Origin of the sequence: Streptomyces sp. NPDC060232 (genome assembly GCF_042726555.1) — a bacterium.
Lineage (GTDB): Bacteria > Actinomycetota > Actinomycetes > Streptomycetales > Streptomycetaceae > Streptomyces.
On sequence record NZ_JBHXAG010000017.1, the window covers coordinates 55,246 to 109,465 of the forward strand.

The window sequence follows — 54,220 nt, forward strand, 5'->3', positions numbered from 1 at the left end:
CCTCGCCCGCCCCGCCCACCGGCCACGGCTTCGAGGTCAAGCTCTCGGACGTCCGGATCGACACCGGTACCAGGAAGCTGACCGCGGACGTCACCACGTCCGGTGCCACGGCCCAGGACGTGCCGCTGGCCACGGTGGCCTTCGCCGGCCAGTCGATGACCGGGCTCGCGACCACCCTCACCAAGGAGGCCGCGGACGCGCTCGGTTCCCCGGGCTACGAGGGCAGGGCCGGCGACCCGCTCACCGCGAGCCTGAAGTTCGAGGAGCCCCCCGCGCCCGAGCCGACCCGCACGGCGAAGCCGACCCCCACCCCCACCCCCACCCCCATCCCCACCAAGGACCCCGCCCCGCCGGCCGACGAGACGCAGAAGGTCTGGAACGGCAGGCTGACCTGGGGTGTGAAGGAGTCCTTCCGCCGGTACGTGCTGGGCGCGGGCTCGATCACCCCGGCCGGCGGCGCCGCCAAGAACGGCGACCTCTTCGACTTCGCCTTCGGCAAGGGTGAGCTGGACGTGAAGAAGCAGAAGCTGAACGCCTCCTTCGAGGGCAACCTCCGCTTCCACTACGCCGCCCACGGCATCGACATGGCCTTCGCCAACCCCCGCGTCGACGCCACCGGCAAGACCGGCACCCTGTACGTCGACGTCAAGAACGCCGCCGGCAGCAAGGCGGGAGTCGCCTTCGCCACGCTCGACCTGTCGAAGACCGACTACAAGACCAGGAACGGCGTTCTGGCGCTGAACGCCGTACCGGCGGCCTTCACCGCCGAAGGCGCGGCCGCCTTCGCCAACGACACCACCGGCTCCCCGTACAAGGCGGGCGACGCCATCGACCCGCTCACCTTCTCCGTCGCGGTGGACAAGGACGCCACCCTGCCGTCCACGGGCGGCAGCACCAACGGCGGCTCGACGGGCGGCTCCACCGGCGGTAGCACCGGCGGTACGGGCGCCGCCGCGGGCGGCGGTTCGGCCGGCGGCGGCTCCGTCGGCGGCAACCTCGCCGACACCGGCGCCGAGGTCCCGGCCGGGGCCCTGCTCACCGCCTCCGCCGTCGTGATCGCGGCCGGCGGGGGCGCGATCCGCCTGGCGCGCAGGCGGCGTACGGCGCAGGTCTGAACCGTGCTTGAATTCCCGCGTGAACGATCTCGATGTGCTGAGGGTCTTCTGCGCGGGTGACGGCCGGTACGGCAACCTGCTCGGTGTCGTGCGCGACGGCCGGACCTGCCCCGACGACGCGTCCCGGCAGGCGCTGGCCGCCGAACTCGGCTACAGCGAGACGGTGTTCGTCGACGACCCCGAGCGCGGGGTCGTCGACATCCGCACCCCCGGCACGCGGATGTCCTTCGCGGGACACCCGCTGGTCGGGGTCGCGTGGCTGCTGGACATCGAAGAGCTCCAACCTCCCGTCGGATCCGTATGGGCCCGTGACGACGGGGAGTTCACCTGGATCACGGCCCGACCCGAATGGGTCGAGGGCAAGCGCACCCGGCAGTACGACAGCGTCGCCGAGGTCGAGGCGCTCCCCGCTCCGCCGCCGGGCGAGGGCTGGCTGTACGCCTGGGCGTGGGAGGACGAGGCCGCGGGCCGCGTACGGGCCCGGGGCTTCCCGCGGCGCCCCGACGGCGTCATCGCCGAGGACGAGGCCACCGGTTCGGCGGCGATCCTGCTGACGGCCGAGCTCAACCGCGCCCTGAACATCACCCAGGGCGCCGGCTCCCAGATCCTCACCGCCCCCGGCGCGGACGGCACCGTCGAAGTAGGCGGCCGCGTCCGCTTCGCCCCGCCCTCCTAGATACCTCGTCCGGGAGAGGTGAGTACGCGGGCCCTGAAACGGCCGCGGGGCCGGACCGGGCGCACTGTGCGCACCCGGTCCGGCCCCGTACCCGGCTCCGTGGCCGTGTACGGGGTCACGCGCTGAGGGGGAACTCCTCGCCCAGCTCGCGGAAGACCGCGCCGTTGAAGTCGAAGGCGCGCTTGCACTCGTCGATGATGCGCTGCTTCTCCAGGTCGTCCGCGGCGATCACGTCCAGCAGCTCGCGGTAGGTCCGCTTGAAGGCCGCCGGGTTGGGGATCTCCGCGAAGACGTAGAAGCGGACGCCGTCGCCCTTGCGTTCGAAGCCCCAGGTGCGCTCAGCCTTGTCGCGGATGATCTGCCCGCCGGAGAGGTCGCCCAGGTAGCGGGTGTAGTGGTGGGCGACGTACCCGCCCGGCCACTCGGCGGCGCACTGGGCCACCCGTGCGGCGTAGGCCTCGGTCGCGGGCAGCGCCGTCACGTGCTCGCGCCACTGCGGGCCCAGCAGGTGCGCGAGGTCCCGCTCTATCTCCGCGACGCGCATCAGCTCGGGCCGGATGAACGGGCCCGCCACCGCGTCGTCCTTGAGGGACTCGGCCGCATCCTCCAAGGCCCGGTACACGAACCACAGCTGCTCGGTGTACCGCGTGTACGCGTCCACGCCGAGCCGTCCGCCCAGCAGGTCGCTCATGAAGCTCGACGTCTCGGCCTCGGTGTGCTGCTCGTGCGACGCGACGCGGATGACCGTAGAGAAGGCGTCCAAGGCGGACCTCCAGGAAGAGGAAACAGGCGTGGCGGCACTGCCGCCACGCCCGATACTCCTACTTAGGTTTGCCTAAGTCAATGCGTTCCCGACGCCTTGTCGGTAAAAAATCCGGCCGGGGGACCGGCTGGAGACCCCTAGGGAAGGGTCAGGATGTCCGCCCCGGAGTCCGTCACCACCAGGGTGTGCTCGAACTGCGCGGTGCGCTTGCGGTCCTTCGTGACGACCGTCCAGCCGTCGTCCCACATGTCGTAGTCATGGGTGCCCAGGGTCAGCATCGGCTCGATCGTGAAGGTCATCCCCGGCTCGATGACCGTGGTCGCGTGAGGGCTGTCGTAGTGCGGGATGATCAGGCCGGAGTGGAAGGACGAGTTGATGCCGTGGCCGGTGAAGTCCCGGACCACGCCGTAGCCGAAGCGCTTCGCGTACGACTCGATGACCCGGCCGATGACGTTGATCTGGCGGCCCGGCTTGACGGCCTTGATCGCCCGGTTCAGCGCCTCGCGGGTGCGCTCCACCAGCAGCCGCGACTCCTCGTCCACGTCGCCGCACAGGTAGGTGGCGTTGTTGTCGCCGTGCACCCCGCCGATGTACGCCGTCACGTCGAGGTTCACGATGTCGCCGTCGCGCAGGACGGTGGAATCGGGGATGCCGTGGCAGATGACCTCGTTGACGGAGGCGCAGAGCGACTTCGGGAAGCCCCGGTAGCCGAGCGTCGAGGGGTAGGCGCCGTGGTCGCACATGTACGTGTGGGCGACCCGGTCGAGCTCGTCGGTGGTCACCCCCGGCGCGATCAGCTTGGCGGCCTCCTCCATCGCCTGGGCGGCGATCCGGCCGGCGATGCGCATGGCCTCGATGGTCTCGGCCGACTGCACCTCCGGTCCGGTGTACGGAGTGGGCGCGGGCTTGCCGACGTACTCGGGCCGGCGGATGTTTCCGGGAACGGAACGGGCGGGAGAGAGCTCGCCTGGTACGAGCAGCGACTGACCGGACATGCAAGCGAGTGTATCCAGCGGGGATGGGGCAGCATGGCGGGATAGAGCGGCACACAGCGGCTTGCGGAGGCATCGAGAGGAGCCTGGACGGCGATGGCCCTGTTCAAGAAGCGCCAGGTGGGCAAACCCGGCGAGTGGTACTACTGCCTGGTCCACCAGAAGGTCGAGGAAGGCCCCGAGTGCCCGGCCAAGGACCGGTTCGGCCCCTACGGGACGTCCGAGGAGGCCGCCCACGCCATGGAGACGGCGCAGGAGCGCAACCTGGAGTGGCAGAACGACCCCAAGTGGAACGACCGGACCCGCGAGGAAGAAGAGGGCACGGGCAGCACGGGCACGGCCGGCTGACCGGCCCGTAGCCGGCTACGGGCCGACAGGCGGCTACCAGCGGCTGGGCGGCGGCGCGGTCAGCCGGTCGGCGAGCCCCGCCAGCCGGTCCCGCAGCCGTCGGGACCCGCGCGGCGTCGGCGGGCCGTTCTCCCCGGCCGCCGCGCTGACCAGGTGCTGCACGGTGTCCAGGTCCAGCTCGGCGCCGTCCTCCGGCACCGACAGCGCGTCGTGCGCGAGCGCGCCCAGATCCCGGTCCCCGCCGTCCAGGGACAGTACGGTCGCCCCCGCGCGCCGGGCGTCGTGCACGCGCTCCAGCAGTCCCTCGCCGGGCTCCCGGGGCGCCACCACCAGCACCGTGTGCCCGCGCCCGGCCGCAGCCAGCCGGCCCAGCCCCACCGACAGGTGCGGCGGCTGCCCGGGTTGCACCCGGTGGCGCACGAGCGTCGGAGCCAGCTCCGGGCTGCCCGACCAGGCGGCCTCGTCCACGAGGTGCGCCGCCAGGTGCCAGGGCTCGTAGCCCTCGGTCCCCACCAGCAGCAGCTTCCCGCCGGCCGGAACGACGGACCGGCGCAGCGAGCAGGCGAAGCGGCGTGCGTCGCCCGGCCACTGCGTACCGGCGAGCACCTCGCGCAGCAGGGCCACCCTGACGGCATCCATGGCGGCATCCTGCCGCATCACACCGACACGGGGGGCGCTTCGCCGCTCTTCGACTGTGGGCTACCCGGCAGTACTCTCGCCCCCATGACTTCCTCAGACAGCACGCAGAAGCCGCCGGCCAGGGACCCCTGGGACCTGCCGGACGTGTCCGGCCTCGTCGTCGGCGTCCTCGGCGGCACCGGCGACCAGGGCCGCGGCCTCGCCTACCGGCTCGCCCGGGCCGGCCAGAAGGTGATCATCGGCTCCCGCGCCGCCGACCGCGCGCGGACCGCGGCCGAGGAACTGGGGCTCGGCGTCGAGGGTGCGGACAACGCCGAATGCGCGCGCCGCAGCGACATCGTCATCATCGCCGTGCCGTGGGAGGGCCATGCCAAGACCCTCGAAGCGCTGCGCGAGGACCTCGCGGGCAAACTCGTCGTGGACTGCGTCAACCCGCTCGGCTTCGACAAGCAGGGCGCCTACGCCCTCCAGGTCGAAGAGGGCAGCGCCGCCCAGCAGGCCGCCGCCCTGCTCCCGGACTCCCGCGTCACCGCGGCCTTCCACCACCTCTCGGCGGTCCTCCTCCAGGACGAGTCGATCGACGAGATCGACACCGACGTGATGGTCCTCGGCGAATCCCGCGCCGACACCGACATCGTCCAGGCGCTGGCCGCCCGGATCCCGGGCATGCGCGGCATCTTCGCGGGCCGCCTGCGCAACGCCCACCAGGTCGAGGCCCTCGTGGCGAACCTGATCTCCACCAACCGCCGCTACAAGGCCCACGCGGGCCTCCGCACGACCGACGTCTGACCGCCGACCCGGCCGGGGACCTTTACGGCAGCACTGCGGGGCATGGGGGACACTGGAGGGGCTCGACCGCCTTCAGTGTCCCCGAGGAGCTCTTCCCATGCCCCGCCTTGCCGTCTTCGCCGTAGTCGTCTGCGCCCTCGCCGTGGCCGCGGCCGTCGTCGCCTTCGTGGAGGGCAGCTTCCTCGGGATCGTGTGGGTGCTCCTGGCGGGCCTCACGTCCAACATGGCCTGGTACTACATGCGCAAGGCCAAGGCCGAGAAGGCCGCCACCGCCCGCAACGCCTGAGCCGCCGCGGCCGACACCAGTCCTGCTAGGGCCTGTATCGAGTTGCCCCGCGGGGCAACTCGATACAGACCCTAGTCCTGCGGGACCTCGCAGACGCCGCTGCCCTCCTGCCAGAAGCGGTAGAGGTCGCGGCCGCAGTACGTCTCCAGGTCCGACACGCCCAGCGCCGACAGCACCCCGTCCACCACGTCGAAGAAGACGGCGTTGACCCCCGGGATCCACAGCAGCGCGAAGACGGCGATCAGACCGAACGGCGCCAGCGGCTCCACCTCGCGCCGCACCCGGTACGACAGCCACGGCTCGATCACCCCGTAGCCGTCGAGGCCCGGCACCGGCAGGGAGTTCAGGATCGCCGCCGTCACCTGCAGCATCGCCAGGAAGCCGAGGGCGTAGCGGAAGGCGAGCGGCACCCCGTCCAGGGCGTCCAGCCAGAACGGGGCCGTGCACACGACGGCGAAGGCCACGTTCGTCAGAGGACCCGCCGCCGAGATCAGGCTGTGCTTCCAGCGGCCCCGGATCCGGTCGCGCTCGATGAAGACCGCGCCGCCCGGCAGACCGATCCCGCCGAGGATGACGAAGAGCACCGGCAGGACGATGCTGAGCAGAGCGTGCGTGTACTTGAGCGGGTTCAGCGTCAGGTAGCCCTTGGCGCCGACCGTGAGGTCGCCGCCGTGCAGCGCCGTACGGGCGTGCGCGTACTCGTGCAGGCAGAGGGAGACGATCCACGCCGACGTCACGAAGAGGAACACCGCGAGCCCGGTGCTGGTCGAGTACCCCGTCCACACCGCCCAGCCCGTGACGGCCATGACGGCGAAGATGCCGAGGAATACCGAACTGATCCGCCGCTCGTGGCGGGCACCCTGATGAGCCATGCGGGGAAACCTATCCCGGGCCTCGTACGGAAAACGGTTCGGGGTCGGGCGGGGGTACGGAGACAATGGGCCGGTGCGTTACGCGATTCTCGGCTCCGCCCAGGCCCTCCGCGACGACGGGACCCCCGTAGCCGTCGGCGGGGCGCGTCTGCGCGCGCTCCTGACGGCGCTCGCACTGCGCCCGGGCCGCATGGTGCCGGTCCGCCTGCTGGTCGACGAGGTGTGGGACGCCGACCCTCCGGCCGACGCCGTGGCCGCACTGCAGGCCCTGGTCGGCCGGCTGCGGCGGGCGCTGGGGCACACGGCCGTGCTGTCCGCCGAGGGCGGCTACCAGCTGGCCGCCCGGCGGGAGGACGTCGACCTGTACCGCTTCGAGCGGCTGGCCCGGGCCGGCGCCGAGGCACGGGACCCGGCCGCGGCCGCCGCCCTGTACGAGGAGGCCCTCGCCCTGTGGCGCGGTCCCGTCCTCGCGGACCTGCCCGACCCGGCCGCCGAGGCCGCGCGCTGGGAGGCCGTACGGATGGACGTGCGCCGGGGCCGGCTCACGGCGGCCCTGGCCCTGGGCCAGGCCGAGCAGTGCCTGCCGGAGCTGAGCGCGCTGTGTGCGCGGCAGCCGCTGGACGAGCCGCTGCAGGCGCTGCGGATCCGGGCCCTGCGCGACGCGGGCCGCCCGGCGGAGGCCCTGTCCGCCTACGACGAGGTCCGCCGAAGCCTGGCCGACCGGCTCGGCACGGACCCCGGACCGGCCCTGCGCGCCCTGCACGCCGAACTCCTGGCCCCGGCGGACTCCGGTCCGGGGACCTGGCCCGCGGCCGCCGGGCCGAGGTTCTCACCCCCCGGCGGCCCGGAACACCCGTCCCAGCCCCAGCCCTGGCCCCAGCCCCAGCCCTGGCCCCAGCCCCAGCCCTGGCCCCAGGCCCTGCCCTGGCCCCATGCCCTGCCCTGGACTCCGGTTGCGGCGCCAGGCCAACCCCAGCCCCAGGCCCAGCCCTGGCCCCCGGCCCAGGCCCAGGGCCCGGAACACCCGGCCCAGCCCCGACCCCATGCCCTGCCCTGGACTCCGGTTGCGGCGCCAGGCCAGCCCCAGCCCCAGCCCCAACCCCAGCCCCAACCCCAGCCCCAGGCCCTGCCCTGGCCCCCGGCCCAGGCGCCAGGCCAACCCCAGCCCCAGGGTCCGGAACACCCGGCCCAGGCCCAGGCTCCGGCCCAGCCCTGGACCCCGGCTCCGGCCCCAGGGCAGGCCCCGGCTGCGGCGCCAGGCCACGCACCGGCCGCGGCTTCGTACCCGGGCGGGCCCGGGTCCGCCTCCCCGGCCCCGGCTGCCCCCGCGCCCGCACCGCCCGGCCAGGGCAGCGGCAACCTGCGGGCACGGCTGACCACCTTCGTCGGCCGGGAGGACGACATCCGCGTCATCGGCGACGATCTCGCGCGGGCGCGGCTCGTCACGCTCCTCGGGCCCGGCGGCGCCGGCAAGACCCGGCTCTCGCAGGAGGCCGCCGAGGCGCACGAGCCGCGCGGCGGCTGGCCCGACGGCGTGTGGCTCGTCGAGCTGGCTCCCGTCGACGACCCGGAGGACGTCGCCGAGGCCACCCTCGCCGCGGTCGGCGCACGGGAGACCAAGCTGCGCGGCGCCGCCGCCGAGGAACTGCGGGCGCTGACCGACCGCAACGGCGACGACCCCACCACACGCCTCGTCGAGCACTGCGCCCGCCGCAGCCTGCTGCTGGTGCTCGACAACTGCGAGCACGTCGTCGAAGCCGCCGCCGAGCTCGCCGAACGCCTCCTCACCCACTGCCCCGGCGTCCAGATCCTGGCCACCAGCCGCGAACCCCTCGGCGTGCCCGGGGAGTCCCTGCGCCCCGTCGAACCGCTGCCCGACCCGATCGCGCTGCGGCTGCTCGCCGACCGGGGGGCGGCGGCCCGGGCCGGGTTCACCGTGGACGAGGACCCGGCCGCCGCCGCGGAGATCTGCCGCCGCCTCGACGGGCTGCCGCTCGCCATCGAGCTGGCCGCGGCCCGGCTGCGGCTGCTCACGCCACGCCAGATCGCCGACCGGCTCGACGACCGCTTCCGGCTGCTGACCAGCGGAGCCCGTACCGTTCTGCCGCGCCAGCAGACCCTGCGGGCCGTCGTCGACTGGTCCTGGGACCTCCTCGACGAGGCCGAGCGGACGGTCCTGCGCCGCCTGTCGGTCTTCGCGGGCGGCTGCGACCTCGCCGCCGCCGAAGCCGTGTGCGCCGACCGGACCGAGGCCGGGGCCGGGGGCGCCGCCTTCGACGTCGCCGACACCCTCGGCTCCCTCGTCGACAAGTCCCTCGTCGTCGCCGCCCCCGGCGGCTCCGGCATGCGCTACCGCCTCCTGGAGACGGTCGGCGAGTACGCCGCCGAGCGACTCACCGAAGCCGGCGGCGACCGCGAGGAGATCGCCCGCCGCCACCTGGTCCACTACCGCGAGCTCGCCCGGACCAGTGACCCCCTGCTGCGCGGGCACCGCCAGCGCGAGGCGGCGGACCTGCTCGCCACCGAGTACGAGAACCTCCGTACGGCCCTGCGCCGGGCCGTCACCACCCGCGACGCGGGCGAGGCGTTGTGCCTGGTCCACTCCCTGGGCTGGTACTGGCACCTGCACGACCAGCGGACCGAGTCCCGCCACTGGGCGGAGGCGGTCGCCGCGCTCGGCCCCAACCCCTTCGTGGCCCCGGTCGTCCCCGCCGAGCCGGTGTACGGGCAGCTCGTGGACTCGCCGCCGCCCTACAGCGGCGAGGTGCTCACCGAGGCCTGGCGCGCCCTGCACCTGGTCCGGCTGGCGGCCCGGGACCAGACCAACAAGGACTGGGACGACCCCGAGGTCCGGGCCCTGGTCGACGGGGTGATCGCCACCTACCGGCCCGGGCTCCCGCAGACCTGCCGCACACCGGCCTCCCTGTGGATCTACGCCGTCATGATCGCGGGCGATGCCGGGCTGCTCAAACGGGTCGTCGACGCGACCGTGGCCACCGCCCGCACACTCGGCTACCGCTGGGAGCTCGCCTCCGCGCTCCAGCTGCGCGCCAACATCCTCGCCAACCGCGCCGACTGGGCGGGCGACGCCTCCCGTGACGCCGACGAGAGCCTGGAGCTCTTCCGGGAGCTGGGCGACGACTGGGGCTGCGCGGAGGCGCTGTCCGCCCGCGCCGAGTCCCGGGAGCGGCGCGGCGAGTACGCCCTGGCCGCCCGCGACTACCGCGAGGCCATCGCGTACGCCGAACGCCTCGGCGCGAAGGCGCAGGTGACGGTGTTGCGTGTCCGCATGGCCGGCACGCTCACCGAGAACGGCGAGATGGCGGAGGCCGAGCGGATCCTCACCGAGATCACCGCGACGGTGCAGCGGTTCGGCAACGAGGCGATGCCCGCGGCCCGGATGTTCCTCGCGGGCATCCTCGGCCGTACCGGCCGGATCACCGAGGCCCGCGCCCAGATCCGGGTGCTGCGCGAGGAGTTCGCCTACGGGGCATACGCCGTCTTCGACGTGTTCCTGCACGCCACGACGGCCTGGCTGGACAACCAGGACGGCCGCTACGACGACGCCCTGCGGGGGATCCGCGACGCCACGGCCGCCTTCCGTCACCCGCTGGCGCTGATGGTCGCCCCGCACCTGCCCGCCACCTTCCTGCTGACGGCCGCCGTCTCCCTCGTGTCGCCGGGCGGCCCGCGGCGGGAGTACGACGGCACCCGGCTGCTCGGCGCCTACCGCGCCCTGCTGCCGCCCGACCACTTCCCGGTGAGCACGGAACGCGAGGACTTCGCCCTCGCCGAGAAGCTGGCGCGGTCGGCGCTCGGCGAGACCGGCTACGAGGCGGCGTACGCCGAAGGCGGCGGCCTCACCATGGAGGAGGCCACCGCCCTCATCTGACCCGGCCCCCGGCCGGTGCCCGTCCGGGACGCGATCCGGAGTGGACCGGTCCGCGGGTCAGGTCTTCTGGCGGAACTTGCGCACCGCGAGCGGCATGGTGACCGCCGTGATGGCCAGCGACCAGGCCAGCGTCATCCACACCGAGTCTCCGACGGGAGTGCCGTTGATCAGGGCGCGGGCGGCGTCCGCCAGGTTCGACAGCGGGTTGTAGTCCGTGAAGGACTGGAGCCAGCCCGGCATCGTGGACGGCGGGGCGAAGATCGAGCTGCCGAACTGCAGCGGCATCAGGACCAGCATCGCCATGCCCTGGACGGCCTGCGCGGTCTTCATGGTGAGACCGAGCAGGATGAAGATCCACATGAGGGCGCTGCCGAAGACCGCGGACAGCCCGATGGCGAGGAACAGGTCCAGCACCGAGGACTTGATCGACAGGCCGAGCAGGAAGCCCACGCCCAGCAGGATCGCGATGGCCACCATCATGCGGCCGAGCTCGACGACGATCTTGGCGAGGAGCACCGACGACCGGGCGATCGGCATGGACCGGAACCGGTCCATCACACCCTTCTTGAAGTCGTCGTTGACCCCGGTGCCGACCGCCATCGCGATGTTCATGCCCATCATGGCCATCAGGCCCGGCACCACGTAGTTGACGTAGTCCGCCTGGTTGCCCTTGCCGGAGATCGCACCGCCGAAGACGAACACGAACAGCAGCGTGAAGATGATCGGCATGAACAGGACGTCGAACATCGACTCCGGGTCCTGCTTGATCTGCAGGGCGTTGCGGCGCACCAGGGCGCCGATGTGCCGCAGGTTGCCCCGCAGGCCGATCCGGCCCTCCCCGCGCGAGGCCGCCACCGAGGGCCGACCGGGGGCGGTGGGAGCGGGCTTCGTCGTGGTCACGGTGCTCATGCCGCGACCTCCTCGGTCTTCTCGGTGGGGACGGAGTCCTCGACGAGCGCGGGCTTCTGGCCGGTGATGGCCAGGAACACCTCGTCGAGGCTGGGCAGGTAGGTGCCGAGGTCGGCGATCGCGTACCCGCGGGCGGCCAGCAGGCCGACCACGGCGGTCAGCTGCTCGTCGCTGAGGATCGGTACGAGGAGCACGCCCTCGTCCGGCACGGCCTGGGAGCCGGCCACGCCGTCCAGTCCGGCCTCGGCCAGCGAACGGGCCATGCCCGGCAGGTCCGAGGCGGACACGGGACGGATCTTCAGGGTGCGGCCGCCGACGCGGGCCTTCAGTTCGTCGACCTTGCCGTTGGCGATGACCTTGCCGCGGTCGATGACCGTCAGCTCGCTCGCGAGCTGCTCGGCCTCCTCCATGTACTGGGTGGTGAGCAGCACGGTGGCGCCCTCGGCGACCAGGCGCTGGACCTCGTCCCACACCTCGTTGCGGGTGCGCGGGTCGAGACCGGTGGTCGGCTCGTCCAGGTAGATCACGGCCGGGCGGCCGATCAGCGAGGCGGCCAGGTCGAGCCGGCGGCGCATGCCGCCGGAGTAGTGCATGGCGGCCTTCTTCGCCGCCTCGGTCAGGGAGAACCGCTCCAGCATCTCGTCCGCGCGCAGGCGGGCGTCCTTGCGGGAGAGGTCGAGCAGCCGCCCGATCATGTAGAGGTTCTCCCAGCCGGAGAGCTTCTCGTCCACCGAGGCGTACTGGCCGGTGAGGCCGATCGTGCGGCGCAGCTGCCGCGGCTGGCGGACCACGTCGAAGCCGGCGACGGTCGCCGTCCCCGCGTCCGGGACGACCAGGGTGGAGAGGCAGCGCACCAGCGTGGTCTTGCCGGCGCCGTTGGGCCCGAGGACCCCGAGGACCGTGCCCTCCCGGACGTCCAGGTCGACACCGTCGAGGGCCTTGGTCTCGCCGTAGTGCTTGACCAGCCCCCGCACCTCCACGGCGTTGGGGTTCTTGTCGTTTCGCGTCATGGCCCTATGGGAACAGCCGCCACTGACAAAGCACCGACAGGCGACCGACAAACGTACGACAGACATACGACAGCCCGCCGGCACAGCGGTCGGCGGGCTGTCGGAGCGGTGCAGGTCACATCAGTGGAACGCGTGCTGCTCCTGCGGGAACGTTCCGCCGACCACGTCCTCGGCGAAGGCCCTCGCCGCGTCGGTCATCGTCTCGCGCAGCTTCGCGTACTGCTTGACGAACCTGGGCATCTTCCCGCCGGTCAGGCCCATCATGTCGGTCCACACCAGCACCTGCGCGTCGCACTCCGCGCCCGCGCCGATGCCGACCGTCGGGATGTGCAGGGACCGGGTGACCTCGGCGGCCAGCTCGGCCGGGACGAGCTCCAGCACCACTGCGAAGGCACCCGCGTCCTGCGCGGCCTTCGCGTCACGCAGCAGCTGGTGCGCGGCCTCGTCGCCGCGGCCCTGCACCCGGTAGCCCATGGCGTTGACCGACTGCGGGGTCAGACCCAGGTGGGACATGACGGGGATGCCCGACTGCACGATCAGCTCGGTCTGGGCCAGCGAGCGCTCGCCGCCCTCCAGCTTCACGGCGCCCACTCCGGCCTCCTTGACCAGGCGGGTCGCGCTGCGCAGGGCCTGCACGGGGCCTTCCTGGTACGAGCCGAACGGCATGTCGCCGATGACCAGCGCACGGCTGGTGCCGCGTACGACGGCGGCCGACAGCATGGTCATGTGGTCCATCGTCACCGGGACGGTGGAGTCGAAACCGAGGTGGCAGTTGCCCATGGAGTCGCCGACGAGGATGACCGGGATGCCGGACTCGTCGAAGACGGAGGCGGTCATCGCGTCGTAGGCGGTGAGCATGGGCCACTTCTCGCCGCGTTCCTTGGCGAGGGTCAGGTCGCGGACGGTGATGCGCCGGGTGCCCGTGCCTCCGTACAGGGTGGGGGAGGCCGCGGCTGCGGGTTCGCGGGCAGGCGAAACGGCATGCGTCATTGCAACTGCTCCTTGTGTCATCTCGAGGCACCCTCACGGTGTCCCCGGACTCACCCACCATGGTGGCATCCCCGGGGGCGTGGGCGGAAGTGGGCCGGGGGCCCCGACGGCCCCGGGCGCCAATGTGCGCGTTTCGTGACAAGCGGAACCCCCTGCGTTCAGGCGTTCGTCCTTCCGGACGTGCGACCGTGACGGACGGTCGTGACGTACAGCACGGAAGGCTCCGCTTCATCGCCTAGGGTCAAGGGGCGGGGACGGAGCGCGAGCACGGCAGTGAGGGCAGTGGCATGGCACAGGCGTACAGGACGGAATCGGGGAACGGCGGCTCGGAGCCCCAGCCCTCCGCATCCCGCTTCCCGCGCCGACTGGCCGAACTGTGCAGGGACCCCGGGATCTGGCGGCGCGGATGGGTGCTGGCCGTGATCGCGGCACTGCTGTCGCTGGTCATGGTCTTCCACGCCGAGCTGCCCAACGACATCGGCAACCTCGGCAGCCTCACCGAGACCTTCCTGCCCTGGCTGGGCCTGGCCGTCCCGGTGCTGCTGGGCGGCGCCGTCCTGCGCCGGTCGGCCACCGCGCTGATCGCGGTCGTGCTGGCCGCGGTCGTCTGGCTGAACCTCTTCGGCGGGCTGGTCTTCGACAAGTCCGGCTCCGGCGGCGACCTCGTCGTCGCCACCCACAACGTCGACGCCGACAACCCCGACCCGCGCGGCACCGCCGCCTCGGTCGCCCGCTCCGGGGCCGACGTCCTGGCCCTCACCGAGCTCAAGGGCAGTGTCGTCCCCGTCTACGAGAAGGCCCTGGCGGGCACGTACAAGTACCACTCGGTCGAGGGCACCGTCGGGCTGTGGAGCAAGTACCCGCTGAGCGGCAGCGCACCCGTCGACATCAGGATGGGCTGGACCCGGGCCATGCGGGCCACCGTCGCCACCCCGCAGGGCGACGTCGCGGCCTTCGTCGCCCACCTGCCCTCGGTCCGCGTCAAGCTCAAGGCCGGCTTCACCGCCAACCAGCGCGACGACAGCGCCGACGCGCTGGGCGCCGCGCTCGCCGCCGAGCCCCTCAGGAAGGTCGTCCTCCTCGGCGACCTGAACGGCACCATGAACGACCGCGCCCTGTCCGAGGTCACCTCGCAGATGCGCTCCACCCAGGGCGCGGCGGGCGACGGGTTCGGCTTCAGCTGGCCGGCGCAGTTCCCGATGGCCCGCATCGACCAGATCATGGTCCGCGGGATCCGGCCCGAGGCCTCCTGGACCCTGCCCCGCACGGGCAGCGACCACCTGCCGGTCGCCGCGCGGCTGACTGTCGCCAAGTAGCGGCGCGGACGGACGCCCGGCGGGGGCCTCACCGCATCGGCGGTGAGGCCCCCGACCACTACCCGCCCCCCTCCTACGCCTGCTCGCGCCAGCCGTTCGTGATCGGCAGCCGGCGGTCCTTGCCGAAGCCCTTCGCGGAGATCTTCGTGCCCGGCGGGTACTGGCGGCGCTTGTACTCGGCCGTGTCGACCATCCGCAGGATCTTCGCGACCAGCTCGGCGTCGAAGCCGGCGGCCACGATCTCGTCCAGCCCCTGGTCCCGGTCCACGTACAGGGCGAGGATCGCGTCGAGCACCGGATAGTCCGGCAGCGAGTCGGTGTCCACCTGTCCCGGGCGCAGCTCGGCGCTCGGCGGCTTCACGATCGAGTTCTCCGGGATCGGCGGGGTCTCGCCGCGCTCGGCGGCCGCCCGGTTGCGGTAGCGGGCGAGCCGGAAGACGTCGCTCTTGTAGACGTCCTTGATCGGGCCGTACGCCCCCACCGAGTCGCCGTACAGGGTGGAGTAGCCGACCGCCAGCTCCGACTTGTTGCCGGGGGCCAGCACGAGGTGGCCCTCCTGGTTGGAGACCGCCATCAGCATGGTGCCGCGCAGCCGGGACTGGAGGTTCTCCTCGGCCAGGCCGGTGAGGCCCAGCGAGCCCATGTAGGCGTCGAACATCGGCTCGATCGGCACGGTACGGAAGTTCAGGCCGGTGCGCTCGGCCAGGTCGGCCGCGTCGCCCTTGGAGTGCTCCGAGGAGTACTTCGAGGGCATCGAGACGCCGTACACGTTCTGTGCGCCGATCGCGTCGCAGGCGATGGCGGCGACGAGCGCGGAGTCGATGCCCCCGGAGAGCCCGACCAGGACGGAGCGGAATCCGTTCTTCTTCACGTACGCGCGCAGGCCCACGACCAGCGCGTCGTAGACCTCCTCGTCGTCGTCGAGCCGGTCGGCGTAGCCGCCGGGCACGACCGGCTCGTACGCCTGCACCGGCTCCGCGGACAGGACGACGCGGTCGATGCGCAGCCCGTCGTCCACCACGCCCTCGGGGGCGTCGGCGCGCGCGGCCGGCAGGTCGAGGTCGACCAGGACGCAGCCCTCGGAGAACTGCGGGGCGCGCGCGATGACCTCGCCGTCGGCGCCGACGACGATCGAGTCGCCGTCGAAGACCAGCTCGTCCTGGCCGCCGATCATCGCCAGGTAGGCGAGGGTGCAGCCGGCCTCCTGGGCGCGTTTGCGCACCAGTTCGAGACGTACGTCGTCCTTGTTGCGCTCGTAGGGGGAGGCGTTGATCGAGACCAGCAGCCCGGCCCCGGCGGAGCGGGTGGCCGGGACGCGGCCGCCCTCCTGCCAGAGGTCCTCGCAGATGGCCAGGGCCACGTCGACGCCGCGTACGCGGATCACCGGCTGGGTGTCGCCCGGTACGAAGTACCGGAACTCGTCGAACACGCCGTAGTTGGGCAGGTGGTGCTTGGCGAAGCGCAGTACCACCCGGCCGCCGTGCAGGACGGCCGCCGCGTTCTCCGGGGAGCCGGCCGGGCGCCCGAGGCGGGGCGTGGCCCTCTCGGTCCGGTCGAGGTAGCCGACGACGACCGGCAGCTCGCCCAGTCCCTCGGCGGCCAGCCGCTCCGCGAGTTCGCGCAGTGCGCTGCGGGAGGCCTCGACGAAGGAGCCGCGCAGGGCGAGGTCCTCGACGGGGTACCCGGTCAGCACCATCTCCGGGAACGCCACCAGGTGGGCGCCCTGCTCGGCGGAGTGCCGGGTCCAGTGGACGACCGAGTCGGCGTTGGCGGCGATGTTGCCGACGTGCGAGTCGATCTGATTCAGAGCGAGGCGTAGTTGAGGCACGGGACCCAGTCTAATCGTCTTTCTGACGCGATGTCCTGGGCCCCGTGTGTTTCCCGGGTTCTCGGCGTGCCGTGCGGGTCCGCCCACGGGCCTGTCAGCCGATGGGGCCGACGTACTTCACGTCGTCGAGCAGGGTCCCGGCGGCGATGTCCGCGGTGATGCTCTTGGTGCCCTCGGGGATCTCGAACGCCACGACTCCGCTGGCGGTTTCGCCCGGCAGGATCGTTCCCTTCACCATCTTCGGGACGCTGCTGCCGCCGCCGCTGTCGAAGACCATCTCGGCCGTCATGCCCTTGTCGTCGCGGACGTTGGGCACGGCGTAGATCACCTCGTGCGGGGCGTTCGAGCCGTTGGTGATGGTGACCGTGATCTGGATCGCGTTCTTGACCTGCTCGCGGGCGATGATGCCCTTGGGCTCGTACTTCGTCGGCGTCGACAGGCTCACCTTGACGCCGTTCGGGTAGGTGAAGGTCTCGCCGAACAGCAGCGCGCTGGTCAGGCCGGGCACCTGGGAGGGCGACGGGGACGCCGTCGGCCAGGGCTCACCGCTGGGGTACAGGCCGTCCAGGTCCAGCTCGTTCTCCTCGATGCCCGCCTCGACGCGGTCGGAGGCCCGCTCGACGACGGCGACGGTCAGGAAGAAGCCGCCGATCGAGGCGATGACGCCCACCCCGGCGAGAACGGTGCCGACGATGGCCATCGTCTTGTTCGGGGCGCCCTTGTTGGCGCGCACGATGGCGCCGATGCCCAGGCCCACGCCGATCACGGCGAGGATGCCGCCGAGCCAGAAGAGCAGGGGCACGACGCCGAGGAGGATGCCGAAGCCGCCGACGATCAGGGCGGCGACGGCCAGGCCGTTGGTGGCCGGGGCGGCGGCCTGCGGGTAGCCGGTGTACGGGCCGGCGCCGAAGCCGGCGGCGTGCTGTCCCCACGGGTCGACGGGTCCACCGGGGCCGGGGGCGCCGGCCGCGGTGGGTGCGCCGAACGGCGTGGCCGGGGCGGCGGAGGCCGGGGTGGCAGGAGCCGGGGTCGGTGGGGCGAACGCCGAAGGGGCCGGAGCCGGTTCGGCGGCGGGGGCCTCGGCAGCGGCGGGCGCCTCGGGCGCCTCGGCGGGCTGGGCGGGCTGGGCCGCGTCCGGCTCGGGGGCCGGCCCGGGAGCCTGTTCGGGGGTCCGCTCGGCCGGCTCCGCGGTGGCAGGTTCGGCGGCGGGGACCTTTTCGAGCGAGAGCGGCTGCGCGGGCGCCGGTATCGGGGCCGTCTCGGGAACGGGCGTGTCCGCCGGTCCCGTCGGCGGGCCGGTCGGGGTGCTGGGCGGGTTCGGCGGGGTGGTCATACCGGCGGAAGCGTCCTTTGTCGCGGCTGTCGTGATCAGAGCAAGAGTGCCATGCCGATGGCGAACGCCCTTCCGAATTCCCGCCGTGCCCCGCCGTGTTCCGCCGTGTTCCGCTGTGCTCCGCCCGCCCTACAGCTGGTAGCCGATCACCGTCATCATCCCGGACTCCGAGTGCTGGTGCCGCGGCAGGCGACGTTCGCCCCGTCGCGACGCCCGGCACGCACTCTCGCCGCACCGGCCGAAAGCCACGTACGTCCAGTACGAGCGCTCCGGCCGGCACGCCGAGAGCACGCACCGGACGCCGCTCCTTGACGGGGCGAACGTCGCCTGGCGCGGCACTAGACGTTGTGGCAGTGCGCCATCCACAGCCGGCCGGACCCGGGGCCCGTACCGGCCTCGGACCGCGCCGCCCGGGCGGCCCGCGCGGGCTTCGGAGCCGGTTCCTGGGCCGGCTCCCACAGCTGCGGCGCGGCGGCCGGAGTGTGGTGAGCACCACCGCGCATCGCGGCACCGCAAGCCCCGGCCGAGGCAACGCACCGGGGGGCGGACACGTCCTCCATGGCGTGGGAATCACTCGGACGGCCCGGAGACAGCATGGTGACGGCGCTCAGCAGCGCGGCGAGCAGCAGGAGCAGGGGCTCCGGTCCTGCTCGCCGAACACTGCGCGTCATGGCCGGAACCCTACCCGGGGCGGGTATCCGGTCGAAGGATCGACCCCCGGCTTGCCTAGGATTAGTCACACCATGTCCCCCCATGGGCTGACTCCGCGCACCGCCTGGCCGGTCGCCCTCCTGATCTGCCTCGCCGGCGCGGCCTACACCGCGTGGGTGCTCGAAGTCGTCCTCTCCACGGGCCTCAACCCCATCGAGACGTACGTCAGCGAACTGGCCGCCCAGGACCAGCCGCTCGGCGGCCTCTTCCGGGCCACCGACTTCACCGCCGGGCTGCTCGCCTTCGGCGGAGGCATGCTGGCCCTGATACGGCTGCTGAAGTACACCGAGTCCCGCCGCCTCTGGGCGGTCGTCGGCTGGGCCGGGGTCACCCTCTTCGGGGCGGCCACCGCGGCCGACGCCTGGCTCCCGCTGAGCTGCACGCCCACCGTGGACCCCGAATGCGCCGCCCGTGAGACCGCAGGGCTCGTCCCCGCCACCCACCAGGCCCACGCCGTCAGCAGCACCCTCGCCATGACCGGGGCCCTCGTGGGGCTGGTCGCCCTGACCGTCGCCGCCCGCCGCTACGGCTGGTTCGCGCCCCTCGCCCGCTACGGCCCCGCGCTGGTCGCCCTGGAGCTGCTCGCCACCGCCTGGACCCTCTCCGCCATCGCGATGTTCACCGCCGGACGCGGCACCTGGGCGCTGGGCGCCGGTCAGCGGCTCCAGGTCCTGCTCGTGGCAGTCTGGCTGGGTCTGCTCGCCTACTCCGTCCACAAGGAACGCCGCACATGACCGCGCACGAGCCGCCGTACCCGGGGAGCGGAGGAGCCGGCCTGTTCGTGCGCGTCGACGGGGCCCCGCTGCACGTCCTCGTCGAGGGACGGGGACCCGTCTGCGTCCTCAGCGCCGGACTGGCCATGGCCTGGTTCGACTGGGACGAGGTCGCCGCGCTGCTCGTCGCCGAGGGCCGCACCGTCGTCCGCTTCGACCGCCCCGGCCACGGTCTCAGCGGCCCGGCCGCCGCACCACCCACCACCGCGGGGGAGGCCCGCCGGATCGCCGGCCTGCTCGACGCCCTGGGGTACGGGGGCCCCGCCGCCGACCCGGTCACCGTCGTCGGGCACTCGATCGCCGCCTTCCACACCGAGGGCTTCGCCCGCCTGTACCCGCGGCGCACCGCCGCCCTCGTCCTCGTCGACGCCAGCGTCGAGGAGGACCCCCGTACGCTCCTGCCCGCCGCGCTGCGTACCGGCGCGGCCCGCGCCCTCGGCCGGGCCGTGACCGCCGCCGGGCTGCCGGCCGCACTGGGCCCCGCGGCCCGGCGCGCCACCGTACGGGCCTCCCGCACGGGCGGCGGCGATCCGGCCGCGCGGGACCTCGTACGCCGCTGCTACCGCACCGGCCGGGTCTGGCGCGGAGCCCTGCTGGAGAACTCCCGCTATCCGGACATGGCCGCCGAGCTGGCGGCGCTGCGCCGGACCCGCCCGCTGACGGCCCCCGCCACCGTCCTCGCGGGCCATGACGGATCGGCCGGCCGCGGCGCGCTGCGCTGGCTGGGCCGCCAGGCGGACCTCGCCGACCTGCTCGGCGCCCGCTTCGAGGTCGCCGAGCCCGCCGGCCACCTGGTCATGCACGACCGCCCGGACCAGGTGGCCCGGGCGGTCGTGGAGACGAGCGAGCGGCAGCGGCGGGAGTGACCGGCCGACCGGCAGGACCGGCCGACCGGCAGGACCGGCCGACCGGCAGGACCGGCCGACCGGCCGACCGGCTGATCGGGTTTGCGGCTGACCGGGTAAGCGGGCGACCGGGTAAGCGGCTCACCGTCCGGCCGGTCCCGGTCAGCTCCGGGCGTAGACCTTCTCGACGAAGCCGGCCAACTGGTCTTCGGACAGGTGCTGGGCCAGATCGGCCTCGCTGATCATCCCGACCAGCTTCTTGTCCTTGATCACGGGCAGCCGCTTGATCTGGTGGCTCTCCATCTCGTCCAGCACGTCGCTGACGTCCGCGCCGGCGTCGATCCAGCGCGGAGTGCCCCGGGCGATGTCCCCGCACGTCATCTTCGACGGGTCCAGGCCCTTGGCCACGCAGTACACGACGATGTCGCGGTCAGTGACGATCCCGCACAACCGCTCTTCGGCGTCGCTGATGGGCAGTGCGCCCACATTGAGCCGGGCCATCAGCGCGGCGGCCCGGTCGAGCGTCTCGTGCGCCGGTATCCACCGGGCGCCGGGGTGCATGATGTCTGCGGCGGTGGTCATGACCGAACCTCCTGAGCACGCTGTTCACGGCCGGGTGCGGACGCGCCCGGCCGAGTGTCCCCCTCGCGGTGCACCGTCGCGCCGCGGCCGTTCGGCTGGCGCGACGACCCCCGGACGGCGCCGGTACACGCCCGTACGGGTGAGAGGGGCGCCTCCCCCCACCGTACGAGCGTGTCCCGTCACCCGCGCGGTGTGGCTCCGCGCTGCCTCAGCATGTCCGCCATCAAGGTGAGCTCCGAGCGCTGCGCGTCGACCATGCCCTGCGCCAGATCCCGCTCGACGGGGGTCCCGCACTGCTGCGCGCACCCCTGCGCCATCGTCACGCCGCCCTGGTGGTGGTCGGTCATCAGCTGGAGGAAGAGCACCTCCGCGTCCCGCCCCGAGGCGGCGCCGAGCTGCTCCAGCTCCTCCTTGGTGGCCATGCCGGGCATCAGCGCGCCGGGCTTGGCGGGGCCGTGCCCGGCGTGTCCGCCGTGGCCCGCGGAAGCCCCCATCCAGGACATCGCAGGCTCGCCGGCCACCACCTTCGGCAGCCCCCACAGGTCCAGCCAGCCGAGCAGCATGCCCCGCTGGTTGGCCTGCGTGTTGGCGATGTCGTAGGCGAGCGTGCGTACCGCCTCGTCCTGCGTCCGGTCCCGCACGATGAAGGACATCTCCACCGCCTGCTGGTGATGGACCGCCATGTCCCGCGCGAAGCCGGCGTCGGGGGAGTGCAGTCCCGGCGTCCGGGGCGCGGCCGCGGGCGGGGCGGCCGATCCGCCGCCCGCGGCGGCGACCGTGGCCGCCGCCGCGAACAGCAGCGCCAGCAGCACGGCCGTGCCCGCGACCCAGTACGTGCGGGGGATCGCGCGGCTCACTTGGCCGCCAGCCCGTTCGTGCAGGCCGCGCCCGGCTCCGGGGTCTGCTCGCCCTGCACGTACTTGGTGAAGAACTGCTTGACCCGCGGGTCGTCCGCGCTGTCCACCGTGAGCTGCTTGCCCCACGCGCTGAGCATGATCGAGCCGGTCTGCTCCTTGACCGGGCTCATCAGCGTGTACGGCGTCTTGCCGACGGTCGCGGCGAGCTTGTCCACGTCGGCCGGGGCGGCCTTCTCGTTGTACGTCACCCACACGGCGCCGTGCTCCAGCGAGTGGACGGCGTTCACCTCGGGCAGCGGGGTCGTGTAGACGTCGCCGTTGCAGTTCATCCAGCGGGGGTGGTGGTCACCGCCGACCGGCGGGTTCATCTCGTACTTCACCGGCGTCTCGACGTGGTTTCGGCCGAGCTTCTTCACGTCCCAGAGCTGCTCGCCCTCGACCGGCTTCTTGCGGATCTCCTCGGCCTCCTTGCGGAGCTGCTCCGCGGCCTCCTGCTTGCGCTGCTCGGTCTGCTTCTGGTCGATCAGCACCCAGGCGCCGAAACCGACGAGACCGACGACGACGGCCGACGAGACGGTGATCGCGATGGCCTTGTTGCGCCGCTCCCGGGCCTGCTCGGCGCGGCGCATCTCGGCTATGCGCGCCTGGCGGGAGTTCGGGTCGGTGTGCTGGGGGGTCCTGCCGGACTTGCTGGCCATGTGCCCTGGTTCCTTCTTCTGGATGAGGGGGGTGGACGGAACGCAAAACCGGACCCGTCAGGTCCGCAGCACCTGGAGAACATGCAGGTCGGGGGCGCGCGCCAGCGGCTCGGGCGGCCGGATCCAGCCCGCGGCCGTCGTCCGGGCGGAGGGCAGCGGCCCGCCGTCCGTCACGGTCACGGCGGGCGGCGGCACGGGCAGCACGGCCGGGAGCACGTGCGCGAGGGGGGAACAGCCGGGCGGGTCGTACGGGGACACACAGACGGCGTGCTCCGTACCGTGCGCCCGGACCTCAAAGGAGACGTGCGGCCCACCGGGACGAGCGCACAGGAACAGCGCGCCGGCCAGTACTCCGAGCACGGTCAGCACGACGGCGCGGCGGAGTACGGAACGTCCCCGACGCTCCCGCTGCGTGTACTGCCGGCCCCCCATGGGCGCAGATGGTAATGCTCATGACGGGGCCCAGGTCAGTGCGGGGGTGCCGCGAGCTTTCGGGGGTGCGTAATGTGGCGGAAACCACCACTGGCGATACTGGGCCGACCCGACTGTGCCGCGACCCTTCAGGCGGTGGTGCACAGGCCGTCTGAACTGCGAGGATGAAGGCATGGACAAGCAGCAGGAATTCGTCCTCCGGACGCTTGAGGAGCGCGACATCCGCTTCGTGCGCCTGTGGTTCACCGACGTACTGGGCTTCCTCAAGTCCGTCGCGGTCGCCCCCGCGGAGCTGGAGCAGGCCTTCGACGAGGGCATCGGCTTCGACGGCTCCGCCATCGAGGGCTTCGCACGGGTCTACGAGTCCGACATGATCGCCAAGCCGGACCCGGGCACGTTCCAGATACTGCCGTGGCGCGCCGAGGCCCCCGGGACCGCCCGCATGTTCTGCGACATCCTCATGCCGGACGGCTCGCCGTCGTTCGCGGATCCGCGCTACGTCCTCAAGCGCATCCTCGCCAAGACCTCCGACCTGGGCTTCACCTTCTACACCCACCCGGAGATCGAGTTCTTCCTACTGAAGGACAAGCCGCTGGACGGGACCCGCCCCGTCCCGGCCGACAACTCCGGCTACTTCGACCACACCCCGCAGAACGTGGGCATGGACTTCCGCCGCCAGGCGATCACCATGCTCGAATCGATGGGCATCTCGGTGGAGTTCAGCCACCACGAGGGCGCGCCGGGCCAGCAGGAGATCGACCTGCGCTACGCCGACGCCCTCTCCACGGCCGACAACATCATGACCTTCCGCCTGGTCATGAAGCAGGTCGCCCTCGAACAGGGCGTCCAGGCCACCTTCATGCCCAAGCCGTTCTCGGAGTACCCCGGTTCGGGCATGCACACCCACCTCTCCCTCTTCGAGGGCGACCGCAACGCCTTCTACGAGTCGGGCGCCGAGTACCAGCTCTCGAAGGTCGGCCGCTCCTTCATCGCGGGCCTGCTGCGGCACGCCGCCGAGACGGCCGCGGTCACCAACCAGTGGGTCAACTCCTACAAGCGCATCTGGGGCGGCTCCACCCGCAGCGCCGGCGCGGGCGGCGAGGCCCCCTCGTACATCTGCTGGGGCCACAACAACCGCTCGGCCCTGATCCGCGTCCCGATGTACAAGCCGGGCAAGATGGGCTCCTCCCGCATCGAGGTCCGCTCGATCGACTCGGGCGCGAACCCCTACCTCACGTACGCCGTCCTCCTGGCGGCCGGCCTCAAGGGCATCGAGGAGGGCTACGAACTCCCGGCGGGCGCCGACGACGACGTCTGGGCCCTCTCCGACGCCGAACGCCGGGCGATGGGCATCGAACCCCTCCCGCAGAACCTCGGCGAGGCCATCTCCCTGATGGAACGCAGCGAACTGGTCGCCGAAACCCTCGGCGAACACGTCTTCGACTTCTTCCTCCGCAACAAGAAGCAGGAGTGGGAGGAATACCGCTCGGAGGTCACGGCCTTCGAACTCCGCAAGAACCTCCCGGTGCTGTAACCGCAGGCCAGCGGCGACACCCCAGTCACACGGCACCCCGGGCCGGCGGCACTCAGCCGCCGGCCCGGACCCGTTTCACCCCTCCTGGGCCGTCTGTGGGCCGTCAGCCGCCGGACCGGCGGCCCTGTAGACCTCGTCCACGGCCCGCAGCGTGCGCTCGTGGCTGCTCGGCATCAGGTGCGTGTAGACCCGGAGTGTGAAGCCGGGGTCGCCGTGCCCGAGGTACGTGCTCAGCGCCTTGATGTTCTCCCCGGAGTCCAACAGGACGGACGCGTAGAAGTGCCGCAGCGCGTGCATCCCGTGCTCGCGCGCGGCCTGGTGGCGCTCGCCCGGCCGCGGCTCCGGGATGACGCCGGCCTGCACGAGGGCGAACTTCCACACGCGGGTGTTGAAGTCGGTTCGCCGCACGGCGCCCCCGCCCGGGAGGGAGAACAGCAGCCGCTTGGTGACGAGCGGCCCGTCCGGCTTCAGCCAGGGAAGCGTCACGTCCACCGGTGGGAACTCCTCGCGGTGCTCTCGCAGCACCTGCGCGATCCGGCGGGGGAGCGGCACATCCCGTTCCTTTTCCCGCTTGGGCGGACCGAAGACGAGGTGCCCGTTCGCCACCTTTACCTGATTGGCCACCCGGAGCCATTCACTCCGGAAGTCCTCGGGGTCGTCCGGCAGGCCGAAGATCTCCCCCTGTCGGAGCCCCAGCCCCCCGCCGGCATCCGCCATCGCCCGGTACCGCTTCGGCAGCGCCGCCCGGACGGCGAAGAGCCGCTCGGGCGTCCACGGCCTGACCCGCGGAGCGACCGGAGCGGGCGCTCTGACCGTACGGGCCTTACACGGGTTCTTCGCCAGCAACTCGTCGTCCACCGCGGCGGCGAGGACGGCAGACACGCTCGCGAAGATGACGCGCCGGTACGAGGAGACCGGCAGGACCTGCTCCAGCTCGCTCAGCCAGTCACGGATGTGCTCCGGCCGGAAGGAGTCGAGGGGCCGCGTGCCGAGGTGCGGGAACGCGTGCTTGCGGATCTGCACCTCGACAGACGACCGCGTCGTCATATCCGTCGTCAGCGACGCGAGCCACTTCTCTCCGTACTCCCGAAACGTGATCCGGCCGGCGGCAGGATCGATGTACTGCCCCCGGGACATATCCGCCTCGATGTGTGCCAGCCACTTCTCGGCGAGCCGCTTCTGCCTGTCGGGAAAGCTCTTCGACTTCTCCGTGCCGTCCGGTCCGATGAACCGGGCGCGGTAGCGCATGCCGCTGCCGTAGCGGTCGGTTTTGATCCGACGGGGCTTGCCGTCGGGTCCCTGCTCGGTCTTGAACCACCGGTCTTGGATGTGGCCTGCCACGTATGGGCCTTTCTGGGCAAGCGCCGAGGGCGGGCCCGGGTGGGCCCGCCCTCGGCGGTGGTGTGGTGGGTTAGGCGGCTTGGCTGATGTCCTTGCGCTTCTGCTCGGCGATCCAGTCGTAGAGGTCGACAGGGTCGTAGCGGGTGTGCTTGCCGACGCGGAATCCGGGCGGGCCGGTCCGCTTCTTGCGCCACTGGTAGAGGGTCTCCACCGGGACGTCGAGGATCTCGGCGACGTCGTCGGGGCTGAGGTAACGGTCGGGGAGTCCGCCGCGCAGGATGGCGCGGGGGGCAGTCTCGGCGGGCATTGCTCCTCCGGCGGGTGTGTGTCCGAGCTCCGGATTTCTGCGTCATCGCGTCGTCTGGGTCATCAGCTCTTCTGACCTGCGGATTTCGGTGACGTGGTAGCTGGGCTGTGTGTCACCGGCCTGCGTCATCGTCACCGGGCTGACGCGGGCCGGTGACGCGGGTGACGCGTGATGACGTAGTTATTGACCGTCTGCGTCACCGGTGTAGCCGCAGGCCACGAGCCATTTCGGGCCTGGTGGTGACGCGGGTGACGCAGCGTCTCTTCTCTTAGGAAAAAGAGGGGTGGTGGCTGTTGTGCTGCGGTGCATCTTCGAGCGCGAAGAGGGAGCCGCTGCGCGGCACGTCCCTTGCAGCGGCGGCAAGCCGCCGGAACAGCAAGAGGAGCACGCCCCGGGGGCGCCGGGTGCTCTTCTTGCTTGAACGCTGGCGCTACGGCGGCGCGGTCAGAACGCCGCCTGCTGCTGGCCGGGCGGGGGCACAGTCGGGCGGGTCATCTCGATGTAGCGCGCGGTACTGGTCCGGCCCCAGTCGACGAGGACGCCGCGGGCGGCGAGGGTGGGCTGGAGGCGCTTGAGGCGGTCGGAGAGGACTTTGCCGGTGGTGGGCCACCCTTTGGGCAGGGTGCGGAAGTCGTCGCCGGTGTAGAGCTGGGTGAGGGCGTGCAGCAACTCGGTTGAGGTCATCCGCACTTCCTCGCCGGGGTCGAGGCTGGCGGCGTGCTTGAGGACGGTCTGGGCGAGGAGGTCGCCCTCGATCACGTCGTCGTTGAGGTCGTCGAGGCTGGCCCGGTAGGCGCCCAGCGCGCAGAGGCCGGTGGCGGTGTCGAGCTGGGCGCAGAGGTGGGCGAAGTCCGCCATCCGCAGGTCGGTGGGAATCTCGGCCTCGGTCGCCCGCACCTTGACGGCGAGGTCCAGCAGCGAGCCGAGGATGACCGGCAGCACCTGCGCGTACTCCGCCCACAGCTCCGCCTCCGTCCGCCGTACGCGGGGCCGCTCAAGGCGGAGAGGCAGCAGGCGTTCGGCGAGGTCGGGGCGGATCACGCCGACGTCGATGCCGGTCAGCAGGAGCGGGCGGCGGTAGCGGGAGCGGACCACGTCCCCGTCGGTGAACAGCGCGCGCTTGATGCTTTCGGCGCCGGTCACGATGCAGCACATCAGGTCGGACAGGTCCGGCGGCAGGTGCGAGAGATTATCGAGGGCGGTGACCCATCCGGCCGCGACGGCGGTGATCAGGTTCTCTTCGTCCTTCGGGGCGCGGCGCAGGTCTCCGGTCATGCCTTCGATGATCCGGACGAGCATCCGGCCGCCGGTGGACTTGCCGGCGCCCTGAGGGCCGGTGAGGAACGGCGCGGGGACGGGCACGGACGGTTCCAGGCAGCCGATCAGCCACGCGATGGCCAGGCATTCGCTTTCCGCGTTGGCGAAGTTGCACAGCCTCAGCAGTGCGTCGATGCCCTTTGCGTCGGTGTCCTTCTCGGGGAGCGGGAGTTCGCCGGTGAGCTGGGTGCGGCGCCAGCACACTTCGCGCGGGTCGGGGGTGAGGATGTCCCATCCGGTGGGGTGGATGCGGATCGACTGGCCGTCATCACGGCCGAGGTCGAGCCAGGTCGCGCCGTCGAATCCCGGGGCTACCCGGATGTGGGTGGCCTGTACGTCCTGGCTGAGCGCGAGTGCTTCGATCAAGTCCAATGCCTCCTTGAGAGCGGAGCCGTTGAATGAGCCGTGGCCGTCGTTGTAGAGGCCGACCATGAGTTCCTGCCGGTGGCTGCCGGTCGTGCCTTGGGAGCGGATCGGCCGGGCGACGGGGTGGCCGTTGCGCTGCGCGTAGACGGTGCCTTCGGTGGTGCGGAAGTACCGGAAGTGCGCCTGCGCGTAGTCCGTGATGATCTGGCGTGCCGGGGTCTTGTCCTCGTCGGTCACGGTCACATCCCGAGCGTGGTGCGGGCGTTGGTCCAGGCGTCCTCGCAGTGCCGCAGCGACTCGCCCCTCTCCTGCGCCGCGGTGAACAGGCGGGCGATGTGCTTTTCGGTGAGGCAGCCGCACCGGCCGTGCGCGGACAGCACGGCGAGGAACATCCGGTACACGGTCCGGTGGATGCCGTCCGGGGCTTCCTCGATCCGCTGTTCCGCCATGGCGATGCCCCGTTCCAGGTAGGCGGGTGAGCGGTGGGGGCACTGCCCACCCCCGGCCGGCGCCGAGACGACGGTGGCGCCCGATACATGTCGGGCCGCTGTGGGCTCCTTGGCAGCGAGCGCGCGCACGACGTCCGGCAGCAGCGCCATGGTGCCGGTGCCGGTGCCGAGCCACCGTGCGTAGGCCATCGCGGACTTGATGTCCACGCCAGGGCGGACGCCGTTGCGGGAGGTCATGGAGCCTCGGTAAATCCAGTGCTCCCCGCGGGCGCTGGGCACGGTTCGCGTGGTGGGCAGGTTCTGCCGAGCCCAGGTGATTGCGTCGGCGTGGTCGAGGTCCACCACGGTGAGACCGGCACCGCCGGGGTGGTAGGCGATGGCCGCGGCCTGCCGCCAGGCCGGGCCCCATGCGGGTGAGGTGAGGATGTTCGGGTCGGTGGTGGCGGCGGCCCAGCCATGGCAGGGTGCCGGGCACGCGCAGGGGCCGGGGGTCTTCATGTTCGGCCGGCCGCCGCAGGCGTTCTTCCGGCAGGCCCGGCAGTTGCCCATGGGACCCTTGCCCTCCCGCAGCGGCAGCACGGGGAGCCCCAGTTTGGCGAGCTGGAGCGCTGTGGGCAGGTGCCGGGACATCGTGGGGTGGCCGTACACGTTGAGAGGTAAGGGAAGCCCCTTGGCCCGATGTGCAACGGGCTTGAGATGGGTCATGCTTGATGTCTCCTGTCTGTCTTCGGATGGGGAGGGAGAACCGCGGCGGTGGGCGACCTTGGTGGGGAGTCCCGCCGCCGCGGGCGGAGTTACTGGCGCCGGATCCAGCTGGCGTACTCCTGGCGGGCGTAGCCGCGGGGGTCGCGGATGCTGTCCGGGTGGTCCGGGCTGTACGAGCCGTCCGCGTAGCCGCCCGGGCCGGGCCCGGCGGAGTCGTCGACGGCCATCAGGCGCCGGGCCGCTTCGACGGCGAGGATGGCGGCGTCGCTCTCGGGGTCCTTGTCGGTGAGGGCGATCCTGTCCAGGAGGGCGGCCTTGCGGAGCCAGAACTCCCGGACATGGAGGCCGCGCAGGCAGTCCCGGACTCCGCTGGCAGTCCATCCGATCTCGCTGATGATGCTCGGCGCGGTTGCGTAGGCGACCTCGGGCGCCGGCCAGCGGCCCGGCTGCTCCTCGGCGGTCAGGTAGAGGCGGACGCGGTCACCACTCCGGGTGGGGTGCTGGCGTACCGGACCGGTCCTGAACGTCTCGGAAAGGGCCTTGGCGATGCCGTCGGCTTCGGGCGGGGTGCAGATGACGCGGATCTCGAACACGTTGGCTCCTCAGCTGTGGAAGTGGTTGCGCTTGAAGACGGCCCGACGGATGTTGACGACCGTTCCCCGGTCGCGGCCGTGGTGGCTGCCGAGGACCTGGGTGGCGATGAAGCCGCCGAAGACGACCGCGGCGAGGATGACGAGCTGCTGGACGAGCGCGGCAACGGCGGCGATGAAGGTGGTCAGGAGCATCAGGCCGCCGCACGCGGCGGCGAAGCCAATCCCGCCGAGTGCGATGTTCACCGCGAGCGGGCTGATGACCGGGCGCGGCCGGTGCGGCTCGGGGTCCTTGACCGGGGTGAGGGCGTAGCCGGTGATGAGGCGGCCGTCGGGGAGCTGCACGGTCTGGACGTCCGGCAGGGAGGGCGGTTGGAAGGGGACGACCGGCGCGGTGGGATGTGTGAGCACGATCGGGTTGTGGATGTCTGTGGACTTGTGGTCGGTCACGGCTGGCTCCTAGTCGGCGAGGTCGGTGAGTGCCTGGGCGGTGGACTTCACGACGTTGGCGATGGGCTCGTACGCGCCGGTGCCGGCGGCGAAGAAGCCGAAGAGGAACAGGACGATGGCGGCTCCGGCGCTCGCGGCCTTGGTCTTGATCGCGAAGAAGGACGCGGCGCCGAAGAGGAGGACGGCGGAGATGGTGAAGGTCATCGGGACAGCTCCGGTCTCGTAGGCGGGACGGGTCAGCGGGTGCCGGCGCGGTAGGTGCGGGCGGCGCGGTTGTAGAGCCAGCGGCCGAAACGGATGCGCTTGCCGTGGCCGTCGCAGCGGCGGCAGTGCTTGCCGCGCTTGAGGCGGCCCTTGCGGTCGGTGGTGAGGGCGAAGCCGAAGCCCCGGCACTTGCGGCAGGTTCCGAACGGCGAGGCCGCACACAAGCCGCTGTAACCGAGAGTGATGGCCGTCAGGCAGGCGATAGCGAGCAGGGCAGGGGTCATGAAGGGCCCTCCCAGGCTGGTTCTAAGGGTTTCCGCAGGTGGGCTGCTATGCGCTAGCAGCCTGATCAAGTGCCGTGTGTGGTGCTAGCGGGGGTGCTACCGGTAGCGGGTGCGGGTGCTACCGGTAGCACCCCTACGGTCCTATGCGGCGCCCGGCCGTTCGCTACGCTCCGCAACCGCCTTGGCGACATCAGCGCGGAGGATGCCGCGGCGGGTGGTGCGGTTGCCGTCGTCGCTGATGCCGGCGACGTCGCGGGTCTTGATGCGGTGGGGCTTGAGGGCGCTGGTGACGTTCTCGCCCTTCCAGCCGTCGTAGACCTCGGGCCGCAGTTCGGCGAGGCGGGCGGCGATCCGCTCGTTCCACACGCGCTCCTCGGCCGCCGGGACAACGGCGAGAACGTCGGCGAGCAGGTCGTACGAGGGGCCGGTCACCTGCTCAGGGCTCTCGCCGAGGGCGTGCCCGGTCAGCAGCCCGGCGTCCTTTCGGACCTGGCGGGCCCGACCGGCGATGGTCTCGGCGCCGGGGGCGTCGACGTAGGTGGAGGCGACGATTCGGGCGTCGGCTCCTTCACCCATGAAGTAGTGGATGCCCTTGTCGCCCCAGGCGAACATGGTGGCCCGTACTCCGCGCTTGTATGAGGAGGTGCCGAGGACCATGTCGTTCTCGGTCTGGCCCATGACCTTCAGGCACCAGCGGGCCGAGGCGTTCGCGGAGATACCGGTAGGCAGGGACTTGGCGTCCGGGCGCTGGGTGGCGAGGAGCAGCACGATCCCGGTCGCCGGGCCGCGCTTGACGAGGTCGGTGGCGATCTCCTCGAACTCCTTCCCGTGCTCGGGGTGCTCGAAGAGGACCTGGCATTCGTCCACCCCGATCACGATGGGGTGCAAGCCGAGTGACCGCTTGTCGGCGAGGAGGCTGGTGACCTTGTTCTCGGGGCAGATGTCCCGCGGCAGGGAGCGGATCACCTTCACCCTGCGCCGCAGCTCCTCCCGCAGTTCGCGGAAGTCGGCGAGCGTGTAGGCGATGGACTCGTCGTCGTCGCCTGCGGCGTGGCGGTGGGATACGGCGTTGCCGACCGGGTCGAGGTCGCCGGTGCCCTTCATGTCGTACGTGTGCAGTTCGGCCCGGGGGTCCAGCGCGGCGATCAGCAGGAGCAGGCGGAGCAGGAACGTCTTGCCCATGCGCGGGATCGCGCCGATCACCCCGGCGATGTACATGAGGGTGACGTGCACCCAGCGTCCGCGCTGGTCGGTGCCGTAGGCGATGGGCTGGAACAGGTCCACCACGCCGCTGACGAGCAGCGGCCACTTGGGCTTGGTCGCCTTGGTCATGTCCTGATCTCCCACCCACAGGACCATGTGGCCGGTGTGCTCGTCGGGCACGGCCTCGGGCCACACGCACCCGAGCGGCCGGCGCAGGCCGGAGGCGAGTTTGTCGCGGCGCTCGATCACGTCCGTCACGGTCACCCCATACGGGAGGTCGCCCTCAGCGCGCCAGCCGGGGCCGTCGCGGGTGATGGGGGCGGTGAAGGTGAAACCGTCCCTGCCCTTTGCCTGAGCCTGGGAGATGGGAGCGATACCTAGGGCGCCAAGGGCTCGCAGGACGATGTCCGAGGTGAGCTTAGGCGCCTTGGTGACCTCTACCGCGCGGTGGACGACCGGGGCGTCCGCCTGGCCGCCGGCCGCGCCGAGCGCGAGGAGGACCGTGCCGAGCGAGACGGCATGGAGCCAGCCGGGCGCCAGTACGTAGAGCGCAAGTGCAGCCCCGAGGCCGACCACGGCGGCGAGCGCGGCGACCAGAGTGCGGAGGCGAACGCGGCCGTCGCGCTGGCGGGACAGCTTCAGGTACTCGCCGACGTCCTCGCGCCGGACGGCGGCCAGTCGGACCGGTTCACCCTCGCGGTCGGCCACCCACCGCAGGCTCCCGCCCACGAACCTGGCGGCCCCGCGCGGGGCCTGGAGTGCGAGGCGCCCGGCGTAGACCGGGGAGCGGAGCGCGTGGTACCCGGCGAGGTGCGCGTAGTGCCCGGTGACCCAGCGGGCCGCGGTCTTCAGTTCCGTGGTCGACTGCAGCCAGGCCGGGACGATCGCCCGCCGCTTCGCCCCGGCCAGTCGACCGAGGTATCCGGGACCGGGGACGTCCGGCCCGTCGACCAACCGGCGGGCCGACGGGTCGGCCGACCCGTCGCGGTCGGCGTCGGCCGCCGAGTCGGGGGCGGTGCCGGTGGTGGAGTCGGGCGACTCGGTGCGGGCTGAGCGGGCCTTGCCGAGGTCGACGACGTCGGCGCCGAGATCGGCGGCCATGTCGGCTTCGAGTCGGGAGAAGAGTTCGTTCTCGTCGTCGGGGTGCTTCACTGATGGTTCCTTCCAACGTGAAGGGAAAGGCGGGCCCGGCCGGCGCTGTGAGAGGTGGGCGGCCGGGCCCGTGATTCGATGGTCACGCGACCAAGAGGCCTTAACTAACACAAGGTTGTGGTAGCTCTGGCCACGGCTTGGTGCTCTGTTGGGGCGCCTACAGGGTGGTGAGGGCCTCGGTGGGAATCTCGTAGATGTCGGTCACGAAGTCGGCCCCGTCGTACAGCTCGGAGCCGAAGTGGACGTGGGCGATGTGCAGGGCGGTGCCCTCGCGGTCGGTCGTCTCGTAGACGTTCACGATCGCGGTGCTGCGACGGCCGCGGCGGATGAGCCGCCGGGCGGTATCGGTCGAGACGGCCTCGGGGCGCCACCGCAGCGTGCGGGTCTCACCGGTCCGGCGCATCAGGCTGTAGAGAGTGACGGGACGCATGGTCATGCTCCTTGGTGTCGGGGATCAGTCGGCGTGCGGTCGTCGGGGTAGGCGCAGGACACGCACACGCCGAGCGAGGACGGGATGACGTACCCGGCGTCGGTGCGGCAGTTCGGGCAGGTGCGGCGGGCGAGCATCGCGAGGGCGAGTGCGCCCCATTTGCGGGAGGTCATCGCCCGCACGGGCTTGGCCCGGTCGATCCGGTAGAGGTAGGCAACCAGCGGCTCGCGCCGGTAGCGGGGGCGCAGCAGCTGTGCGGCGATGGGCTGGCCTCCGGGGCGGAGGCCCTCGGCGCGGAGTTGGCGGCGGGTGGCCAGGCCTTTGGGGGCGTAGCGCCAGGGGTACGTCGGTATCCCGTACGTCGCGCCGGTCGGGTCGAAGCACTGGGTGAGCGTGACGGCGGTCATCAGGCCGCCGCGCCCGTCGCCGTCGTGTCGGTACGGGCGCCGCGACGGCCGGCGCGGCGCCCCGCCATCGTGGCGAACAGCCGTCCCAGGCCTGCCCGCTTGACACCGGCGCGGGCCTGCTTGGCCGCGTACATGGCTTCGTCCGCGCGGCCGAGCAGCTGAGAGAGGTCCTCGCCGGGGAAGTCCGCGGCCCGCACCCAGCCGAGCGAGACCGTCGTTCGGAGCTCCGGGTGGGCAGGGTCCGCGGGCCGAGCGAGTACGGCGTGGAGTGCGGCGAAGAGGTCCTCGGCCGTGCCGTGCGGGTCGAGGATGACGGCGGCGAACTCATCTCCCCCGAGGCGGCCGGCGACACCGCTGGCGCCGACGTAGTGGGCGAGTCGGTCCGCGGAAGCCTTCAGCAGCAAGTCACCGGCGGCGTGGCCGTACCGGTCGTTGATTTGCTTGAAGTCGTCCACATCGGCGAGGAGGACGACCGCGCGCCCCTTGCGCAGCAGATCGGCCGCGCGGTGGGTGAAGCCGTCGCGGGTGTGCAGGCCGGTGAGCGGGTCGCGGCGGGCGGCGTGGAGTCTGCGCCGGAGCCACAGCACGTGGGCGGACCAGCCGGCTGCGAGGGCGGCGGCGAGAGTGGCGGTCAGGGTGTTCATGCTGCGACCTCCTCGCGGGTGTCGGCCGCAGACTCGTCGGCGTCGGCTTCGATCGGGTTGAGGGGCCGGGCGTCTGCCCGGTCGGCGAGGAGCTGGTCCCGCAGGGTGCGGGAGCTGGCGGCCGAACAGTGCAGGTGCGTGCGGATGGCCTCGGCGTTGATCGCGTTGTCGGGCCATGCCACCGTGGCCTCGCGGGCCTCAGCCAGCAGCTCCTCGGCGGTCCGCGGCACCTTCTTGGCCTTGGAGCGGGCGGGCCGCTTCCGGGGCGCCTTCAGCACCGTGGGCTGTTCTTCCTGTTCGGGTGTCGGCTCCGGCGGCTCCTCGGCTCCCTCGGGAGCGAGTTCGCCGAGCCGCAGAAGCACCCGTTCACGACGCGGGGTCTTCGACCGCCACCGCCACCCGTACTCCTCGCGCAGGTCGGCACGGGCGAGCTGGCGCTCCTTCTCCCGCTCCAGGGCGTCGGCGTACGAGGTGATCTCCCACAGAGTCATCCGCCGCCAAAGCGAGAAGGTCGAGGGGAAGGCGAGCAGCCACCGTGAGGCGCGGATCTTGTCCATCCGGCGGCCCGTGGCGGCCCCGATGCGAACGGCGTAGATGTGGGCGCCGATCTCAGAGAAGACCACCCACAGGAGCGGCATCGTGCCGTGGGCGACCTTGGCCCACAGTCCTTGCCCGGCGGCGATGTTCAGCCCGCATGTGATCAGGGTGAGAACCCAGGGAACGAACCGGACCCAGACCAGGGCCATGTCCATCCTGATCAGCAGCAGGTTGGCCACGGTGAACACCGGGATCGCCGTGTCGATGCCGACCGGCAACATCCACGGTTCACCGAATCCCCAGCGGCCAGCGGCGGCCGAGACCGCGTCGAACGAGGAGATCAAGCCGAGCGCCCCGACCCCGGCGGCCGCGAGGGCGCCGACCCCGGCGAGACCCATCTCCGGGCGGGTGAGCGGCGGCACAGACGGGCGCCCGAGGCCTACGGTCTCGTACGGTTCGACGGTCACGCGGCCCCCTTGAAGGCGGTGGCGCGGCGGCGAGCGGCCGGGCGGCGCGGGCCGACCGGGATGACGTTGAACAGCTCCGGCGCGTAGGCCTCGATCACCTCGGCGGCGACCCGGCTGACGTCATCCGGCAGGTTGGGGTTCTCGGCGAGGATGTCGCGCGCCGCGGCCAGCCGGGCCGCGCGCTCCTCCTCGGTCTCGCCCTCCACCCCGAGCCACAGCTCAACCGGGGTTCCCAGGGCCAGTTCCACGAAGTCGTTGGCACTGACGGCCTCGTGGCCGCCGATGTACGTACGCATGAATGCACTCCTGAATCGGAGGGTCAGGGAGAGCCACGGCGGCGGGCGACCTTGGTGGGGAGTCCCACCGCCGGGCAGAGAAACGTGCTGATGGAGCTCCAGCTCCCCGCACCCCGCCCGTACGAGACGGGCGGGGGAGGCAACCGGCGCGGCCGGCGTGACCGCGGAAGGGTTGGGGTTGCGCTGTACCTCACGCGGAAGACCCGCGTGGCCGCCTACTTGGCCGAGGAGAGGCGGCGTGATCCCCATTCAGTTGTCAAAGAACCGGCGCTTCCTTAGAGCCCTCTCAGGCCCTCCGGGCACACGTCCGTCCAGGTCAGAGCGGCCGTAGCCGTCCCTAGCAGCATGAGATACATGCTTGAACGTGTATCTCACGATGGAGCGCTCGATTGCGGCTGTCAAGTCCTTCGCTGCTTTCGGGCCCTCCTGGGGCGTGACATCAGAGTGGCCCAGACCCCCGGGACGAAGTCACCACGTCCCTGGACGACTTGGGACGTCCTCGATAGCGTTCGGGGAGTCGAGTACGTCCCTGGACGTCCCTGGGAGCTGGGATGGCGAACGAGCGGTTACGGTCGGCGATGCTCACGCACGGCGTCACGGTCGAAGTCATGGCCGAGCACGTCGGCGTGGATCCGAAGACTGTGGAACGGTGGATCACCCAAGGGCGGGCACCGTACCGCCGTCATCGCCTCGCGATAGCCGCTTACCTGCGCGAGGACGAGACCTACCTCTGGCCGAACGGTCTGCCAGAGGGGCAGCGCCAAGACGCCGCCGACGCCGAAGTCCTCAAGGTGTACCCGCACCGCTCCTACGTCCCGCCCGAGCTCTGGCTCCAACTCTTCGGCCGAGCCGAGCGGGAGATCGGGGTGTTGGTCCACGCCGGCGTGTTCCTCGCCGAGAACCCACGCTGGCCGCAACTGCTCCGCCAGAAGGCGGCAGCCGGTGTCCGTGCCCGCATCCTTCTGGGCGATCCGGACAGCCCGGAGGTTCAACGGCGAGGACAGGAAGAAGAGATCGGCGAGGGAGTGGCCTACAAGGTGCGGGAGGTGATGAAGCTATACCGCCCGCTGTACGGGGTAGCAGGCATTGAGTTCCGCATGCACCGGTCCACGCTTCACAACTCCCTGTACCGCTCGGACGACGAATGGCTGGTGAACACCCAGGTCTACGGCGTGAGCGCGCCCTTGACCCCGGTCTTGCACCTTCGTCGTGTCGCGGGCGCCGAACTGGCCTCGACGTACCAGCAGAGTTTCGAGAAGGTCTGGAGCGAAGCCGTTCCCATCGAGAGGTCCCCATGAGTCGCCGCACCGACTACTTCAACGACCCGGACGCCCCCAAGGCCAACAGCATCGTGCCAGCGGTGACGGCTTTCGTCGTGAACGACAACGGCGAAGTTCTCCTCGAACGGCGCTCCGACAACGGCCGCTGGGGCATGCCCGGAGGAGTTCAGGAGGTCGGCGAGAACATCGCGGGCACGGTCGTGCGCGAGGTCTTGGAAGAGACCGGCATCCACGTTGAAGTGGTCGGGCTGGTGGGCATCTTCACTGACCCCGGCCACGTCATCGCGTTCGCCGACGGCGAGGTTCGACAGGAGTTCTCCCTGTGCTTCCGTGCCCGGCCGGTCCGCGGCGAGATCAAGGTCAGCTCGGAGTCGTTCGCCGTGCGATGGGTGCCTCGGTCGGAGCTGGACGAGCTGGACATCTCCCCGACCACGCGTCGGCGCCTGAATGAAGGCTTCCGAGATGTGTCGATTCCGGTGATCAGCTGAGCCGAGCCGCCAATGCCTCGGCCTGCCGCTCCCGGACCCGGTCCACCCGATTCAGCAGTTCCGGTCGCGCCGCCGACACGGCCCGGAATACGACGTGGTCCGGCCCGTACCGCTCCAGCACCTCGGCGAGCCGTCGGGCCGGGTCGACCAGATCTCCGACTGGACTGCTGGTGAGGTCGCAGTAGGTGATGGCGTCGACCAGCTCAGGCTCTGCCGGCCCGAACTCGGCGAGCGCATCGGCCAAGCCGAGCTCCGAGGCTTCCCACGGCGAGGACGTGTGGAACGCGACGATGCTGCACAACCGCGGGTCGGCTCCGACCACGTCCCGCAGGTACCGGGCGCCGTCAATCATGTGCTGACCGGTGTCCACCGCCTGCTCGGCATACCCGACGTCGTGGGCGATGGCTGCGGCCGCCAACAGCTCAGCGTCGGCACCCAGCGCCGGCGCCAGGGTCAGGGCCTGCGCGTACACCCGCTGCGAGTGAGCCCACCGCCGCGGCAGGTCTTTCGCGAGCAGAGACTCGGTGAGATTGTGAGCCCACTTGGCCAACTGCATGTCCAGCGCCTCCGAGAGAGTCAGAACCAGGAGTTTTAGCTTCGGTGTTCAGGAGGAGGAACAAACGAACCGCCCCACACCGTGCCGAGCCTCAACATGCCCAGCGGTTTCTAGCTCGCGCACCGCTCGGCGCACGGTCCCTCGGGCGACCGCGTACGTCTCGGCGAGCGCCGCCTCACTCGGCAGTCGGGTGCCGGCAGGAAGCTCCCCACGCTGAATCTGCCCCAGCAGATCATTCATGATCCGCTCGTACGGCGCGGGCTCGGCGCTCCCGGCCACCGCCCGCCCCACACCGGCCACGGACTTGATGTCGCCTGCGTCTTCGAGGGCCCGGAGCGCGCGCCGCACGGTCGTACGCGCCACGCCGAACTCCCGCCCGATCTCCGCCTCGGACGGCAACCCGTCGACGTAGTCACCAGCAGCGATCCGCTCGCGCAGCACCTGAGAGATCACCTGATACGTCCCACGTGGGCTGGGGCTCGGCACGCACTCCTCCTTCATCCACGGTCGCAGTCCAGCTTCGCACGCTCCGTCTGGGGGTAGCGATCCCCATCCGTTGCGATGGCGGAAGGTTGTGACGTTGTCCCCGAATACCCCTATAGCGGCGCACTCAGCGGCGGCGCAGTGTCGCGACAGGCCGCAAACCATGGTCCGACCTCATGGCGTCCGGCTTCTACCGAGGTACTTGAACCCGCAGACGCCGCTGTAGCAGTGTGCGTGGCGCATGCACGTCTGCTGATCTGATAGGCGCGGGTAAAATTCCTTGCTAACGATCAGCGCGTGACCATTCTACGCCTGAGGGAAATGACTGATTCTCGTAGCGACCCAGAATCCATTTCGTCTCGCCAATATGCGATCTCGATCGGGCGAGATGTTTCCGTTTCCAGCTCATCCATTCGAACTTCAATTGTTCGCGACCATTCTCGGCTCGTGACGATCAGGACCGCTTTCCCCAGCTCTCGGGGGATGAATGCGGCGCGAACGAGATCTTCTTCGGAGAAATTGCGCATTCCAGCCTTTGTGTAAACCGCGATCACTCCCTCTGGTGTGTCGATCGTCGCGTCCGCCCCAAAATCTCCCGGGCCATCGGTGTGCCTCACCCTGGGTGTGATATCGCGCAAGGCGTGTACGACTTCCCGTTCGTAGAGGTGGGGACTCGCTGAACGGCGTGAGGCGAAATGCCACCTAGCTTTTTGGTCCTCTTCTGCACGATTTTCCAGCGGGACGATCTCGTTCGCTATGGAGTCATTGAGTAGCCTCAATGACTCCTCGATTAGACGTCGCGTGAGGCCAGGGTTGAGTTCATCCAGGCCTATCGCCGTGAAACGACCAGTGCGGAGCACTGATATTTCCTTATGTTGGTCTGCCGGGAACAGGATGGATGTGTCCCACGTGGCGGTGAACGGTGGATCGATTCGAAGGCTATAGAGGTAGATCTCCCACTCTACCCTGACCCAATGCCATAGGGAGTCGCCGATGCTCCTGCACTCAACGGTACCCATTGACTTGAGCCTAGAACCCAAGCGCACGTCTTCAGGTATTTCTTTGGTTGGCCTCATGCCATGCATGGGAGCGAGCCTTCTCCATGCCGCACGCGTCACAGTCGCCAATGACGTGTCGCTCTCAAGGCGATGCTTGAGTGCATCTGCGATTCCGTCTGCCGGGGTCTCTTCCTGGGTGAATTCACGAAGTACTTCTTGAATGCTCGGGAATTGCTTAATGCGGGCAGATTCTGTACCTAGATCCACATTGAGAGGGAAAGGCCATGCCTCTGGCTCGCCGAAGTCTGATGTATTGTTTGTGATGAAGGAGATTCGAGCCTTCGGATGCTGCTTCATATAGTCGAGAATGGAGAACCAGACGGCGACGTCTCGCCCGCCGGACTTATTGGTTTTCTCCATCTTTGCGGGTCTCATGCATGCAGCTTCGCGGAGTACTGCCGCTTTGAGGGCGGATTCGCTAGTTGGGATTGTCGCGAAGACGTCGGCATATTGCTCACGCCAATGGTCGGCGAAGACTTCTTCCTTGAATTCAGGAACTGGTCCTGACAAGTTGGGTTCGAGGTTCGCGAGTTCCTCGTGGCGTTTGAGCATCAATCCGAAAGCGCGTTGGTACTCGTAGAGTTTGTGTGCTGTCAACTCTTCGAGTACGACCCAAGGGACCCTGATGTCCATGCCTGTTTTTCTCAGCATTCGGATCAGGTCGGCTTGACTGCCGTGGGGATCAAGGTCGTGTACGGCGTTTGTGTCAAGGATGATCACATCGTTCACTGCGCCCCCGGCGTCGCGTCCAGTTGAGACTTCTGACCCGCTCGATGGCCGGGCAGGCTGTTCCCTACCGCATGATGTCAAGGTCAGAGTGGGTTCGGGGAGCATCTCTGAGTATTTGCTGGAGCGCTTGTGAGGGTCCCTGTAGAGCAGCCGTGCGCCTGCCTTCCTCGCGCCTGTCAAGGACGTGGCCGGGCGGCTGCTGTCCGGGGCTTGATGCTGCCTCACAGAGTTGATCGGCACGAAGGAGCTTGTTCGGGTGCCTACTGGCAGGCGTCGGGCTGGGCCGTCCGTGGGCCGTCCGTGGGCCGTCCGAGGGTGGCTGAGGGCGACTCGCAACGGCCATGGACGACCCCCTTCCCGCCGGCAACCTGGAGGTCAGCGAGGGGCGACGCATGCCGGGGGAGGGGCGGCTCAGTTCCTCCGCAACAAGAAGCAGGAGTGGGAGGAATACCGCTCGGAGGTCACCGCCTTCGAACTCCGCAAGAACCTCCCGGTGCTGTAACTGACAGGGCACCCGAACTCCGGGCCGGTGGTCGACGACCACCGGCCCGGAGTCGTTCGTGCGTGCGGGGATCGGCGCCCAGGGCAGGCGGCGCGGGCGCGGGGAGGCCGGGCACACACGTCCGCGTCACCTTGGTCTGAACGTGCAGGCAGGATCAGAGCGCGGTACCGCCACACCGCTGCGTAGTCTCCCCGCATGGGCCCCCTAGGGTCTGTATCGAGTTGCGCCGCGGGGCGACTCGATACAGACCCTAGGGGTTACGTGACGCGGTCGGTGGTTTCGTGACGCCCGTACGGTCCGCCGCGGCGCCGCCGTCACCTGGACCGGACCTCTGGTCCTTCCGTCGGGCCCGGTAGGCGCGCGAGCGGCAGCGGGGTGAGCAATGGCGGGGCGGACGCCCACCTGCCCGGCCCGGACCCGCGGCGGGCACGGGCATCGCCCCGCCACAGCCGGGGCACCCGGGGCCGACTGCGAGCCCACCGGCGACGGGCGCGGCCTGCGCGGGCGCGGCCTGCGCGGGTGCGGCGGCGTCGGCCTGGGCGGGGCGGTCCGGGTGGTCGGTCAGGCCCTGGCGTTCGGCGATGACCCCCGCCTGGAAGCGGCTGTGCGCGCCGAGCCCCTCCAGTAGCTCGGAGACATGGCGGCGGCAGGTGCGCAGGGAGATGCCCAGGCGGCGCGCGATGGATTCGTCCTTGAGCCCCTTGGCGAGCAGTACGAGGATGCTCTGCTTCATCGTCTTGGACACGTCGTGCGCGGCCTGCGGCCCCGTCGCGAACGGCGCGGCGTTCTCCCAGTCCCGCTCGAAGACGTCCAGCAGATAGGCCAGCAGATCCGGTTCCCGGATCAGCAGCGCACCGCCCGACCTGGCCGGTAAAAGGGCCAGCGCCCCGTCCACCACGATCATCTGCGGCAGCACCTCTGGCAGCGTCCGGATCTCGGCACCCGCCCCGATGAGCTGCTCCGCGTGCAGCCGCGTGGGTTTGTCGAACCGCGTCGCGTGCTGGTAGAGGCTCCGCATCCGGATGCCGCGCCCGAGCAGGGCCAAGTCGCGCGGCAGCGCCTCCCGCAGCGCCGCGGGCGGGAACGAGCCGCCGTGCTTGGAGACCAGCACCTCGCTGCGGCAGGAGTCGATCACGTCCGACAGCAGCGAGCGCACCGCCAGCTTGTCCGGCAGGTGGTCGATGGTCCCCTGGGGGAAGACGTGCTGGCGGGCCTGGAGGTAGAGCGGCGTCAGCGCAGCCAGTCCGTCGCGCTGCAGCTGGATGCGCCGACGCTGTTCCCGCAGGGCCTCCTCCTGCGTGCGCAGGGCGGTGTCGCGGTCCGACAGCAGTTGCGCGCTGGCGGCCTGGGGGCTCACCGGCTGCCAGCCGGCCGGCTCCTGCGCCCCGTCGGCGGCGGGGAGTTCCGTGAGGAGGCAGGAGTCGGTGAGTGACCGTACGGCGGCCGAACAGGCCTGCCGGCTCATTCCGGTGTCGGCGGCGGCCTGCGCGAGCGTCGCCGGGGTGAGGCGTTCGTGGACGACCGTCCACCGGTAGAGCAGGACGGCCGGGCTGTCGAGGCCGGGCACTTGGGCCCTCGTGCCGGGTCCGCTTTCCGTCTCCATCGCATGCCTCCTAAACGTGCCTGGCAGGATCATGATCCCTCTTCGTGGATGCATGTGCCATCCACCCACTGGCAGGGTGGTGGCCACGGCAGGGACGGGCTTCCCGACCAGGAGCACCGCCCGCCGTGGCCGGACTGTCGCCGAAACGAGGGGAATCGACGCCATGCGCGCAATCGTGGTGCGGACACTGTTCGCGGTCGTACTGAGCACGGGGATCGTGTGGGGCGCCGCCGCCGCGGCCACCGCCGATGTGCGCCGGACGACGGTCGACGACCCGTCCGGCGGCGGGCACGGCAACAAGCAGTGCCTCGTGACGACGGCGTGGGGCGACTCCTGGTGCCCTCGCAAGCCGCTCGACTGAGCCGCCCGGGAGACCGGGTGCGGGGGCAGCGGACTCCATCCGCTGTCGGTTGGGTGGTTGTGGGCCCGACCCGGTCGCCAGAGGGGCGCGTCGAAGGACGCGTCCGGTTTCCCGTGGGCCGCCGTACGCGGCCCACGGCTCGGATCAACCAACGGAAAGGTGTTCCCCGTGCGCTTCGCCATGCCCCGAACCACCCCCCGCAGAATGGCCGCCAGTCTCTGTGCCGCCGCCGCCCTCGCGGCCGTCTCCTCCGGCGCCGCGAGCGCCGAGGAGTACCGGATCTACGGCGGCTCGTACGCGAGCTACGCCCAGTGCAACCAGGCCGGTTCGCTCACCGTGGGCCTCGGCCTGTACAGCCGCTACGAGTGCAACCCCAACGACAGCTCCAGCCGCTACCTCCTCTGGTACGTCGACTGACGGACCGCCCGCCCGGCCCCCGCCTCCTCACACCACCCACCCCTTCACGCCCCTCACACCGAAGGATGTCTTGTCGTGTTTATGTCTAGAAGCGCCCGTGTCCGGTGGACCGCCTCGGCCGCCCTCCTGGCCGCTCTGGCCGGCGGCGCCACCGCACTCGCACCCGCCGCCCAGGCCGCCCCCGCCCCCGGCGGCGCCTCCGCCCAGTCCGCCGAGCGCAGCACCAGCGTCATCTTCGCCAACAGCACGGGCCGCCAGCTGCTGCGCACCGGCTCAGGTCTGGACCACGGGTGTTGGTCCCGGGACGGTCTGCCGCCGGACGCCATCGCCAAGACCGTCTCCGCCTCCTGGAGCAGCGAGTCCTGCGGGTTCGCCACCGGCACCGAGGGCCACGTCACCTACAACATCGCCGGTACGGCCAAGGACGTGACCATCCGCTGGAACAACCCCTACGCGGGCAGCAACTCCTACAGCTGCGACGCTCCCGAGGGCTATGACTGCAGCCGCTCGGGCGGCGGCGGGAACAACGCCACCGTCAACTTCGCCCTGACGGCGAAGTCCACCGCCCGGGTCGCGGCCCTCTCACAGGCCGGATCCCTCGCGGTCACCCCCGTGCGCAGTGTCCGCGTGACGGTCGTGAACCAGTCCGGCGCCCTGCTGGCCCGGACCGGTGCGGGCCTGGACCACGGCATCTGGAGCGGCGACAACCTGCCTCCTTCGGTCATGAACAACGGTGCGACGGCGCGCTGGCAGAGCGAGTCCGACGGCTTCGCCACCGGGACGGAGGGCTCGGCCGAGTACCAGATGTCCGGCGGCGGCAAGGTCGTCTTCCGCTGGAACAACCCCTTCGCCGGCGGCAACTCCTACGACTGCCAGGTGCCCGCGGGCCACTCCTGCGCCCGGGCAGGCGGCGGCGGCAAGAACGCCCACGTCGTCTTCACGGTCAGCTGACCGACCGACCAGACCGACCGTCCGCCCCGCACGTCACCGGCATCCACCAGAATGAGGTACACCCCGATGCGCAAGCCCCTCGTCGCGGCACTCCTGTGCCTGCCACTGCTGGCCGTGGCCGCTCCCGCGGCCCAGGCCGCCGACCACCGGCCCGAGGCCGCCCCCGTCTCCGCCCTCCAGGTCCCTGTGCGCACGATCAGCTGGGACCTGACCTCCACCCATGCCAACACCCTGCGTGCCCGCCACTCGGACTTCATCAGGTCGCTGCGCAACACCGGCTCCATGGTGGGCGGCTCCGGTTCGAGCGCGGTCTGGGAGACCAGCCGCGGCAACGAGGTCATCGCGGTCAACGTCGCCTACATGTGGCCGGAGAGCGGAGAGAACGTCAGGCGGACGGTCACGCTCTACCTCACCGCCAGCGACCTTTACCTGCGCGGCTTCTCCACCGGCAACGCCGGCAACGTCGTCCAGTTCAGCCAGGTCGGGGAGCAGCAACCCTTCGACCTCGGCCACGCCCTCGGCCGCAACGCCATCGTGCTGCCCTACAGCGGGCGCTACGGCGGCAACCACAGCCTGGACCACGGCTCGACCGAGAGCAGGCAACTGTGGCTCACCCCGAACGGGGTATGGGGCAACATGAACGTCCTGTGGGAGTTCGCCCGCGAAGGCGGCAACGCGAACGCGATCCGCGACGACCTGGTCGCCGCCATTGCCCTGACCTCCGAGTCGGCCCGCTTCCGCAACATCGAGAGCACGGTGCGCCAGGCCCTCGGCGGCGGCGCCTCCCTGACCGCCCAGCAAGCCGCCGAGGAGAACGACTGGGGGCGGGGCTCCCGGTGGATCTACCAGGAGCGCAACGGCTCTCGTCCGACGCCGACCGACATCGGCGGCGCCACCGTCACCACCTACGCCGAGGCGACGCACTACATCGCCATGCTGCGCAGCGACCAGAGGTAGCGGCGGGCGGCGCACCGTCCCGTACGGACCCGTACGGGACGGTGTCGTGCGGACGACTCGGCGGGGCGGGCGGTGGTCGGTATCGTGCTCGACCGGCTGCCCGTGGCCCTGCACCCCCGGCCCTAGGGGCGCACAACGGGGGGCGTGCAGGGGGCGCGAGTTGTAGAAACGATACAGCCGCGGCATTGGAGTGAACTGCCGTTCCCGGCGGTGCCCCCAGGCGTTGGACCGGCCGACGCGCACATCGACCAGCGCGTCGTCGTTCCACAGATCCTTAGGGGAGTCATGCGTATTCGTTCTGCTGTCACCGCGTCCGTCCTGGCCGCGGGCATCCTGCTGGGCGGGGCCGGTGCCGCTCTGGCCAACGACGGGGTCGACATCGACTACTTCTCCGGCGGTCGCGCGGGCTTCTCGTCGAACTGCTCCTCGCTCGCCGCGGTGCCCGCCACCAAGCCGGCGTTCACGGGCCCGATCTACACCTCCACCTGCCTCAAGGACGGCGAGCGGGAGTGGGCGAAGGGCAGCCACCTGGGTGCCTGATCCGGCGGCCCGCGCCCGGGGGCGGACCGACGGCGACGTCGGCCGCCCCCGCGGCGTTCCCGGACCACTTGGGGAGAGTTTTGCCCGACAAGCCGCATGTGATCGGCCCGGCGTGTACAGGCGGACTGTCGGAATCCCCCACCCCGAAGCCCGGAGGACCCGTGCATGGCCGTACACGCCGTCAGACCGCTCACCCGGGCGATCCCCGCCCCCGAACGCGTCTGGTACGCCTCCTACGGCTCCAACATGCACATGGACCGCCTCGCCGCCTACATCGCCGGCGGCATCCCGCCGGGGGCGACACACGCCCACCCGGGCTGTCGCGACCGGCGCGCGCCCGAGCGCTCGGTCCCGGTCGAGCTCGACGGCCGCCTGTACTTCGCCACCGAGTCCCTGGTGTGGACCGGCGGACGGGGCTACTACGACCCCAGCGCCCCCGGCCGGATCCGCGTGCGGGCACACCTGGTGACCACCGGCCAGCTGTCCGACATCGCCGCGCAGGAGATGGCCCGGGAACCGGGCGCGGACCTCGACCTCACGACCGTCCTGCGGGACGGCCGCCACGCCCTCGGCCCCGGCCGGTACGAGACCCTCGTCTGCCCGGGCACGATCGACCAGATCCCCGTGGTGACCTTCACCGCGCCGTGGACCCTCGGGGACGTCGAGCTGCGCACGCCGTCCGCCGCGTATCTGCGCCACCTGGCCGCCGGCCTCCTGGATTCCGGCCCCTGGACGGCACAGGACACCGCCGCGTACCTGTCTGCTTGCCCCGGCGCCGCCGGCACCTGGACCCCCGACCGGATCCACACCCTCCTGACGGCCGCGCCCTGACGCCCGGGCCGGGACCTGACGCCCGGGCCGGGACCTGATGCCCGGGCCGCGCCCTGACGCCCAAGCCGGATCCGAAGACACGGCCTGGGCGTCAGCGGACCGCCCGGTGCCACGTGGGGCGGGTGGGGGTGGCGGGGGTCGTGGTGGTGTGGAGTTCGGCGTCCAGGCCGAGGACCGTCGTGGTGGCCGTGCCGTCGGGTTCCTCCACCGCCGCCGGGGCGCCCGCGAAGAGCATGCCGGATTCCGCCCAGGCCGGCGGGCCGCCCAGGCCCGAGGTGCTGACCGTGCCGCTGTCCGCGCGGCCCGCCACGTGGCGGCCCGCCGCGCCGACCGCGCCGTAGCCGGCCCGGCCGCCCGCCTCCGTCACGGCGGAGACCCGGGGCCTGGTCGCGGGCACCGCCGTGACCACGGCGGTGCGCACCACCCCCGAGTCGGGCCGCCGGAAGTACAGGCGGACGCCCGCGCCGTCCGGGGACGCCGTCAGCGGGATCGTCGTGGCCGGCAGGCCCGTCGGCGAGGGTCCGCGCAGGGGGCCGTCCGCGTCGGCCTGGGTCCAGGCCAGCACCGATGTCGTGGTCGTCGCGTACACGTGGCGACGCCCGGCGGAGTCGACCGCCGTGACCGGGTCGCTCTGCAGGTCCTCGCCTCCCAGCCGCTGCCAGGGCGAGAAGCCGCCGTCCGGCTGCTGGACGGCGGCGCGCAGCGTGCGGCGGGAGTCGCGGAGGTAGACGGTGAGCAGGCCCCGTCCGTCCACGCCGGCCGCGGGCGCGCTGATCGCCGAGGTGCCGTCGTCGTCGCCCTTCTCGGGGGTGCCGAGCGACTGCCACGGGCCGAACGCCCCGTCGGGCGCGCCCTGGACGGCGTACACGACCTCGCGCCGGTAGTCCGAGGGGGCGGGGCCGAGGACGGTGCGGGTGGCGAGGACGGCGACGCGGCCGTCGGGCAGCCGGGCGGCGGTCGCGCCCGGGTCGATGCCCGTGCCCGCGAGGAAGACCGGTCGCTCCCAGTCGCCGGCGGCGTCCCGCGTCCAGTACGCCATGCGGCCGTCCAGCACCGTGAACGCCCAGAGGCGGCCGGGCGTCCCCTCCGTCAGCCAGGAGGCGTTGTCGGCGCGGGTGTAGCGCAGCGACTGGGCCCAGTTGCGCCCGGTCGGGTTGCCCGCGACCTTGCGGTCGCCGCAGCCCGAGGGGCTGCCGCAGTGGTCCTGGCGGTCCTGCCAGGCGTAGGTCCGCAGGTAGCCGGTCTTCGTCTCGGCGGTCTGCGGGTCCAGCGAGTGCGGGAGCGTGCTGTTGTGGTAGCCGAGGTAGCTCTGCACCGAGAAGTGCGGGCGCCGCTGCACCTGTTGGGCGTAGGCGGCGGTGGCGGCCTGCACGAAGCGGGCGCCGTACATGTGGTCCTGGTGGTCGGTGTAGCGGCCCTTCTCGCCGTACCGGCCGGGCGTCGGGTCCTGCATCCGTATCGTCGTGGGCCGGTACTGCTCCAGGACCCCGGCCATCGCCTGTATCAGCTGGTCCTTCGTGTACGAGAAGCCCTGCCTGACCGGGGTCCCGGCGGTCAGCTGGGACTCCAGCGCGGGTATCCGGCCGTTCCACAGGCCGCGCAGGCTCTCGGGGGTGTCCTCGCCGGTGCTGCGGGCCTCGCGGAGCATCAGCCACACCAGGTTGACCTGCGGCTCGGCTATGAGGACGTCGACCTCGGCGCGGCCTCCGCCGGCGGTGGGCACGACCGTACGCCGCCATGCGCTGGTGCGGTCGCCGGTGGCCATCTGGGCGTAGGCGGAGCGGATGCCGTTCTGCCGTGCCTCCGCGTAGTGGGCGCGGTCGGCGGGCTGTGCGGGGTCCTCGGCGGCACCGCCGTGCGCCTCGTTGCGGCCGTCGGACTCGCCCGACGTGAGGTAGGCGGTGGTGACCTGGGTGCCGGAGGCCAGCGAGCGGCTGAGGTCGGGGTTCATGAAGAACAGGTCGTCGTCGGGGTGCGCGACGACCTGGACGACCGACCCGGAGGTGACGCTCGCGGGCTGGACGGCGGTCGGGTTCTTCTCCTGGGCGGCCCCGGCGGAGGTCTGCTGGCCGGAGGCCACGGAGAGGATGGAGAGTACGCCGGTGGTGCCGGCTGTCAGCACGGTGAGCAGGGCCGCGAAGCGGCGACGGGTCACGGGCATCGGGCACGCCTTGGGTTCGTTCCGGGCAGGAGGAATCGCTGAGCAGTCAGAGAGAGGCCGAATCGGTCAACTTGGTTCACCGAAGCGGCTGATGGCTGCTGCCTTCCGGAGAAGACCGGGTAAGTGCCGCCAAAGTGGAGGCAACTCGTCCGGCCCGGGCGTGCCGAGGGTGCCGGCTGTTATGGGGCCGCCCGGTGTGACGGGTGCTGCGGGTGCTGCGCGCCGCCTGGTGTGGCGGGTGCTGCTGGGCCGCCCGGGGGCGGCGGGTGCAGGGGGTCGCGGACGTCGCGTGGCGCTCGCGCTACGGAGCCGCGTTGCGCGGGCCCACCGGCTGCCACGGCGCCAGGTACGCGTCCGGGGCGTCCGTCGACGAGGTCACGTACAGGCGGGCGTCGAGCCCCACCACCGCCAGGCTGACCATGTTCTTCCCGGTCATCGTCGACGAGGGTGCGCCGACGAACATCAGCGGCGACCGCCCCCACGGCCGTCCCGGCCCGACCTCGGCGCCCAGCTGCCCGCCGGCCGTGCGGCCCGCCAGCACGTGCCCGCTCGCCGTCACCGAGCCGAAGCCGTTCAGCCCGCCGAGGTCGGTCATGTGGTTGACCCTCAGCCCGCCGTCGGCGGTCATCAGGGCCGTACGGACGTTGCCCGAGCCGGGCTTGCGGAACCACAGCCGTACCCCGCCCTCACGGCCCTCCGCCGTCAGCGGGAGCGTGGTGTCGGGCAGCCCGGTGGCCGTGACCCGGCCCAGCGGGGCGCCCGGCTTCGGCTGCGCCCAGCCGACGACCGTCCTCGACGTCGCGGACAGCACCACGCGCCGCCCCGAGCCGTCGGTCGCGGTGACCGGGGCGCCGTGCAGGTCCTCGCCGCCGTGCTTCTCCCAGGGGCCCCAGCCGCCGTCGGCCTGCTGCACCCGGCCGCGCAGGCTGGACGCGCCGTCGCGGACGTACGCCGCCAGCTGCCCGGCGCCGTCGACCGAGACGGCCGGTGCGCTGATGTCGGAGGTCCACGCCTCGTCGGCGGGCTCGGGGGTGCCGAGCGAATGCCACTCCCCGAACCCGTCCGCCCCGGGAGTCTTTTGGACCGTGTAGACGACCTCGCGCCTGTAGTCGGCGGGCCGCGCCCCGAAGGAGGTACGGGTGCCGAAGACGGCGATGCGGCCGTCCTTCAGCGTCACGGCGGAGGCGCCGGGGTCCATGCCCGTGCCGGGCAGCAGGTCCGGGCCCCGCCAGGGGCCGACGGGGCCGGGCCGGTGCCAGACGGCGACCTGGCCGTCGAGCACCTTGAAGGCCCACAGGCCGTGGTCCTTGTCGGAGGTCAGCCAGTTGGTGCCGGTGCCGCGGGCGTAGTTGATGGAGTCCGTCCAGCGGTTGCCCGCCGGGTGGTCGGAGACCTTGAGGTCACCGCAGCCGGCGGGGCTGCCGCAGTGGTTCTGCCGGTCGAGCCAGGCGTAGGTGTCGAGGCTGTCGAGCTTCTCCTTCGCCTCCTGCGGGTCCAGTGCGCTGGGGAGGGAGCTGTTGAAGTAGCCGACGTAGTTCTGCACGGCGAAGTGCGGGCGGTCCTTGACGTCCTTCGCGTAGACGGCCGTGGCCATCTGGACGAAGCGCGCGCCGTAGATGTGGTCCTGGTGGTCGGCGTACTGCCGGGTGTCCGGGTACCGGCCGGGGGTCGGGTCCTGGAAGCGGACGGTGGTCGGCGTGTACTGCTCCAGGACGCCGACGAGGGTCTGGACGACCTGGTCCTTCGAGTACGCGAAGCGCTGCGTGACCGGGGTGCCGGAGGAGAGCATCGACTCCAGCCGGGCGACCTTGCCGTCCCAGAGGCCGTGCAGGCTGTCGGGCACGTCGGCATAGCCGTGGCCGGCCTCGCGCAGCTGCAGCCAGACCAGGTTGACCCGGGGGTTCGCGACGAGGACGTCGACCTCGGCGTGGCCGCCGCCCTTCGTCGGGACGACGGTGCGGTTCCAGGCGCTGCTGCGGTCGCCGGTGGCCATCTTGGCGTAGGCGGCGCGGATGCCGTTCTGGCGGGCCTCGGCGTAGGCGGGCTTGTCGGGTGCGGTGCCCGCTCCCTTGGAGGGGGTGGCGTTGACACCGTCGGCTTCGCCCGCGGTGAGGTAGACGGAGGTGACGGGGTGGCCGGCGGATATGGAGTAACGCAGGTCCGGATTCATGAAGTACAGGTCGTCGTCGGGGTGCGCGATGATCTGGACCACGCGGCCGGGGTCGGGTACGGCGCCGGCGGCCACGGGCGCGGGGTCCGGGCCGGCCGGGGCCGCGGGGGAGCCGTCCAGGCCGTCGACGGCTGCGCCGGCCCGGAGTACGAGCATCCCGGCGGCGGCGACGGCCGCGCAGAGGGCGACGCCCTTGACGAGACCGGCCCACCGGTGGCCCCGCTCCACCTCCGACCCACCACCGCCCCGACGCCGCCGCGCCCGCGGCACGCCCCCGGCTGCGCGTGCGCCGTCCGACCCCTGCGGCGCGGCTGCGCCTGACTGCTGCGCCTGTTGCGCCTGTGGTGGCACGAAGGGCGCGTGCTGCTCGGGGAGTTGACGCGGTGGGCCGCCCCCGTCGGCCCAGCCGCTCCAGCCGGGCTGCGGGGCATGGCGAAACTCACCTACGGGCTCGGGGTGTTGGTGCTGGTGGGGTAGGTGGGTCTGGTGGTACTGCTGGGGCTCCCGGTTCCCTGCGTACTGCCCGTACGGCTCGTACCCCCCGTACTCCCCGTACTGGTACGTCGGATCAGGGGCCGGGCCCGGCGCTCCGCCCGCCGTGGGGCCGGGGCGGGGGTGTCCGTCGGACATGGGGCTCCTCGTGGCCGGTCGGCGGGGAGCGAGCCCCATCACACGATAAGTATTCAGATAATCCGATAATCCATGCCATGGTACGTCCCGGTGAGTCGAACGCTTGCTCTGACCAGTGCTGCGGCCGGGAAGGTTTGCCAGGTCTCGGCGTCCGGTGCGGTGCATCGCACAGCGGAGGCCCACGGCTCGTACCGGCCGTACGTACGTGGTCCGACCCAGCGGCGAGGTGCCGAGCCGGGCGCCGTGGCCCGGTGAACCTTCGCGGTGACAGCACTAGGCTCGACCCAGGCAGGTCAGGGCAGTGCAACGCAGAGCCCAGGCAGTGGCAGAGACGACCGCGGGAGGCGGCGGGATGACGATCCCGGGACGCAGGAGCAGCACTTTCATCCGGCTGCTCCGCAGCGGTTTCACCGACCCCTCCGCAGCCGCCCGGCTGCTCGACTCCGACGCGCTCGCCGCCGTCCGCGCCGATCCCGTGCTGCTCGACGCCCTCGGGGCGACCGCCGATCCCGACCTGGCCCTGCGCGGGCTGGTCCGGCTCGCCGAGGCGCAGCCCCCCGGCGAGCTCCCCGGGCTCCTCGACACCCTCGTCAGCGCCAAACCCCTCCGCGACCGCCTCCTCGGCGTACTCGGCGCCTCCGAGGCCCTCGGCGACCACCTCGCCCGCCACCCCCGCGACTGGATCGGCCTCGTCACGTACGAGGCCGCCGACCTGCACCCCGGACTTCCCGAGTTCGAACGCGGCCTCGCGGACGCCCACGACCCCGTCGCCCTGCGCGTCTCCTACCGCCGCTGCCTGCTCTCCATCGCGGCCCGCGACGTCTGCGGCACCATCGACGTCGCCCAGACCGCCGCCGAGCTCGCCGACCTCGCCACCGCCACCCTCCGCGCCGCCCTGCGGATCGCCACCGCCGCCGCCCCCGAGGACGCCGCGCTCTGCCGCCTCGCCGTCATCGCGATGGGCAAGTGCGGCGGCAACGAGCTCAACTACGTCTCCGACGTCGACGTGATCTTCGTCGGGGAGGCCGCCTACGGCCCGAACGGCCCGAACGGCACGACCGGCACGGACGAGGCCAAGGCCCTCCAGGCCGCGACCCGCCTCGCCTCGCACCTGATGCGGATCTGCTCCGAGACCACCGTCGAGGGCACCATCTGGCCCGTCGACGCCAACCTCCGCCCCGAGGGCCGCAACGGACCCCTCGTCCGCACCCTCGCCTCCCACCTGGCCTACTACCAGCGCTGGGCCAAGACCTGGGAGTTCCAGGCCCTCCTCAAGGCCCGCGCCGTCGCCGGCGACGCAGCCCTGGGCACCGACTACATCGACGCCATAACGCCCCTGGTCTGGCAGGCGGCCGAACGCGAGAACTTCGTCCCCGACGTCCAGAAGATGCGCCGCCGCGTCGTCGACAACATCCCCGCCGCGCAGGTCGACCGCGAACTCAAGCTCGGCCCCGGCGGCCTGCGCGACGTCGAGTTCGCCGTCCAGCTCCTCCAGCTCGTCCACGGCCGCAGCGACGCCACCCTGCACTCGGGCACCACCCTCGACGCCCTCCACGCCCTCGCCGCCGGCGGCTATGTCGGCCGCGCCGACGCCTCCCAGCTGCACGACGCGTACCGCTTCCTGCGCGCCATGGAGCACCGCATCCAGCTCTACCGGCTGCGCCGCACCCACCTCGTCCCCGAGGACGAGAACGACCTGCGGCGCCTGGGCCGCTCCATGGGCCTGCGCACCGAACCCGTCGCCGAGCTCAACAAGGCCTGGCGCCGGCACGCCTCCGTGGTGCGCCGCCTCCACGAGAAGCTCTTCTACCGGCCGCTCCTCGACGCCGTCGCCCAGCTCGCCCCCGGCGAGACCCGGCTCTCCCCGCGCGCCGCCGGCCAGCGCCTCGAAGCCCTCGGCTACGCCGACCCGGCCTCCGCCCTGCGCCACCTCGAAGCCCTCGCCTCCGGTGTCACCCGCAAGGCCGCCATCCAGCGCACCCTGCTGCCGGTGATGCTCGGCTGGTTCGCCGACTCCGCCGACCCGGACGCCGGTCTGCTGAACTTCCGCAAGGTCTCCGACGCCCTCGGCAAGACCCCCTGGTACCTGCGCCTGCTGCGCGACGAGGGCGCCGCCGCCGAGAACCTCGCCCGCGTACTGTCCGCCGGCCGCCTCGCCCCCGACCTGCTGATGCGGGCCCCCGAGGCGGTGGCCCTGCTCGGCGACCCCGAAGGCCTGGCGCCCCGTACGCACGAGGCCCTGGTCCAGGAGGTCCTGGCTGCCGTCGGCCGCGCCGAGAACCCGGAGACCGCCGTCGCCGCCGCCCGCGGGGTGCGCCGCCGCGAGCTGTTCCGCACCGCCGCGGCCGACATCATCGGCTCCTACGGTACGGAGGACAGCCCGGCCGAGGAGGACCACGGAGCCCTGGTCGACCGGGTCGGCGGGGCCGTCTCCGACCTCACCGCGGCGACCATCGCGGGCGCCCTGCGCGCCGCCGTGCAGTCGCACTTCGGCGACACCCTGCCCACCCGCTTCGCTGTCATCGGCGTCGGCCGCTTCGGCGGCCACGAACTCGGCTACGGATCCGACGCCGACGTCCTCTTCGTCCACGAACCCCGTGAGGGCGTCGACGAACAGGAGGCCGCCAAGGCCGCCCAGACGGTCATCGCCGAGATGCGCAGGCTGCTCCAGCTGCCCACTGCGGACCCGCCGCTGCTCATCGACGCCGACCTGCGCCCGGAGGGCCGCTCCGGCCCGCTGGCGCGCACCCTGGGCTCCTACGCCGCCTACTACCGGCGCTGGTCGCTGACCTGGGAGAGCCAGGCGCTGTTGCGGGCCGAGCCCGTGGCGGGCGAGGAGGAGTTGGGCCGCCGATTCATCGAGCTGATCGACCCGCTGCGCTACCCGGCCGAGGGCCTCGGCGAGGGCGCGGTACGCGAGATCCGCCGGCTGAAGGCCCGTATGGAGTCGGAGCGGATGCCGCGGGGCGCCGACCCGACCCTGCACACCAAGCTGGGCCGCGGCGGTCTCAGCGACGTCGAGTGGACCGTGCAGCTGATGCAGATGCGGCACGCCTGGGCCGAACCGGGCCTGCGGACCACCCGTACCCGCGAGGCCCTCGCGGCCGCCCACGCGGCCGGGCTGATCCCGACCGACGAGGCGCAGACCCTGGACGAGGCCTGGG

The 54,220-nt window shown here is 71.7% G+C and carries 53 protein-coding genes and 1 pseudogene (2 of these 54 running past the window's edge); 20 read left to right on the top strand and 34 right to left on the bottom strand.

What is annotated here, in order from left to right; genetic code table 11:
- A protein-coding gene (locus ACFWFZ_RS23655) for an HtaA domain-containing protein (RefSeq protein WP_387124793.1) crosses the window boundary here: on the top strand, positions 1–1,115 show its 3' portion. It extends 325 nt beyond the left edge of the window; 1,115 of the gene's 1,440 nt are visible here — the last part of the coding sequence; the start codon falls outside the window, past its left edge; its stop codon occupies positions 1,113–1,115.
- Positions 1,116–1,134: 19 nt separating this feature from the next.
- Positions 1,135–1,791, top strand: a complete 657-nt coding sequence (locus tag ACFWFZ_RS23660; protein ID WP_387124794.1) for a PhzF family phenazine biosynthesis protein — start codon at positions 1,135–1,137, stop codon at positions 1,789–1,791.
- Positions 1,792–1,906: 115 nt separating this feature from the next.
- On the opposite strand, the gene ACFWFZ_RS23665 is transcribed toward ACFWFZ_RS23660, so the two are convergent.
- On the bottom strand, positions 1,907–2,554 hold the full coding sequence (locus tag ACFWFZ_RS23665; protein ID WP_387124795.1) for a heme oxygenase (biliverdin-producing): 648 nt from the start codon (positions 2,552–2,554) through the stop codon (positions 1,907–1,909).
- Positions 2,555–2,691: 137 nt separating this feature from the next.
- The gene (gene map, locus ACFWFZ_RS23670) at positions 2,692–3,549 is read right to left on the bottom strand and encodes a type I methionyl aminopeptidase (protein ID WP_387124796.1); all 858 of its coding nucleotides are present in this window, start codon (positions 3,547–3,549) and stop codon (positions 2,692–2,694) included.
- 93 nt (positions 3,550–3,642) lie between these two features.
- On the opposite strand from map, the gene ACFWFZ_RS23675 reads away from it, so the two are divergent.
- The gene (locus ACFWFZ_RS23675) at positions 3,643–3,894 is read left to right on the top strand and encodes a hypothetical protein (RefSeq protein ID WP_387124797.1); all 252 of its coding nucleotides are present in this window, start codon (positions 3,643–3,645) and stop codon (positions 3,892–3,894) included.
- Positions 3,895–3,927: 33 nt separating this feature from the next.
- Here the strand turns inward: ACFWFZ_RS23675 and ACFWFZ_RS23680 are convergent, their stop codons facing one another.
- Entirely contained in the window at positions 3,928–4,533 is a 606-nt protein-coding gene (locus ACFWFZ_RS23680; RefSeq protein WP_387124798.1) for a hypothetical protein, read from the bottom strand.
- Between the two features lie 84 nt (positions 4,534–4,617).
- Between ACFWFZ_RS23680 and npdG the strand changes: the two genes are divergently transcribed.
- Both npdG and ACFWFZ_RS23690 read left to right on the top strand, forming a co-directional pair.
- Positions 4,618–5,322, top strand: a complete 705-nt coding sequence (gene npdG / locus ACFWFZ_RS23685; RefSeq protein ID WP_387124799.1) for an NADPH-dependent F420 reductase — start codon at positions 4,618–4,620, stop codon at positions 5,320–5,322.
- A 97-nt stretch (positions 5,323–5,419) separates the two neighbouring features.
- On the top strand, positions 5,420–5,608 hold the full coding sequence (locus tag ACFWFZ_RS23690) for a hypothetical protein (protein WP_030027280.1): 189 nt from the start codon (positions 5,420–5,422) through the stop codon (positions 5,606–5,608).
- Positions 5,609–5,679: 71 nt separating this feature from the next.
- Here the strand turns inward: ACFWFZ_RS23690 and ACFWFZ_RS23695 are convergent, their stop codons facing one another.
- Entirely contained in the window at positions 5,680–6,480 is an 801-nt protein-coding gene (locus ACFWFZ_RS23695; RefSeq protein ID WP_387124800.1) for a site-2 protease family protein, read from the bottom strand.
- A gap of 73 nt (positions 6,481–6,553) precedes the next feature.
- Here ACFWFZ_RS23695 and ACFWFZ_RS23700 point away from each other — a divergent pair, with 73 nt between their 5' ends.
- The gene (locus ACFWFZ_RS23700; protein ID WP_387124801.1) at positions 6,554–10,372 is read left to right on the top strand and encodes a BTAD domain-containing putative transcriptional regulator; all 3,819 of its coding nucleotides are present in this window, start codon (positions 6,554–6,556) and stop codon (positions 10,370–10,372) included.
- A gap of 57 nt (positions 10,373–10,429) precedes the next feature.
- Here the strand turns inward: ACFWFZ_RS23700 and ACFWFZ_RS23705 are convergent, their stop codons facing one another.
- The 3 genes from ACFWFZ_RS23705 to panB all read right to left on the bottom strand — a co-directional run bounded on the left by ACFWFZ_RS23705 (position 10,430) and on the right by panB (position 13,281).
- Positions 10,430–11,281 (bottom strand): ABC transporter permease, encoded by an 852-nt coding sequence (locus tag ACFWFZ_RS23705; RefSeq protein WP_387124802.1) that lies wholly within the window; start codon positions 11,279–11,281, stop codon positions 10,430–10,432.
- Entirely contained in the window at positions 11,278–12,291 is a 1,014-nt protein-coding gene (locus ACFWFZ_RS23710; protein WP_387124803.1) for an ATP-binding cassette domain-containing protein, read from the bottom strand. Before ACFWFZ_RS23710 ends, ACFWFZ_RS23705 begins: the two co-directional genes overlap by 4 nt.
- 120 nt (positions 12,292–12,411) lie before the next feature.
- Positions 12,412–13,281 carry a 3-methyl-2-oxobutanoate hydroxymethyltransferase gene (panB, locus tag ACFWFZ_RS23715; RefSeq protein WP_387124804.1) on the bottom strand — a complete coding sequence of 290 codons (870 nt, stop codon included), beginning with the start codon at positions 13,279–13,281 and terminating at the stop codon, positions 12,412–12,414.
- A gap of 287 nt (positions 13,282–13,568) precedes the next feature.
- On the opposite strand from panB, the gene ACFWFZ_RS23720 reads away from it, so the two are divergent.
- Positions 13,569–14,597 (top strand): endonuclease/exonuclease/phosphatase family protein, encoded by a 1,029-nt coding sequence (locus ACFWFZ_RS23720; RefSeq protein WP_387124805.1) that lies wholly within the window; start codon positions 13,569–13,571, stop codon positions 14,595–14,597.
- 73 nt (positions 14,598–14,670) lie between these two features.
- On the opposite strand, the gene ACFWFZ_RS23725 is transcribed toward ACFWFZ_RS23720, so the two are convergent.
- The 3 genes from ACFWFZ_RS23725 to ACFWFZ_RS23735 form a co-directional block, all read right to left on the bottom strand.
- On the bottom strand, positions 14,671–16,425 hold the full coding sequence (locus ACFWFZ_RS23725; RefSeq protein ID WP_387124806.1) for an NAD+ synthase: 1,755 nt from the start codon (positions 16,423–16,425) through the stop codon (positions 14,671–14,673).
- Positions 16,426–16,519: 94 nt separating this feature from the next.
- Entirely contained in the window at positions 16,520–17,758 is a 1,239-nt protein-coding gene (locus ACFWFZ_RS23730) for a DUF4190 domain-containing protein (RefSeq protein ID WP_387124807.1), read from the bottom strand.
- Between the two features lie 338 nt (positions 17,759–18,096).
- Positions 18,097–18,429 carry a hypothetical protein gene (locus tag ACFWFZ_RS23735; protein ID WP_387124808.1) on the bottom strand — a complete coding sequence of 111 codons (333 nt, stop codon included), beginning with the start codon at positions 18,427–18,429 and terminating at the stop codon, positions 18,097–18,099.
- Between the two features lie 72 nt (positions 18,430–18,501).
- Here ACFWFZ_RS23735 and ACFWFZ_RS23740 point away from each other — a divergent pair, with 72 nt between their 5' ends.
- Positions 18,502–19,203, top strand: a complete 702-nt coding sequence (locus tag ACFWFZ_RS23740) for a DUF998 domain-containing protein (protein ID WP_387124809.1) — start codon at positions 18,502–18,504, stop codon at positions 19,201–19,203.
- Positions 19,200–20,108, top strand: coding sequence for an alpha/beta fold hydrolase (locus ACFWFZ_RS23745; protein WP_387124810.1), 909 nt, complete (start codon positions 19,200–19,202; stop codon positions 20,106–20,108). Before ACFWFZ_RS23740 ends, ACFWFZ_RS23745 begins: the two co-directional genes overlap by 4 nt.
- 141 nt (positions 20,109–20,249) lie before the next feature.
- Here ACFWFZ_RS23745 and ACFWFZ_RS23750 read toward each other — a convergent pair whose 3' ends face one another.
- The 4 genes from ACFWFZ_RS23750 to ACFWFZ_RS23765 form a co-directional block, all read right to left on the bottom strand.
- The gene (locus ACFWFZ_RS23750; protein ID WP_387124811.1) at positions 20,250–20,669 is read right to left on the bottom strand and encodes a CBS domain-containing protein; all 420 of its coding nucleotides are present in this window, start codon (positions 20,667–20,669) and stop codon (positions 20,250–20,252) included.
- Between the two features lie 179 nt (positions 20,670–20,848).
- A complete protein-coding gene (locus ACFWFZ_RS23755; RefSeq protein ID WP_387124812.1) occupies positions 20,849–21,526 on the bottom strand; it encodes a DUF305 domain-containing protein in 678 nt (225 codons plus the stop codon).
- Positions 21,523–22,224, bottom strand: coding sequence for a DUF3105 domain-containing protein (locus ACFWFZ_RS23760; RefSeq protein WP_387124813.1), 702 nt, complete (start codon positions 22,222–22,224; stop codon positions 21,523–21,525). Before ACFWFZ_RS23760 ends, ACFWFZ_RS23755 begins: the two co-directional genes overlap by 4 nt.
- A gap of 57 nt (positions 22,225–22,281) precedes the next feature.
- Positions 22,282–22,656 (bottom strand): hypothetical protein, encoded by a 375-nt coding sequence (locus tag ACFWFZ_RS23765; protein ID WP_387124814.1) that lies wholly within the window; start codon positions 22,654–22,656, stop codon positions 22,282–22,284.
- 172 nt (positions 22,657–22,828) lie between these two features.
- Here ACFWFZ_RS23765 and ACFWFZ_RS23770 point away from each other — a divergent pair, with 172 nt between their 5' ends.
- On the top strand, positions 22,829–24,190 hold the full coding sequence (locus ACFWFZ_RS23770) for a glutamine synthetase family protein (protein WP_387124815.1): 1,362 nt from the start codon (positions 22,829–22,831) through the stop codon (positions 24,188–24,190).
- A 75-nt stretch (positions 24,191–24,265) separates the two neighbouring features.
- On the opposite strand, the gene ACFWFZ_RS23775 is transcribed toward ACFWFZ_RS23770, so the two are convergent.
- From ACFWFZ_RS23775 to ACFWFZ_RS23840, 14 genes are all read right to left on the bottom strand, one after another.
- Complete coding sequence (locus ACFWFZ_RS23775; RefSeq protein WP_387124816.1) at positions 24,266–25,531, bottom strand: tyrosine-type recombinase/integrase; 1,266 nt, start codon at positions 25,529–25,531, stop codon at positions 24,266–24,268.
- A 70-nt stretch (positions 25,532–25,601) separates the two neighbouring features.
- Entirely contained in the window at positions 25,602–25,838 is a 237-nt protein-coding gene (locus tag ACFWFZ_RS23780; protein ID WP_387124817.1) for a helix-turn-helix domain-containing protein, read from the bottom strand.
- Between the two features lie 444 nt (positions 25,839–26,282).
- Positions 26,283–27,764, bottom strand: coding sequence for an ATP-binding protein (locus ACFWFZ_RS23785; RefSeq protein ID WP_387124818.1), 1,482 nt, complete (start codon positions 27,762–27,764; stop codon positions 26,283–26,285).
- The gene (locus ACFWFZ_RS23790; protein WP_387124913.1) at positions 27,761–28,600 is read right to left on the bottom strand and encodes a bifunctional DNA primase/polymerase; all 840 of its coding nucleotides are present in this window, start codon (positions 28,598–28,600) and stop codon (positions 27,761–27,763) included. Before ACFWFZ_RS23790 ends, ACFWFZ_RS23785 begins: the two co-directional genes overlap by 4 nt.
- A 164-nt stretch (positions 28,601–28,764) precedes the next feature.
- On the bottom strand, positions 28,765–29,268 hold the full coding sequence (locus tag ACFWFZ_RS23795) for a hypothetical protein (RefSeq protein WP_387124819.1): 504 nt from the start codon (positions 29,266–29,268) through the stop codon (positions 28,765–28,767).
- 9 nt (positions 29,269–29,277) lie between these two features.
- Positions 29,278–29,715: a hypothetical protein gene (locus tag ACFWFZ_RS23800; protein WP_387124820.1), complete on the bottom strand. Its 438-nt coding sequence runs from the start codon at positions 29,713–29,715 to the stop codon at positions 29,278–29,280.
- A gap of 9 nt (positions 29,716–29,724) precedes the next feature.
- Entirely contained in the window at positions 29,725–29,919 is a 195-nt protein-coding gene (locus tag ACFWFZ_RS23805) for a hypothetical protein (protein ID WP_387124821.1), read from the bottom strand.
- 32 nt (positions 29,920–29,951) lie between these two features.
- On the bottom strand, positions 29,952–30,203 hold the full coding sequence (locus tag ACFWFZ_RS23810) for a hypothetical protein (protein WP_387124822.1): 252 nt from the start codon (positions 30,201–30,203) through the stop codon (positions 29,952–29,954).
- Positions 30,204–30,344: 141 nt separating this feature from the next.
- A complete protein-coding gene (locus ACFWFZ_RS23815; RefSeq protein ID WP_387124823.1) occupies positions 30,345–32,558 on the bottom strand; it encodes a cell division protein FtsK in 2,214 nt (737 codons plus the stop codon).
- A gap of 157 nt (positions 32,559–32,715) precedes the next feature.
- A complete protein-coding gene (locus ACFWFZ_RS23820) occupies positions 32,716–32,988 on the bottom strand; it encodes a hypothetical protein (RefSeq protein WP_387124824.1) in 273 nt (90 codons plus the stop codon).
- A gap of 2 nt (positions 32,989–32,990) precedes the next feature.
- Positions 32,991–33,395 (bottom strand): RRQRL motif-containing zinc-binding protein, encoded by a 405-nt coding sequence (locus ACFWFZ_RS23825; protein ID WP_387124825.1) that lies wholly within the window; start codon positions 33,393–33,395, stop codon positions 32,991–32,993.
- Positions 33,395–34,039, bottom strand: coding sequence for a GGDEF domain-containing protein (locus tag ACFWFZ_RS23830; protein ID WP_387124826.1), 645 nt, complete (start codon positions 34,037–34,039; stop codon positions 33,395–33,397). Before ACFWFZ_RS23830 ends, ACFWFZ_RS23825 begins: the two co-directional genes overlap by 1 nt.
- On the bottom strand, positions 34,036–34,974 hold the full coding sequence (locus tag ACFWFZ_RS23835) for a DUF2637 domain-containing protein (RefSeq protein ID WP_387124915.1): 939 nt from the start codon (positions 34,972–34,974) through the stop codon (positions 34,036–34,038). The genes ACFWFZ_RS23830 and ACFWFZ_RS23835 overlap by 4 nt, the downstream gene beginning before the upstream one ends.
- A gap of 65 nt (positions 34,975–35,039) precedes the next feature.
- Complete coding sequence (locus tag ACFWFZ_RS23840) at positions 35,040–35,339, bottom strand: hypothetical protein (RefSeq protein ID WP_387124827.1); 300 nt, start codon at positions 35,337–35,339, stop codon at positions 35,040–35,042.
- A 551-nt stretch (positions 35,340–35,890) separates the two neighbouring features.
- Between ACFWFZ_RS23840 and ACFWFZ_RS23845 the strand changes: the two genes are divergently transcribed.
- Both ACFWFZ_RS23845 and ACFWFZ_RS23850 read left to right on the top strand, forming a co-directional pair.
- Entirely contained in the window at positions 35,891–36,637 is a 747-nt protein-coding gene (locus tag ACFWFZ_RS23845) for an XRE family transcriptional regulator (RefSeq protein ID WP_387124828.1), read from the top strand.
- Entirely contained in the window at positions 36,634–37,107 is a 474-nt protein-coding gene (locus tag ACFWFZ_RS23850; RefSeq protein WP_387124829.1) for an NUDIX domain-containing protein, read from the top strand. The genes ACFWFZ_RS23845 and ACFWFZ_RS23850 overlap by 4 nt, the downstream gene beginning before the upstream one ends.
- Here the strand turns inward: ACFWFZ_RS23850 and ACFWFZ_RS23855 are convergent.
- The 3 genes from ACFWFZ_RS23855 to ACFWFZ_RS23865 form a co-directional block, all read right to left on the bottom strand.
- Entirely contained in the window at positions 37,100–37,663 is a 564-nt protein-coding gene (locus ACFWFZ_RS23855) for an HD domain-containing protein (protein WP_387124830.1), read from the bottom strand. The genes ACFWFZ_RS23850 and ACFWFZ_RS23855 overlap by 8 nt on opposite strands.
- 48 nt (positions 37,664–37,711) lie before the next feature.
- Entirely contained in the window at positions 37,712–38,149 is a 438-nt protein-coding gene (locus ACFWFZ_RS23860) for a GntR family transcriptional regulator (protein WP_387124831.1), read from the bottom strand.
- A gap of 287 nt (positions 38,150–38,436) precedes the next feature.
- On the bottom strand, positions 38,437–39,933 hold the full coding sequence (locus ACFWFZ_RS23865) for a PIN domain-containing protein (protein WP_387124833.1): 1,497 nt from the start codon (positions 39,931–39,933) through the stop codon (positions 38,437–38,439).
- 415 nt (positions 39,934–40,348) lie between these two features.
- On the opposite strand from ACFWFZ_RS23865, the pseudogene ACFWFZ_RS23870 reads away from it, so the two are divergent.
- A pseudogene (locus tag ACFWFZ_RS23870) lies at positions 40,349–40,435 on the top strand (glutamine synthetase); the annotation flags it as partial.
- Between the two features lie 250 nt (positions 40,436–40,685).
- Here ACFWFZ_RS23870 and ACFWFZ_RS23875 read toward each other — a convergent pair.
- Positions 40,686–42,038 carry a LuxR C-terminal-related transcriptional regulator gene (locus tag ACFWFZ_RS23875; protein ID WP_387124834.1) on the bottom strand — a complete coding sequence of 451 codons (1,353 nt, stop codon included), beginning with the start codon at positions 42,036–42,038 and terminating at the stop codon, positions 40,686–40,688.
- A gap of 163 nt (positions 42,039–42,201) precedes the next feature.
- Here ACFWFZ_RS23875 and ACFWFZ_RS23880 point away from each other — a divergent pair, with 163 nt between their 5' ends.
- The 6 genes from ACFWFZ_RS23880 (at position 42,202) to ACFWFZ_RS23905 (ending at position 46,095) form a co-directional block, all read left to right on the top strand.
- Positions 42,202–42,399 carry a hypothetical protein gene (locus ACFWFZ_RS23880; RefSeq protein WP_387124835.1) on the top strand — a complete coding sequence of 66 codons (198 nt, stop codon included), beginning with the start codon at positions 42,202–42,204 and terminating at the stop codon, positions 42,397–42,399.
- Between the two features lie 204 nt (positions 42,400–42,603).
- The gene (locus ACFWFZ_RS23885; protein ID WP_387124836.1) at positions 42,604–42,816 is read left to right on the top strand and encodes a hypothetical protein; all 213 of its coding nucleotides are present in this window, start codon (positions 42,604–42,606) and stop codon (positions 42,814–42,816) included.
- Positions 42,817–42,897: 81 nt separating this feature from the next.
- Positions 42,898–43,767 carry a Crystal protein ET79 gene (locus ACFWFZ_RS23890; RefSeq protein ID WP_387124918.1) on the top strand — a complete coding sequence of 290 codons (870 nt, stop codon included), beginning with the start codon at positions 42,898–42,900 and terminating at the stop codon, positions 43,765–43,767.
- Positions 43,768–43,833: 66 nt separating this feature from the next.
- Entirely contained in the window at positions 43,834–44,724 is an 891-nt protein-coding gene (locus ACFWFZ_RS23895) for a ribosome-inactivating family protein (protein ID WP_387124838.1), read from the top strand.
- Positions 44,725–45,009: 285 nt separating this feature from the next.
- A complete protein-coding gene (locus ACFWFZ_RS23900; protein ID WP_387124839.1) occupies positions 45,010–45,264 on the top strand; it encodes a hypothetical protein in 255 nt (84 codons plus the stop codon).
- A gap of 165 nt (positions 45,265–45,429) precedes the next feature.
- Positions 45,430–46,095, top strand: coding sequence for a histone deacetylase (locus ACFWFZ_RS23905; RefSeq protein ID WP_387124841.1), 666 nt, complete (start codon positions 45,430–45,432; stop codon positions 46,093–46,095).
- 91 nt (positions 46,096–46,186) lie between these two features.
- Here the strand turns inward: ACFWFZ_RS23905 and ACFWFZ_RS23910 are convergent, their stop codons facing one another.
- Both ACFWFZ_RS23910 and ACFWFZ_RS23915 read right to left on the bottom strand, forming a co-directional pair.
- Positions 46,187–48,256, bottom strand: a complete 2,070-nt coding sequence (locus ACFWFZ_RS23910; RefSeq protein WP_387124842.1) for a PIG-L family deacetylase — start codon at positions 48,254–48,256, stop codon at positions 46,187–46,189.
- Positions 48,257–48,557: 301 nt separating this feature from the next.
- Positions 48,558–50,654, bottom strand: coding sequence for a PIG-L family deacetylase (locus ACFWFZ_RS23915; protein WP_387124843.1), 2,097 nt, complete (start codon positions 50,652–50,654; stop codon positions 48,558–48,560).
- 754 nt (positions 50,655–51,408) lie between these two features.
- On the opposite strand from ACFWFZ_RS23915, the gene ACFWFZ_RS23920 reads away from it, so the two are divergent.
- Positions 51,409–54,220, top strand: the 5' portion of a protein-coding gene (locus ACFWFZ_RS23920) for a bifunctional [glutamine synthetase] adenylyltransferase/[glutamine synthetase]-adenylyl-L-tyrosine phosphorylase (protein WP_387124845.1). Its footprint extends 203 nt past the window's final position; only the first 2,812 of its 3,015 coding nucleotides appear in the window; it begins with the start codon at positions 51,409–51,411; its stop codon lies beyond the right edge, outside the window.

What these genes read in the sequence shown, in the direction of transcription:
- ACFWFZ_RS23830 (WP_387124826.1), bottom strand. Translation starts at nt 34,039, where the DNA reads ATGAACACCCTGACCGCCACTCTCGCCGCCGCCCTCGCAGCCGGCTGG.
- ACFWFZ_RS23720 (WP_387124805.1), top strand. Translation starts at nt 13,569, where the DNA reads ATGGCACAGGCGTACAGGACGGAATCGGGGAACGGCGGCTCGGAGCCC.
- panB (WP_387124804.1), bottom strand. Translation starts at nt 13,281, where the DNA reads ATGACGCATGCCGTTTCGCCTGCCCGCGAACCCGCAGCCGCGGCCTCC.
- ACFWFZ_RS23780 (WP_387124817.1), bottom strand. Translation starts at nt 25,838, where the DNA reads ATGCCCGCCGAGACTGCCCCCCGCGCCATCCTGCGCGGCGGACTCCCC.
- ACFWFZ_RS23855 (WP_387124830.1), bottom strand. Translation starts at nt 37,663, where the DNA reads ATGCAGTTGGCCAAGTGGGCTCACAATCTCACCGAGTCTCTGCTCGCG.
- ACFWFZ_RS23750 (WP_387124811.1), bottom strand. Translation starts at nt 20,669, where the DNA reads ATGACCACCGCCGCAGACATCATGCACCCCGGCGCCCGGTGGATACCG.
- ACFWFZ_RS23705 (WP_387124802.1), bottom strand. Translation starts at nt 11,281, where the DNA reads ATGAGCACCGTGACCACGACGAAGCCCGCTCCCACCGCCCCCGGTCGG.
- ACFWFZ_RS23880 (WP_387124835.1), top strand. Translation starts at nt 42,202, where the DNA reads ATGCGCGCAATCGTGGTGCGGACACTGTTCGCGGTCGTACTGAGCACG.
- ACFWFZ_RS23680 (WP_387124798.1), bottom strand. Translation starts at nt 4,533, where the DNA reads ATGGATGCCGTCAGGGTGGCCCTGCTGCGCGAGGTGCTCGCCGGTACG.
- ACFWFZ_RS23710 (WP_387124803.1), bottom strand. Translation starts at nt 12,291, where the DNA reads ATGACGCGAAACGACAAGAACCCCAACGCCGTGGAGGTGCGGGGGCTG.
- ACFWFZ_RS23790 (WP_387124913.1), bottom strand. Translation starts at nt 28,600, where the DNA reads ATGTCCCGGCACCTGCCCACAGCGCTCCAGCTCGCCAAACTGGGGCTC.
- ACFWFZ_RS23890 (WP_387124918.1), top strand. Translation starts at nt 42,898, where the DNA reads ATGTCTAGAAGCGCCCGTGTCCGGTGGACCGCCTCGGCCGCCCTCCTG.
- ACFWFZ_RS23900 (WP_387124839.1), top strand. Translation starts at nt 45,010, where the DNA reads ATGCGTATTCGTTCTGCTGTCACCGCGTCCGTCCTGGCCGCGGGCATC.
- ACFWFZ_RS23845 (WP_387124828.1), top strand. Translation starts at nt 35,891, where the DNA reads ATGGCGAACGAGCGGTTACGGTCGGCGATGCTCACGCACGGCGTCACG.
- npdG (WP_387124799.1), top strand. Translation starts at nt 4,618, where the DNA reads ATGACTTCCTCAGACAGCACGCAGAAGCCGCCGGCCAGGGACCCCTGG.
- ACFWFZ_RS23840 (WP_387124827.1), bottom strand. Translation starts at nt 35,339, where the DNA reads ATGCGTACGTACATCGGCGGCCACGAGGCCGTCAGTGCCAACGACTTC.
- ACFWFZ_RS23770 (WP_387124815.1), top strand. Translation starts at nt 22,829, where the DNA reads ATGGACAAGCAGCAGGAATTCGTCCTCCGGACGCTTGAGGAGCGCGAC.
- ACFWFZ_RS23695 (WP_387124800.1), bottom strand. Translation starts at nt 6,480, where the DNA reads ATGGCTCATCAGGGTGCCCGCCACGAGCGGCGGATCAGTTCGGTATTC.
- ACFWFZ_RS23735 (WP_387124808.1), bottom strand. Translation starts at nt 18,429, where the DNA reads ATGACGCGCAGTGTTCGGCGAGCAGGACCGGAGCCCCTGCTCCTGCTG.
- ACFWFZ_RS23875 (WP_387124834.1), bottom strand. Translation starts at nt 42,038, where the DNA reads ATGGAGACGGAAAGCGGACCCGGCACGAGGGCCCAAGTGCCCGGCCTC.
- ACFWFZ_RS23675 (WP_387124797.1), top strand. Translation starts at nt 3,643, where the DNA reads ATGGCCCTGTTCAAGAAGCGCCAGGTGGGCAAACCCGGCGAGTGGTAC.
- ACFWFZ_RS23760 (WP_387124813.1), bottom strand. Translation starts at nt 22,224, where the DNA reads ATGGCCAGCAAGTCCGGCAGGACCCCCCAGCACACCGACCCGAACTCC.
- ACFWFZ_RS23820 (WP_387124824.1), bottom strand. Translation starts at nt 32,988, where the DNA reads ATGCGTCCCGTCACTCTCTACAGCCTGATGCGCCGGACCGGTGAGACC.
- ACFWFZ_RS23905 (WP_387124841.1), top strand. Translation starts at nt 45,430, where the DNA reads ATGGCCGTACACGCCGTCAGACCGCTCACCCGGGCGATCCCCGCCCCC.
- ACFWFZ_RS23765 (WP_387124814.1), bottom strand. Translation starts at nt 22,656, where the DNA reads ATGGGGGGCCGGCAGTACACGCAGCGGGAGCGTCGGGGACGTTCCGTA.
- ACFWFZ_RS23895 (WP_387124838.1), top strand. Translation starts at nt 43,834, where the DNA reads ATGCGCAAGCCCCTCGTCGCGGCACTCCTGTGCCTGCCACTGCTGGCC.
- map (WP_387124796.1), bottom strand. Translation starts at nt 3,549, where the DNA reads ATGTCCGGTCAGTCGCTGCTCGTACCAGGCGAGCTCTCTCCCGCCCGT.
- ACFWFZ_RS23835 (WP_387124915.1), bottom strand. Translation starts at nt 34,974, where the DNA reads ATGGGTCTCGCCGGGGTCGGCGCCCTCGCGGCCGCCGGGGTCGGGGCG.
- ACFWFZ_RS23805 (WP_387124821.1), bottom strand. Translation starts at nt 29,919, where the DNA reads ATGACCTTCACCATCTCCGCCGTCCTCCTCTTCGGCGCCGCGTCCTTC.
- ACFWFZ_RS23690 (WP_030027280.1), top strand. Translation starts at nt 5,420, where the DNA reads ATGCCCCGCCTTGCCGTCTTCGCCGTAGTCGTCTGCGCCCTCGCCGTG.
- ACFWFZ_RS23850 (WP_387124829.1), top strand. Translation starts at nt 36,634, where the DNA reads ATGAGTCGCCGCACCGACTACTTCAACGACCCGGACGCCCCCAAGGCC.
- ACFWFZ_RS23745 (WP_387124810.1), top strand. Translation starts at nt 19,200, where the DNA reads ATGACCGCGCACGAGCCGCCGTACCCGGGGAGCGGAGGAGCCGGCCTG.
- ACFWFZ_RS23730 (WP_387124807.1), bottom strand. Translation starts at nt 17,758, where the DNA reads ATGACCACCCCGCCGAACCCGCCCAGCACCCCGACCGGCCCGCCGACG.
- ACFWFZ_RS23825 (WP_387124825.1), bottom strand. Translation starts at nt 33,395, where the DNA reads ATGACCGCCGTCACGCTCACCCAGTGCTTCGACCCGACCGGCGCGACG.
- ACFWFZ_RS23740 (WP_387124809.1), top strand. Translation starts at nt 18,502, where the DNA reads ATGTCCCCCCATGGGCTGACTCCGCGCACCGCCTGGCCGGTCGCCCTC.
- ACFWFZ_RS23885 (WP_387124836.1), top strand. Translation starts at nt 42,604, where the DNA reads ATGGCCGCCAGTCTCTGTGCCGCCGCCGCCCTCGCGGCCGTCTCCTCC.
- ACFWFZ_RS23810 (WP_387124822.1), bottom strand. Translation starts at nt 30,203, where the DNA reads ATGACCCCTGCCCTGCTCGCTATCGCCTGCCTGACGGCCATCACTCTC.
- ACFWFZ_RS23910 (WP_387124842.1), bottom strand. Translation starts at nt 48,256, where the DNA reads ATGCCCGTGACCCGTCGCCGCTTCGCGGCCCTGCTCACCGTGCTGACA.